This is a genomic window from Lacrimispora indolis DSM 755, from assembly GCF_000526995.1.
Lineage (GTDB): Bacteria > Bacillota > Clostridia > Lachnospirales > Lachnospiraceae > Lacrimispora > Lacrimispora indolis.
Genome location: NZ_AZUI01000001.1, coordinates 1036832 through 1094502, shown reverse-complemented (window position 1 = coordinate 1094502; position 57671 = coordinate 1036832). Strand labels below are relative to the sequence as shown.

The 57671-nt window shown below is 45.4% G+C and carries 49 protein-coding genes (2 of these 49 running past the window's edge); 35 read left to right on the top strand and 14 right to left on the bottom strand.

The window, feature by feature from the left end; all coding sequences use genetic code 11:
* From dgoD to K401_RS0105270, 5 genes are all read left to right on the top strand, one after another.
* On the top strand, nt 1–502 hold the 3' portion of the coding sequence (dgoD, locus tag K401_RS0105290; RefSeq protein ID WP_024291980.1) for a galactonate dehydratase. It extends 650 nt beyond the left edge of the window; only the last 502 of its 1152 coding nucleotides appear in the window; its start codon lies beyond the left edge, outside the window; the stop codon is at nt 500–502.
* An 18-nt stretch (nt 503–520) separates the two neighbouring features.
* A complete protein-coding gene (locus K401_RS0105285) occupies nt 521–1843 on the top strand; it encodes an ABC transporter substrate-binding protein (protein WP_024291979.1) in 1323 nt (440 codons plus the stop codon).
* Nucleotides 1844–1909: 66 nt separating this feature from the next.
* Entirely contained in the window at nt 1910–2800 is an 891-nt protein-coding gene (locus tag K401_RS0105280) for a carbohydrate ABC transporter permease (protein ID WP_242837942.1), read from the top strand.
* Entirely contained in the window at nt 2793–3629 is an 837-nt protein-coding gene (locus K401_RS0105275; protein WP_024291977.1) for a carbohydrate ABC transporter permease, read from the top strand. Before K401_RS0105280 ends, K401_RS0105275 begins: the two co-directional genes overlap by 8 nt.
* A 36-nt stretch (nt 3630–3665) precedes the next feature.
* Complete coding sequence (locus K401_RS0105270) at nt 3666–4484, top strand: IclR family transcriptional regulator (RefSeq protein WP_024291976.1); 819 nt, start codon at nt 3666–3668, stop codon at nt 4482–4484.
* A 47-nt stretch (nt 4485–4531) separates the two neighbouring features.
* Here the strand turns inward: K401_RS0105270 and K401_RS0105265 are convergent, their stop codons facing one another.
* Together K401_RS0105265 and K401_RS0105260 are read right to left on the bottom strand one after the other, a co-directional pair.
* Entirely contained in the window at nt 4532–5611 is a 1080-nt protein-coding gene (locus K401_RS0105265; RefSeq protein ID WP_024291975.1) for an amidohydrolase family protein, read from the bottom strand.
* 79 nt (nt 5612–5690) lie between these two features.
* Nucleotides 5691–6350, bottom strand: coding sequence for a helix-turn-helix transcriptional regulator (locus tag K401_RS0105260; RefSeq protein ID WP_024291974.1), 660 nt, complete (start codon nt 6348–6350; stop codon nt 5691–5693).
* A gap of 398 nt (nt 6351–6748) precedes the next feature.
* Between K401_RS0105260 and K401_RS0105255 the strand changes: the two genes are divergently transcribed.
* Nucleotides 6749–7267, top strand: a complete 519-nt coding sequence (locus K401_RS0105255) for a peptidylprolyl isomerase (protein ID WP_024291973.1) — start codon at nt 6749–6751, stop codon at nt 7265–7267.
* A gap of 4 nt (nt 7268–7271) precedes the next feature.
* Entirely contained in the window at nt 7272–8021 is a 750-nt protein-coding gene (locus K401_RS0105250) for a GNAT family N-acetyltransferase (RefSeq protein ID WP_024291972.1), read from the top strand.
* Here the strand turns inward: K401_RS0105250 and K401_RS0105245 are convergent.
* Nucleotides 7957–8658 (bottom strand): hypothetical protein, encoded by a 702-nt coding sequence (locus tag K401_RS0105245; RefSeq protein WP_024291971.1) that lies wholly within the window; start codon nt 8656–8658, stop codon nt 7957–7959. The genes K401_RS0105250 and K401_RS0105245 overlap by 65 nt on opposite strands.
* Nucleotides 8659–8991: 333 nt before the next feature.
* Here K401_RS0105245 and K401_RS0105240 point away from each other — a divergent pair, with 333 nt between their 5' ends.
* Both K401_RS0105240 and K401_RS0105235 read left to right on the top strand, forming a co-directional pair.
* Nucleotides 8992–9768, top strand: a complete 777-nt coding sequence (locus K401_RS0105240) for a YesL family protein (RefSeq protein WP_024291970.1) — start codon at nt 8992–8994, stop codon at nt 9766–9768.
* Between the two features lie 149 nt (nt 9769–9917).
* The gene (locus tag K401_RS0105235) at nt 9918–10496 is read left to right on the top strand and encodes a GTP pyrophosphokinase (protein WP_024291969.1); all 579 of its coding nucleotides are present in this window, start codon (nt 9918–9920) and stop codon (nt 10494–10496) included.
* A gap of 171 nt (nt 10497–10667) precedes the next feature.
* Here the strand turns inward: K401_RS0105235 and K401_RS0105230 are convergent, their stop codons facing one another.
* Nucleotides 10668–11879, bottom strand: a complete 1212-nt coding sequence (locus tag K401_RS0105230) for an ammonium transporter (protein WP_024291968.1) — start codon at nt 11877–11879, stop codon at nt 10668–10670.
* 145 nt (nt 11880–12024) lie between these two features.
* Complete coding sequence (locus K401_RS0105225) at nt 12025–12363, bottom strand: P-II family nitrogen regulator (protein WP_024291967.1); 339 nt, start codon at nt 12361–12363, stop codon at nt 12025–12027.
* A gap of 277 nt (nt 12364–12640) precedes the next feature.
* On the opposite strand from K401_RS0105225, the gene ispE reads away from it, so the two are divergent.
* The 8 genes from ispE (at nt 12641) to K401_RS0105185 (ending at nt 21884) form a co-directional block, all read left to right on the top strand.
* Nucleotides 12641–13546, top strand: coding sequence for a 4-(cytidine 5'-diphospho)-2-C-methyl-D-erythritol kinase (gene ispE, locus K401_RS0105220; RefSeq protein WP_024291966.1), 906 nt, complete (start codon nt 12641–12643; stop codon nt 13544–13546).
* Nucleotides 13536–14210, top strand: coding sequence for a GntR family transcriptional regulator (locus K401_RS0105215; RefSeq protein ID WP_024291965.1), 675 nt, complete (start codon nt 13536–13538; stop codon nt 14208–14210). Before ispE ends, K401_RS0105215 begins: the two co-directional genes overlap by 11 nt.
* Before the next feature lie 16 nt (nt 14211–14226).
* Nucleotides 14227–14418: a hypothetical protein gene (locus tag K401_RS0105210; protein WP_024291964.1), complete on the top strand. Its 192-nt coding sequence runs from the start codon at nt 14227–14229 to the stop codon at nt 14416–14418.
* A gap of 137 nt (nt 14419–14555) precedes the next feature.
* Nucleotides 14556–15179 carry a TetR/AcrR family transcriptional regulator gene (locus tag K401_RS0105205; RefSeq protein ID WP_024291963.1) on the top strand — a complete coding sequence of 208 codons (624 nt, stop codon included), beginning with the start codon at nt 14556–14558 and terminating at the stop codon, nt 15177–15179.
* A gap of 23 nt (nt 15180–15202) precedes the next feature.
* Nucleotides 15203–16345, top strand: a complete 1143-nt coding sequence (locus K401_RS0105200) for an efflux RND transporter periplasmic adaptor subunit (RefSeq protein WP_024291962.1) — start codon at nt 15203–15205, stop codon at nt 16343–16345.
* A gap of 12 nt (nt 16346–16357) precedes the next feature.
* Nucleotides 16358–19399, top strand: coding sequence for an efflux RND transporter permease subunit (locus K401_RS0105195; RefSeq protein WP_024291961.1), 3042 nt, complete (start codon nt 16358–16360; stop codon nt 19397–19399).
* A 133-nt stretch (nt 19400–19532) separates the two neighbouring features.
* Complete coding sequence (locus tag K401_RS0105190) at nt 19533–20684, top strand: TolC family protein (RefSeq protein ID WP_024291960.1); 1152 nt, start codon at nt 19533–19535, stop codon at nt 20682–20684.
* A 3-nt stretch (nt 20685–20687) separates the two neighbouring features.
* Nucleotides 20688–21884: a TolC family protein gene (locus tag K401_RS0105185; protein WP_024291959.1), complete on the top strand. Its 1197-nt coding sequence runs from the start codon at nt 20688–20690 to the stop codon at nt 21882–21884.
* Here the strand turns inward: K401_RS0105185 and spoIIR are convergent.
* Nucleotides 21865–22512 (bottom strand): stage II sporulation protein R, encoded by a 648-nt coding sequence (gene spoIIR, locus K401_RS0105180; RefSeq protein ID WP_024291958.1) that lies wholly within the window; start codon nt 22510–22512, stop codon nt 21865–21867. The two genes, K401_RS0105185 and spoIIR, sit on opposite strands and share 20 nt — an antisense overlap.
* A 97-nt stretch (nt 22513–22609) precedes the next feature.
* Between spoIIR and K401_RS0105175 the strand changes: the two genes are divergently transcribed.
* The 3 genes from K401_RS0105175 to K401_RS0105165 all read left to right on the top strand — a co-directional run bounded on the left by K401_RS0105175 (nt 22610) and on the right by K401_RS0105165 (nt 25074).
* Nucleotides 22610–23674 (top strand): D-alanine--D-alanine ligase family protein, encoded by a 1065-nt coding sequence (locus K401_RS0105175; protein ID WP_024291957.1) that lies wholly within the window; start codon nt 22610–22612, stop codon nt 23672–23674.
* A gap of 121 nt (nt 23675–23795) precedes the next feature.
* On the top strand, nt 23796–24614 hold the full coding sequence (murI, locus tag K401_RS0105170; RefSeq protein WP_024291956.1) for a glutamate racemase: 819 nt from the start codon (nt 23796–23798) through the stop codon (nt 24612–24614).
* A 13-nt stretch (nt 24615–24627) separates the two neighbouring features.
* On the top strand, nt 24628–25074 hold the full coding sequence (locus tag K401_RS0105165) for a YwiB family protein (RefSeq protein WP_024291955.1): 447 nt from the start codon (nt 24628–24630) through the stop codon (nt 25072–25074).
* Between the two features lie 76 nt (nt 25075–25150).
* On the opposite strand, the gene K401_RS0105160 is transcribed toward K401_RS0105165, so the two are convergent.
* From K401_RS0105160 to K401_RS0105150, 3 genes are all read right to left on the bottom strand, one after another.
* Entirely contained in the window at nt 25151–26374 is a 1224-nt protein-coding gene (locus K401_RS0105160) for an AAA family ATPase (RefSeq protein WP_024291954.1), read from the bottom strand.
* 72 nt (nt 26375–26446) lie between these two features.
* Nucleotides 26447–27292 carry a tyrosine-type recombinase/integrase gene (locus K401_RS0105155; RefSeq protein ID WP_024291953.1) on the bottom strand — a complete coding sequence of 282 codons (846 nt, stop codon included), beginning with the start codon at nt 27290–27292 and terminating at the stop codon, nt 26447–26449.
* A 6-nt stretch (nt 27293–27298) separates the two neighbouring features.
* Nucleotides 27299–28162, bottom strand: coding sequence for a tyrosine-type recombinase/integrase (locus tag K401_RS0105150; protein WP_084492790.1), 864 nt, complete (start codon nt 28160–28162; stop codon nt 27299–27301).
* A 229-nt stretch (nt 28163–28391) separates the two neighbouring features.
* Here K401_RS0105150 and K401_RS0105145 point away from each other — a divergent pair, with 229 nt between their 5' ends.
* Nucleotides 28392–30092 carry a cell wall-binding protein gene (locus K401_RS0105145; protein ID WP_024291951.1) on the top strand — a complete coding sequence of 567 codons (1701 nt, stop codon included), beginning with the start codon at nt 28392–28394 and terminating at the stop codon, nt 30090–30092.
* 166 nt (nt 30093–30258) lie between these two features.
* Here K401_RS0105145 and K401_RS0105140 read toward each other — a convergent pair whose 3' ends face one another.
* The 3 genes from K401_RS0105140 to K401_RS0105125 all read right to left on the bottom strand — a co-directional run bounded on the left by K401_RS0105140 (nt 30259) and on the right by K401_RS0105125 (nt 32323).
* On the bottom strand, nt 30259–30699 hold the full coding sequence (locus K401_RS0105140; RefSeq protein WP_024291950.1) for a Dps family protein: 441 nt from the start codon (nt 30697–30699) through the stop codon (nt 30259–30261).
* 16 nt (nt 30700–30715) lie between these two features.
* Nucleotides 30716–31336 carry a superoxide dismutase gene (locus tag K401_RS0105135; RefSeq protein ID WP_024291949.1) on the bottom strand — a complete coding sequence of 207 codons (621 nt, stop codon included), beginning with the start codon at nt 31334–31336 and terminating at the stop codon, nt 30716–30718.
* A gap of 537 nt (nt 31337–31873) precedes the next feature.
* Nucleotides 31874–32323 (bottom strand): hypothetical protein, encoded by a 450-nt coding sequence (locus K401_RS0105125; protein ID WP_024291948.1) that lies wholly within the window; start codon nt 32321–32323, stop codon nt 31874–31876.
* Nucleotides 32324–32532: 209 nt separating this feature from the next.
* On the opposite strand from K401_RS0105125, the gene rpoB reads away from it, so the two are divergent.
* The 14 genes from rpoB (at nt 32533) to K401_RS0105050 (ending at nt 55520) form a co-directional block, all read left to right on the top strand.
* On the top strand, nt 32533–36399 hold the full coding sequence (rpoB, locus tag K401_RS0105120; RefSeq protein WP_024291947.1) for a DNA-directed RNA polymerase subunit beta: 3867 nt from the start codon (nt 32533–32535) through the stop codon (nt 36397–36399).
* A gap of 18 nt (nt 36400–36417) precedes the next feature.
* Nucleotides 36418–40080 (top strand): DNA-directed RNA polymerase subunit beta', encoded by a 3663-nt coding sequence (gene rpoC, locus K401_RS0105115; protein WP_024291946.1) that lies wholly within the window; start codon nt 36418–36420, stop codon nt 40078–40080.
* A gap of 269 nt (nt 40081–40349) precedes the next feature.
* Complete coding sequence (locus K401_RS0105110) at nt 40350–41225, top strand: carbohydrate ABC transporter permease (RefSeq protein WP_024291945.1); 876 nt, start codon at nt 40350–40352, stop codon at nt 41223–41225.
* Nucleotide 41226: 1 nt separating this feature from the next.
* Entirely contained in the window at nt 41227–42048 is an 822-nt protein-coding gene (locus K401_RS0105105; protein ID WP_024291944.1) for a carbohydrate ABC transporter permease, read from the top strand.
* Between the two features lie 19 nt (nt 42049–42067).
* Complete coding sequence (locus tag K401_RS0105100; RefSeq protein ID WP_024291943.1) at nt 42068–44599, top strand: hypothetical protein; 2532 nt, start codon at nt 42068–42070, stop codon at nt 44597–44599.
* Nucleotides 44592–45671 carry a glycoside hydrolase family 88/105 protein gene (locus tag K401_RS0105095; protein ID WP_024291942.1) on the top strand — a complete coding sequence of 360 codons (1080 nt, stop codon included), beginning with the start codon at nt 44592–44594 and terminating at the stop codon, nt 45669–45671. The genes K401_RS0105100 and K401_RS0105095 overlap by 8 nt, the downstream gene beginning before the upstream one ends.
* A gap of 36 nt (nt 45672–45707) precedes the next feature.
* Nucleotides 45708–46616 (top strand): AraC family transcriptional regulator, encoded by a 909-nt coding sequence (locus K401_RS0105090; protein WP_024291941.1) that lies wholly within the window; start codon nt 45708–45710, stop codon nt 46614–46616.
* Nucleotides 46617–46720: 104 nt separating this feature from the next.
* The gene (locus K401_RS0105085) at nt 46721–47983 is read left to right on the top strand and encodes an ABC transporter substrate-binding protein (protein WP_024291940.1); all 1263 of its coding nucleotides are present in this window, start codon (nt 46721–46723) and stop codon (nt 47981–47983) included.
* Nucleotides 47984–48189: 206 nt separating this feature from the next.
* Nucleotides 48190–48609: a 30S ribosomal protein S12 gene (gene rpsL, locus K401_RS0105075; protein WP_013274356.1), complete on the top strand. Its 420-nt coding sequence runs from the start codon at nt 48190–48192 to the stop codon at nt 48607–48609.
* A gap of 178 nt (nt 48610–48787) precedes the next feature.
* On the top strand, nt 48788–49258 hold the full coding sequence (gene rpsG / locus K401_RS0105070) for a 30S ribosomal protein S7 (RefSeq protein ID WP_013274355.1): 471 nt from the start codon (nt 48788–48790) through the stop codon (nt 49256–49258).
* A gap of 15 nt (nt 49259–49273) precedes the next feature.
* Nucleotides 49274–51394: an elongation factor G gene (fusA, locus tag K401_RS0105065; RefSeq protein WP_024291939.1), complete on the top strand. Its 2121-nt coding sequence runs from the start codon at nt 49274–49276 to the stop codon at nt 51392–51394.
* Nucleotides 51395–51548: 154 nt separating this feature from the next.
* Nucleotides 51549–52742 (top strand): elongation factor Tu, encoded by a 1194-nt coding sequence (gene tuf, locus K401_RS0105060; RefSeq protein ID WP_024291938.1) that lies wholly within the window; start codon nt 51549–51551, stop codon nt 52740–52742.
* A 300-nt stretch (nt 52743–53042) separates the two neighbouring features.
* Nucleotides 53043–53447, top strand: coding sequence for an HIT domain-containing protein (locus K401_RS0105055; RefSeq protein ID WP_024291937.1), 405 nt, complete (start codon nt 53043–53045; stop codon nt 53445–53447).
* 183 nt (nt 53448–53630) lie between these two features.
* Nucleotides 53631–55520 (top strand): LTA synthase family protein, encoded by a 1890-nt coding sequence (locus K401_RS0105050; protein ID WP_438830315.1) that lies wholly within the window; start codon nt 53631–53633, stop codon nt 55518–55520.
* Nucleotides 55521–55618: 98 nt separating this feature from the next.
* Here K401_RS0105050 and K401_RS0105045 read toward each other — a convergent pair whose 3' ends face one another.
* Nucleotides 55619–56995: an MATE family efflux transporter gene (locus K401_RS0105045; RefSeq protein WP_024291935.1), complete on the bottom strand. Its 1377-nt coding sequence runs from the start codon at nt 56993–56995 to the stop codon at nt 55619–55621.
* Nucleotides 56995–57671: the 3' portion of an ABC transporter ATP-binding protein gene (locus K401_RS0105040; protein WP_024291934.1), read on the bottom strand. 1108 nt of this gene lie beyond the right edge of the window; the window shows 677 of its 1785 coding nt (coding positions 1109–1785); the start codon falls outside the window, past its right edge; the stop codon is at nt 56995–56997. Before K401_RS0105040 ends, K401_RS0105045 begins: the two co-directional genes overlap by 1 nt.

Sequence of the window (57671 nt, the reverse complement as noted above, 5' to 3'; positions counted from 1 at the left end):
AGAAGCGTTGAGAGAGATTGCAAAATATACGTCCGCGCCCATTGCCATTGGAGAGAGGATGTACAGCCGCTGGGATTATAAAGAGCTGTTTGAGCAAGGGTATGCGGACATCATTCAGCCAGACCTGTCTCATGCGGGAGGTATCAGCGAAGCAAGGCGGATTTCCGCTATGGCAGAAGCCTACGATGTGGCAGTAGCGCCTCATTGCCCCTTAGATGCCATTGCATTTTCAGCCTGTATCCAGATGGATGCAGCCACTCCTAATGTTGTTTTGCAGGAACAGAGCATAGAGATCCACGATGCAAGCGATACCAATCCAAGAATTAATTTCTTAAAAAATAAGGAAGTGTTTGATTTTAAAAATGGCTTTGTTCAGATTCCATCAGGCCCGGGGCTGGGAGTTGAGGTGGATGAAGATCTGGTGATAGAGCAAGATAAAAACCGTCATAACTGGAAGAATCCAATGTGGAAGACTTATGACGGAACCCCCATTGAATGGTAATAAAAAAGGAGGAAGAACATGAGAAAAAGAGGTTTTGCATTAGGTTTATCGGCAGTTTTAATGGCAGGCCTGCTTGCTGGATGCAGCGGCGGCTCCCCATCCACAGCATCGGAACCCAGCCAGTCTGAATCAAAGGAAACGGAAGGTAAACAGGAGGATGTAACAATTACATATATTTCTTCCACGATTCTGGAGTCTCCGGAAGGAGACTTTGAAAAAAAGTGCATTGAAGAGTTTAATGCGCTGGATAATGGGATTACGGTTGAAGTGGAGGGAGTCAGCGCCAATGATCTGATGAAAAAGTATATTACCCTGGCGACCTCCAATGCCATGCCTGACTTTTTCCTGGCAAATCTTTTGGACACAGGTACTATTGTGGATATGGGGCTTGCAGCAGAAGCGGCCCCGATTTTTGGAGAGGATTACATAAAGGGAATTGAGGGAGCCAGTCTTGCAAGTGCCAGCGTGGATGGAACTGCCTATGCAATACCATGGTTTGGAGGGGCTTCCGGCGTCCTTTACCGCAAGGATATCTTCGATGAAAAGGGTGTGAAGGTTCCTGAAACATGGGAAGAAATGGTTGAAGCCTCCAAGGCTTTAACAGGTGACGGCAATTATGGAATTACTCTGGTAGGAACAAACAATGGTTCCGGTGCCGGCAGATTTCAGTATGTACTGCGTAATTTTGGCGTAGATGAGTTTGCCCAGAATGCCGAAGGAAAGTGGACCACAGATATTGGTTCACAAAAATACATTGATGCATTAAGAGCCTATACGGATTTGGATGTGACCTATAAGACTGTTCCTCCGGGAGTGATTGAGACGGATTATCCCACCGCAGTGAACCTGTTCTCTTCCGGTAAGGCTGCTATGCTCATTACCGGCTCTAATGCAATTGGAGCAATTACATCCCAGGTTCCGGAGTTAAAAGGAAAACTTGGTTCCTTCCCTGTACCGGCAGTAGAACGATCTGTCAGCACTCCTGGTGGTTTCGGTTATTTTATTACTCCAGGCAAGCACGAAAAAGAGTCAGCAGAATTCATTAAGTTTATGTTAGAAAAAGACAGAGAAATTGAATTTTCAGTTATGACAGGACGCCTTCCAACCCGAATAGAGGCTCTTGAAGATCCTGAAATTAAATCTATGCCGGAATTAGAGGGATTTTTAAAGGCCCGTCAGACCATATATGAGACACCGGCAATCACCGGTTACAGTGAAATTAACGATGTGCACGGGGAAGCCTATCAGTCCGTATTTACAGGCGAGTCTACCGTGGAGGAAGCGGCTGCAAAAGCTCAGGAAAGAGCAGAGAAAATTTGCGGGTCAGCAAACGAAGGTTAACAGGAAAGGAGGCCGGTCTGCTTTTCGGCAGGCCGGTTTTTCCCGCGATATCAGGAGGTCGATGGCTTGAACCAAGGGTTGAATAAAAGAATGAACCGGTTAAAAGCCCGTGTCACTGCCTATGGCTTTGTAACACCGGCGGTCATTACGTTAGCTTTATTACTTTTATATCCGTTTTGTTATGGAATTTATATCAGCTTTTTTAAAACAAATCTTGTAAATAAGTGGAATTTTGTTGGAATCAGAAATTATATTGCCGTTTTAGGAGAGTCAAATTTTTATGCCAGCATGAAAATTACATTGATTTTTACCGTAGGCGTGGTGGCAGGGCATTTTATATTTGGATTTTTATTTGCATTAATGCTTAACCGTGAAATCAAAGGAAGGACTATCTTCCGTGCTATTTTATTGCTTCCCTGGCTGTTTCCGGAAGTGGTTGTCGCAAACTTATGGAGATGGATTCTTAATCCTACTATGGGTTTTTTAAACAGCGCTTTCGTCTCTCTTGGTGTTTTGCAGGAGCCTATATCATGGCTGGGATCCCCCAGACTGTCTTTGGCAGTTTTGATTTTTATCTGCATCTGGAAGGGATATCCATTGGTCATGATTCAGCTTCTTGCAGGCTTGCAGACTGTTTCCGGCGAGATTATTGAGGCGGCAAGAATTGATGGGGCCACCAATTTTCAGACCTTCTGGTATGTGACCATTCCCAGCATGAAATCAACTTTATCAGTAACCCTGATCCTGGATGTAGTGTGGTGGTTTAAGCATGTTACCATGATCTGGCTGCTGACTCAGGGAGGTCCTAACGGAGCTACCAATACAATTGCAGTGGATATTTATAAGAGGGCATTTGAATTCTTTGATTTCGGGCCGTCTTCTGCGCTGGCAGTGGTGGTATTTCTGATTTGTGTGGTGATCAGTATCCTGCAGAGGAGGTTTTTAAAGGATGAATAAACAGAATAAACGTATCAATGGATTTTGCTACATTGGACTTACCTTTGGCAGCCTGATTGTTCTGATGCCAATTATTTATATGCTGTCTACATCCATGAAATCGATCAATGAAATCATGACCAGCTCGGCGGTAACTTTATTTCCCCAACGGTTTTCTGTTGAGGCATATAAGAATGTCATTACGGAATATCCTTTTTTTACTTATCTAAAGAACAGTGTTTTTATTTCCGTTGCATCAACCTTGGCTGCGGTGTTTTTTTCTACCTTGGCAGGTTATGGGTTTTCACGGTTCCGGTTCAAAGGAAAAGGGGCCATCATGATGTTTATTCTTGTAACCCAGATGTTTCCTGCAGTTATGCTGTTTGTACCATATTATAAGCTGCTGACTATTTATGGCCTGGCTAACACCAGAAGCGGAATTGTGCTGGTGCATATTGCAAGTGTGATTCCGTTTTGCACCTGGATGATGTATGGATTTTTTAACAGCATTTCCAGAGAACTGGATGAAGCGGCAAGAATTGACGGCTGCAATCATTTTAGGATATTTTGGAGAATTGTAGCTCCTCTTACATTACCGGGATTGGTCTCCACTACGATTTATGCTTTCATCCAAAGCTGGAATGAGTATATGTTCAGCATGCTGAGCATTACAGCAGAAAAAATGAAGACCCTTCCGGTTGCCATCGGCCAGATGGCAGGCTATGATAAAATCATGTGGAATGACCTTATGGCGGCTTCTCTGCTTTCCAGCTTACCCATTGTGGTCCTGTTTATTTTCCTGCAGCGTTATTTTATCAGCAGCATGACACAGGGAGCGGTAAAAGGATAATTAGTACTTGTACTATAGGAAAAAAGTGTGTACAATATGGTATATTATGGAATGAGAGAGGGGAATGAAACAGTGGCAAAAGAGGAATTCCATCGCGCAACCCAGCGTGTCATAGAGATGTTGGAGCGGCTGACTTTAGGTCCTGCCCAGGGAATGACTCTGACAGAGCTTGCTTCCGAACTGAACGCGCCCAAAAGCAGCTTGCTTCCGATTGTACACACGCTTTATAAACTGCATATGCTTTCGCTGAATGTGGATACAGGACGCTATTCGATAGGCTACAAGGCTTATGAAATCGGGAACTCCTATATAAGAAGAGGCGGACTGACCATTGATATCCAGTCCCAGATGAAGATGATCGTGGAAGCATGCGGGGAAACCTGTTATTTTGCACAACTGGTAGAAGGGGATGTATTCTATCTATACAAAGTAGATTCCACAGAACCTGTTCGTTCCGTGGTTTCACCAGGACAGCGTCTTCCGGCGTATGCCACGGGAATTGGAAAAGCACTGTTGTCAGGAAAATCAAAAGAGGAAGTCATACGGTTATACCCGGAAGGATTAAAAGCACTGACTCCCCATACGATCACAGAGATGGACAGGCTATGCTACCAGTTGGATGAAATCCATAGAAACGGGCTGGCGTTTGAGTGCGAGGAATCCACCCAGTATGTCAGATGCATTGCAGTTCCCATCCGCCGCGATGAGGAAGTGATAGCCGCTATGAGTATAGCCATGCCGGTATTTCGATACAACCCGGAAAAGGAATCCTTAGTCATCAGGCTTTTAAGAGAAGCTCAGATCAAACTGGAGAGGCTGTTAAAAGATGCCGATTTAAATGGAATCGTGATATAATAAAAAACCGCCAAAGTGCGGTTTTTTATTATATCATTGCATTGAAATCAAAACATGGCTTTTCCATTTAAAATAACTCCGTCCGGTTGGATTGCTTTGTGGAAAATGCGGGAATTACCCTGACAGTCCTCATAGGTTTCCGTATGGTCAAGGATACGGAAAAGGGTTGCATTTTTTACATTCCGTAAATCGCACCAGTCGGTAAGTCCCAATGCTTTGGCAGGTCCGGCGGTCACTCCGTACATGATTTCCTCCAAAGGAACACCGCAGCCGTATAACTTTGAGAGGAGGCAGCCCATATTTTTGACCAGTTTTTTGACTGAGGACTGATGTAAGTCCGTACCCATGAGAAGGTGTGGAAGGGGATGCTTTAAGGCATTTTCAAATACATGAAAATCAAAACTGCTGCTTCCATGGCCAATATCCAGCCATACACCTTTATCAATCAGCTTTTGGAGGGCTGTTGAAGGAGTACCGTCCGGGTTCCAGCAGTCCTTACCCCTCCCGTTAAACACATGGGTAATAATATCTCCTTTTTCAAAGTATGGCTCCATGTCCTTTAAATAGGGCGGATTTCCGCCTGCATGAACCATCATAGGGACCCCGGCCTTCCTGGCGGCCTCACTTGCCAGCTTTAAGGGTTCCAGGCCCTCGTGCCGGATTGTCTCACTGCCCATGCGCACCTTAACACCTGTGATCAGGTCTATGTGATCCCGGATAAACTGGGCACAACGGTCCCCATTAAGGTACTCCATGGCATTGTAGTCGTGATGAAATATAACCCCAATAGGGCTGATGCATAAAAATAGTTTATACTTGGTTTGTATGGTCGGAGCAACATAGGTGGTAAAGCCATGGTATGTAAACTCTCCGACGGTTCCTGCATCCACTAAGAGACAGGTGCCGGTCTTATAACCGATGTCATCGGCATTGGTGCCAAACAGGCCGAAACCATCAAAAATATGTGTATGCATATCAATCCATCCCGGACTTAAAAAAAGGTTTGATTCTGCTGGGCCGTCATTCATGTGGTCAACATGATAAGTCTGGTCTTCTCCATGAAGTAATCCATTGCAGAATTGATTTCTGGAAGCATCATAATACCGGACCACTTGGGGGGTATTCATAAGAGGGCTCCTTTCCCATTAAAAACTGATTCTCTCCAATATCCACAGAGTTCCTCGTAAATACTCATAGTTTTTAACCTTATTCCTTTTTTTCGGTTCTGGCCAGATCCAGATAGTTATAAAGGGTAAATCGTGAGATTTTCAGATAATCACAAACACGGTCGCTGGCTTTTGTGATTAAAAAAGCACCTTTTGCATCCAGATAGCCAACAAAACGTATTTTTTCATTACGGCTCATTTCCTCCACTGATTTTTCACTTAATTCTGCAGCCTGTCCAATCAGAAAATCAAGGACATCGCTGATATTACCGGCAAATGTTTCTTTTTCCTGCTTTTTAGGCTCTGCGTCCGGAATATAGCCGTTATATTGATGCAGAAAACCTTCCATGGCGATGGTCTGGGTAATATCAAGATTAATGCACAGAGAACCAATTGCCCGTTTGTCCTCATCATACAGAAACATTGTGGAGGAACGGAGGATTTTTCCGTCTGGTGTATGTACCACATAATTGTAACGGTCCCCATCTTTTACCTCCCCGCGAAGCACTTCCAGGCCAAGGTTGCTGCCGCAGTCTCCTACCTTTCGCCCGGTAATATGGCCATTACGAATATCCACAACGGTGTGGGCATAATCTTTCGTTAAATCATGTAAAATTATTTCACACCGATTGCCAAATTGGTTTTCTAACATACTTAATAACTTTTGCCAGAAATCCCAATTATCATAAATGGATTTCATATAACACCTCCTTTTACTTTTATAAGCTTTGCAATTGTCTTTATTTTATCATTTATTCTAAATATGGTCAAACAAAATGTTTTAAAGATAAAGAAAAACTTTATATATATCGGCAAATAATAAAACAAAAAGTTTGATATATACTATTTTTGTCAGATCACAAAGAGGAGGAATCTAAAGCAGCGCTTTTGAAAAAGCCGGTAAGTGTATGTTTTCAAATGGGGCTGTACAAACCCATGAGTATTTGATAAAATATAGCCATATGCGGAATCTGACGCAAAAAGTGCCTTTACAGGCATACCTTTAAGCCCGGAGAATACGGGTAGGGAAGAGAAAATACCTTACAGGTATACCTTTATGCCAAAATATATGGGCAATAAAGAAGAAAGGGAAAAAACATGAAAAATCCGGTTGTTACGATTACAATGGATAACGGCGATGTAATGAAAGCAGAGCTTTATCCGGAAATTGCACCAAACACAGTAAATAATTTTATCAGTCTTATAAAGAAAGGCTTTTATAACGGACTGATCTTCCACAGAGTTATCAATGGATTTATGATTCAGGGCGGCTGCCCGGAGGGAAGCGGAACAGGCGGCCCCGGCTATTCTATTAAGGGAGAGTTCAGCCAGAACGGCGTTTCCAATGCATTCAAGCATTCAGAGGGAGTGCTTTCCATGGCAAGAGCCATGCACCCCGATTCTGCCGGCTCCCAGTTTTTCATCATGCACAAGGCATCTCCCCATTTAGATGGCTCTTATGCTGCATTTGGTAAGATCACGGAAGGCATGGATATTGTAAATAAAATTGCTGATGTGAAAACAGATTACAATGACCGCCCTATGAAAGAGCAGAAGATCCAGTCCATGACCGTGGAGACCTTTGGAGAAGAGTATCCGGAACCGGAGACCTGCTAAGAAAATGACCTGGGAACAAGAAATCACAGTAGAAGGAAAAGTTTTCCAGGTTACCATATCCGATGATCATGAGGCCCTGCGTTCTGCTTTTGCGGAAGGCAGGGCCATCGTTGGTTTATGGGACGGTCAACGGGCGGATCAGAATCTTGCACCTGCGGCCTATGTGGTGGAAGCTCCTGAAGACATTGATGCTGGATTACTAGAACGGGTCGTCCGGAGAAAAGAGGGGCTTCCATGGAATATTGCCAGAACCAAGAGGCTGTTGATCCGGGAGTTTGTGCCTCATGATTTTGCTGCTATGCCGGTGGAGTCTGAGGCCGGGATGCCAGAAGCTTTATTTTTAAAGAAAGAATCCTTAACAGCTTACATCAGGCATCAATACGGCTTTTATGAATACGGTATCTGGGCTTTGGTTGACCATAGCACAGGGCGGCTTGTGGGAAGGGCAGGAATCTGCAATTTAGACCTTGACGGGCAGGAAGAATTTTTAGAGGCAGCAAAAAATAATGATACCCCGGTGGAACTGGGATATCACATCTTTTCTCCATATAGGCGGAACGGGTATGGGAAGGAGGCCTGCAGGGCAATCCTTTCCTATGGTGCCGCAGCTGTTTCAGAGAGGATTTATGCAAGGATCCATGAAGGAAATCATGCATCCATAAAGCTGGCGGAGGGTTTGGGGTTTCGCTTTATTGCCCGAACACATAGCGGATCAGATCCAGGGATGTGTCTGTATGAGTGGAATTGCTCATAACTGCAAGGATCGGGGTATCTATGGCGAGGCCGGTTTTTTCACAGAAATCCGTACCTTCCATGAGAAGGCCGCAACCTATTTTTTCTCCTGTTTCCTGATTGGTCACAAAATAGAGGTTTTCCTTCACCTTGTCGTAAAAATCGGCAGGGAGGAGTTCTTTTAAGTCCAAAAACCCGCCCATTTCCCCGAAATGGTCTATGGTATCCGGCTTTCCGATCATAACATCCAGTCCCTGGCTGGATATCATGGCGGTGAGTTTGGCCAGCTGCGCATAGGTAAATTCATTCATGGAGGATTCATCAAAGGTGGGAGACATGGAGTAGTCCACATCGATCTTTGCATCCTCCTTAAGGCCAATGTACTGTCGGAAGCCCTGGTTAAAGTATTCATCTACAGAATCGGCTTCACCTGTTGGGCTGCTGTTTAAAATGACACAGGAAAGGGCGGTTTCAAACCGGTTGTTATAGACGGCTGAGCCAATGGAAGAGATAAGGATGATTGCCACGATGACGATGATAATGGGAATCCTGTAATACTCCCAGATGTACCAGGGTCTGTCCTTTGGGTTCATACTTTTTATTTTGTTCCGCTCTTCCCGCAGGGTATCCTTTAGGCTTTTTTCCTCGTATGGGGTCATGATTCAAACCTCTTTCTTTATTAATTGCAAGTATTATTGATTATATTATGAACCTGGGGTTCATGATCAACATTCAACCTTCGCGCCGAGGAGCAAGCTCCTCTTCGTTCTCTTGCGCTCATTATATCATGATTCTACGAATCATGATCAACATTCGCCGTTCGCGCCGAGGAGCAAGCTCCTCTTCGCTCTCTTGCGCTCATTATATCACACAACAGAAAAAAATCATTAAAATAATTATAAAAATTTAGTGAAATAAGAAAGAACGTTTGCATTTTAAGGGCAAATCCGTTATAATATCCTTTAACGCCGTTATGAGAAGGGGAAAAACATATGTTTTCTGGTTTTTTTAATTATGATAATCCGGTATGGCGGTTTATCGGTAAATTTGGAGATTTGATTATTTTAAATATCCTGTGGCTGATATGCAGCATTCCGATTTTTACCATCGGTGCTTCTACCACAGCCGTATATTATGTGACCCTGAAACTTGCAAGAGATGATGATGGATACACCATCCGCTCTTTTTTTAAATCGTTTAAAGAAAATTTCAAACAGTCCACGGTGATCTGGCTCATTCTCCTGGCCGTAGGAGTGATCCTTGGGATCGATGTATACTTCTTCACCAGATTGTTTACAGGTTCCGGGGCATTCCGGACCGTAATGCTTACGGTGTTCCTGGCAATGGTTCTTATTTATGCGGCTGTTTTTACGTATATTTTCCCGCTTCAGGCCAGATTTTTCAACTCAGTAAAGCGAACCTTTTTTAATGCATTTTTCATGTCCCTGCGTCATTTGTTCCGCACCATCGGAATGATTGCCATTGACGGTGTGCTGGTAGCAGCTGCCTTCGTATTCATGGTGCCGCCGATGCTGATGATATTCATGCTGTTTGGCTTTCCGCTGCTGGCGTTCATCAATTCCTATATCCTGTCTCCTGTGTTCAGTCTGTACATGCCTAAGGAAGAGGAGAGGAATGATGATGAGCTGAGACCCCTGTTTGCAGATGAGGACGAGCCTGTAAGCACTATTCTCATGGCAAAGGGCGATGAGCATGAGGGAGAAGCAGCAGAGAAAGAAGAATCAGAAGTTCAAAAAACACAAGACTGACAGGAATAATTCCTGCTGTCAGCCGGACGGGACCGCTCATGCATTCCTGTCCGGCTGTTTTTATGGGGATTTTATACTATGGACACCATATGGACACAAAAAAAAGATATACTTAATAACTGGACAAGGAAATACCTGGGAGGTGGAATATGACTGAAGAAGAGTATCTCTGTTTTATCCAGCCCTATGAGGATGCACTTAAAAATATCCGTGTCAGAGTGGATGTGCTGAACAAAGATTACAGAAGGAAGAATCAGAATTACCCCATCCATCATGTCCAACACAGAATCAAACAAAAAGAAAGTATTGAGAATAAGCTGGAGAAGAACGGATATGAGGCCAGTGCGGATTCGGCCAGAAACTATCTGACGGATATTGCCGGAATCCGGGTCATCTGTTATTTTGTAAGAGATATTTATGCCATTGTATGCCTGTTAAAGAAGCAGTCGGATATTGTGGTCATAAAAGAATGTGATTATATTGCAAACCCAAAGCCCAACGGATATAGGAGCTTCCACATTGTTTTTGGAGTTCCGGTCTATCACACTGACGGCATGGAATATTATCCGGTAGAAATACAGCTGCGCACCATGTCCATGGACTTATGGGCCAGCATGGAGCACCGTATCTGCTATAAGGGGGAAAAGAAGGAACGGGCGGCAGAAGAATTCAAGGGATATGCCCTGGCCTTAAGGCAGATGGAGATGGAGATGGAAGAATTCCTCTGAGGAAGCAAAATAAGATAGGGCATGTTCCAAGGCTATGAGTATATAATCCATAGCTTTGGAACATGCTCTTTTATTATGCTTACAGGGCACCAAAAAGCTGTTTAGAAAGTTCCCCCGGCAGAATTTCTGCCGGGGGATTAGGGAAGTAATATAAATATGAGAAAAAGCGGATTATTTATCGATCCGGAAGCCTGAATAGGCGTTCATGCCGTGTTCATGTAAATCCAGACCGTCCAGCTGTTCCTGATCGGAAACTCTTAAGCCTATGGTTTTCTTAAGCAGAGTAAAGATGATAAATGCCGCTATGGACGTATAGACCAGAACAGAAGCAACGCCCACTAACTGTGTCAGGAAATTGCATCCCTCCCCAAAGATACCGGTCAGCAGTGTGCCCAGAAGTCCGCAGAATCCATGAACGCCCACAGCGCCCACAGGGTCATCGATTTTGGCTTTTTTATCAATGAATTCAATGGCAAGAACCACTGCAAAACCAGCAATTACTCCAATGATGATGGCTTCGTAGGGAGTCACCACATCACAGCCTGCAGTAACGGCTACCAGACCGGCCAGGGAACCGTTTAATGTCATGGATACGTCAGGCTTGCCGTAACGCACCCAGGTAAACAGGAGAGTGGCCAGAGTAGAAGCGGCAGCAGCCAGGTTGGTTGTCATGGCGATGTTACCGAGAGTGGTGGTGGCAGCAGTTGTGGAGCCGCAGTTAAACCCGAACCAGCAGAACCAGAGAATGAAGACGCCCAATACGCCCAGGGGAATGTTGTGACCGGGAATTGCGTTTGCAGTCCCGTCTTCGTTGTATTTCCCAATGCGGGGGCCGACGATTTTAGCTCCTACCAGGGCGCAGACGCCGCCTACCATATGGACTGCAGTAGAGCCTGCAAAGTCGTGGAATCCCATGTCGGCTAACCAGCCGCCTCCCCAGATCCAGTGTCCGGTTATGGGATAAATGACCACGCTGATGGCTGCCGAGTAGACCAGGTAAGAAGCAAATTTTGTGCGCTCTGCCATAGCTCCTGAAACAATGGTAGCGGAGGTGGCACAGAATACGGTTTGGAAAATCATGAATACAGCAATGGGAAGACCGTTGAATAAGCCGTTTCCGTCTGCCAGAGAATAGGGATTAAAGAATCCGGAATTGCCGAAAAGGCCTGCCACATTGCCTCCAAACATCAGGGGAAAGCCCAGGATAAAGTAGAAGAGGGTTCCGAGAACAAAGTCCATCATGTTCTTCATGCAGATGTTCCCCGCATTTTTTGCCCTTGTGAACCCTGTTTCTACCAGGGCAAAACCTGCCTGCATGAAATAAACCAGAATTGCGGCCAGCATGGTCCAAATAACATTCAGTAATAAAGTTGTATTTTCCATAATCATAACTCCTCCTAATATTTTTTGATGGAATCATTGCCTTCACAAGAATAAAAACAGGGGATAACCGCTTAAAAAAGCAATTATCCCCGTTGATAGTTTATTTCCATTCTGTATGAAATTAAATGTCAGCTCCTTCTGGGAACTACAAAGCCTCCCGGCCGTGTTCGCCGGTTCTGATCCGCACTGCATCCTGCACATCGTAAACAAAAATCTTGCCGTCACCGTAATTGCCCGTATTGATTTCCTTTACTACTGCATCAATGATGGGATCGGCCAGTTCCTTTGGTACAACGGTTTCCACCTTAACCTTTGGAAGCAGGTTCACATTATATTTGGTACCCCGGTACATCTGTGTGTAACCTTTCTGATTGCCATATCCCATGACGTTGCTGATCATTATTCCGTTGACCTTGCAGCCTTCCAGGATAGCCTTCAGGCTTTCAAGCTTTTCTGGCTTGATAATAATTTCCAACTTTTTCATACAGCGCATCCTCCTCTATTTTGATTACAAAAAAAGGGCGGTTCCAGTTTTGGAACGCCCTTGTTCAGTATATCAACATTATACACGACAAATTTTTTCTGTCAAATAAAAATTTAAAAGAGTATGAGAAAAAATTTTGTTAAAAATTAACAAGAACAAGAAATATATATGAGAATATACCTCTTGTACTTTTTCTTATTTTGTTATATACTAAATACTGTATACAAAAAAATAAAAAAATACAATCCGAAGAAATAAAAAGTGAGGGTGTTTGCCTATGATAAGACATCTGGGATTAAAAGCATACGGGAAGGTTAATCTGGGACTTGATGTTTTGAGAAAGCGGGAAGACGGATATCATGAAGTTCGGATGATCATGCAGACCGTAGGCCTTTATGATAAGATTGACATTTACTTAAAAGAGACTCCGGGAATCGAGGTTGTGACAAATCTCTATTACCTTCCGGTGAATGAAAACAACCTGGTTTATAAGGCGGCCAAACTCCTTATGGACGAGTTCCGCGTCCTCCACGGTATCCGCATTCACTTGAATAAGTTCATCCCGGTTTCCGCTGGAATGGCAGGGGGCAGCAGCGATGCGGCGGCAGTTTTGTTTGGGGTCAACAAGATGTTCCAGCTTGGGCTGACAAGGGAAGAACTGATGGAACGGGGCGTAAAGATCGGGGCAGACGTGCCTTACTGCCTGATGAGGGGAACAGCGTTAAGCGAAGGAATCGGAGAAATCTTAACTCCCCTTCCGGACATACCTCAATGTCAGATTCTCATAGCAAAGCCCGGGGTCAGCGTGTCCACGAAATTTGTTTATGAACATCTGGATGTATCTGCCTTAAGAAAGGAAGATCATCCGGACATTGACGGCATGATCGAAGCCATTGGCAACCGCGACATATACCAGATATCGGAACGCCTGGGAAATGTGCTTGAAACGGTTACCATTCCGGAATATCCGGTGATCGCACAGATCAAGGACAAGATAATAGAATTGGGTGCTGTGAACGCCTTGATGAGCGGAAGCGGCCCCACGGTATTCGGCATTTTTACCAGCCCCAGAGCCGCGGAAAGGGCTTATGAAGAATTGAGATACGGCGAGTCAAGGAACCTTGCAAAGCAGGTTTATCTGACTAATTTTTACAATACCAGGGAGGTTACCAATGAGCAATGATTTAAAGGTTAATATGAATGAATATCTGCCCCTTCGGGACGTGGTTTTTAATACGCTCCGTCAGGCGATTTTAAAAGGAGAACTGGCGCCTGGAGAGCGTCTTATGGAGATACAGCTTGCGGAACGTCTTGGAGTCAGCCGCACCCCTATCAGGGAAGCCATCAGAAAGCTGGAGCTGGAAGGTCTGGTGTTAATGGTGCCCAGAAAAGGGGCGGAAGTCGCAAAGATTTCTGAAAAGAGCTTAAGAGATGTTTTAGAGGTCCGCAGATCCTTAGAGGAGCTTGCCATTGAACTGGCCTGTCAGCGCATGACCCAGGAGTCAGTGGAAGAGCTTGAAAAAAAGCAGGAGGAATTTAAGCAGGCTGTTGAAGACGGCAATGCCATGGAAATCGCGGAGACTGATGAGGCGTATCATGACGTGATTTATAAAGGCACCTGCAATGACAGGCTGGTGCAGATGATCAATAATTTAAGAGAGCAGATGTACCGTTACCGTTTGGAATACATCAAGGATGAGGATAAGCGCCAGATCCTTTTGCTGGAACATGACAACATATTAAGGGCGGTCAAACAGCGGAAGGTACAGGAGGCTAAGGAAGCCATGCGGGAGCATATTGATAATCAGGAGATCACCGTATCAAAGAATATCAAGGAACAGGAATGAGAAGGAGAGGGATCCTATGGCATTTAAGGAGAAATATCTGGCCGGTGAGATAGAATTTGAAGCCATTGATGATTTTGTTGAAGAATGGAATAACAGCACTACCACCGAAACCCTTGCCCGGTTTCTCGGCCTTAATGAAGAGGAAGAGGATGTGTGGATTGAGGAAAGCGATGAAGCCTTAAAGGAGCTTCTTGACAGTAAAAAATAAACAGAGTTGGAAAAATTATTAAATAAATATAACCTTTCTTGACAAGGTGACAACGTGTCATTATAATGAATGACATATTGTCACCTTGATGTGTTTCCACGGATTCACATGAAGTTACAGAAAGGAGAGGTGAAAAAATGCCTACTGATCGGTTTTATCATCTTCCGACAGCTAAAAAAATGTCCATTCGCGATGCCGCGGTGGAGGAGTTTACTCGAGTACCGTTTGAGAAGGCATCCATCAACAAAATAATCCAGGCCGCAGGTATATCGAGAGGAAGCTTTTATACTTATTTTGAAGATAAGCGTGATGTTCTGGGATACATTTTTGAGGAGGCTGCTAAAAGATTTCAGAATGGCTGGGTGAGCTGTGCTGAAAGAAACGGCGGTGATTTATGGAAGACTGCGGAAGAGTTTTTGCAATACAGCATAGCCAATACACAGGAAAATGTATTGCAGCTGGTTAAAAATATTGTTGAGGGTGAAAAGATGTTTGGTGTGACTCACCGCTTATGCCGGGAAAATACTCAGGCCCAGCAGGAAATGCAGGAGGTGATGTACCGTTCTATCGATATGTCTGATCTTAAAGATGAAAGCATTGAGACCTTTGGAAAGGTAGTAACCATGATTTTCTTGGAACTGGTTCATTGCATGGGCTGGTACTACCACCATCCGGAAGATGAAGAAAAAATTAAGAAACTCTTCCAGGAAAAATTAGAAATTCTGCAATATGGAATTCGTAAACAACCATTACAATCTTAATATGGCTAAATAAGGAGTTGACTATGACCAAGAAAAAAGTATTCATCATTGCAGGGGCAGTTGTAATTGTAGCGGCTGTGGCAGGACTGATCCTTCCAAGAATGCTGGAAGGAAAGAAGGAAGAGCTTGTGGCGGAGGTCCCGCCGGCTGTAACAGCAGAAAAACCTGAGATCAGGACCATTGAATTAAGCAATGAACTAATCGGAACGATTGAGCCGGACAGCATTGTCCATGTCACTCCCCTTGGAGCCGGGGAGGTTACAAGTGTAGGCGTTAAGACAGGAGATGCGGTATCTGCAGGCCAGCTTCTCTGTGTCATCGACACAAAGCAGGTGGAAAGCTCCCGGATCACCGCGGAAACCGCCAGAATCACCTATGAGGACGCCAGAAAGAATTTAGACCGCCTTGCGGTTCTTTACGCAGCCGGCGATGTGGCTGAAGCGGATTATCAGTCTCTGGTTGATAAAACGGAGATGGCAAGACTTCAATACGAGAATGCCAAGATCGCATATAATATCCAGACAGAAAGCAGCCAGGTGACCGCTCCCATTGCAGGGCGGGTGGAAAGCTTTAGCGTCAGCGTTCATGATATGGTTTCTCCTCAGACCACTATTTGCGTTATTTCAGGTGAAGGCGGAAAGTCCCTGACCTTTTATGTTTCAGAGAGAATCGTAGGGGGATTAAAGGCAGGAGATACCATAAGAGTGGAAAAGAATGGGACCGATCATGAGGCGTCCATCACGGAAGTGAGCACAATGATTGATCAGGAAAGCGGCTTGTTCAAGGTAAAGGCTTCCATTCCCAACGGGGATTCCCTGGCAACAGGAACTTCCGTTAAGCTTTACGTAACCGCCCGGCGGGCGGAGAATGTCCTGACAGTTCCGGTAGACAGCATTTATTATGAGGGCGGGAACCCGTATATTTATACATATGCAAATGGAGTTCTTAAGAAAAATGCCGTGACAGTAGGGCTGGCAGACAATGAGTACATAGAAGTTCAAAGCGGCATCACTGCCGACGATCAGGTAGTGACCACATGGACCAGCGAATTGTATGATGGTTCCAAGGTCACCCTTGCAGACGGAAATGGAAAAGAATCCGAGACACCACAAGACACGGCAGAATCAGAAGGAACCGAGACAGAAACTTCCGGTCCTGCACAGTAAGGGGGCGGTGAAATGGGAATTACAAAATTCGTTTTAAAGAGGCCCATAACCACCGTCTTAGCGGTATTGTGCCTGCTGGTCTTCGGTTTGTCCTCTGTTTTATCTTCGAAAATGGAGCTGACACCGGAAATGAACTTTCCAATGCTGCTGATCAGCAGCGTTTATGCGGGAGCGAACCCCGAAGATGTAAATGACCTGGTTACCAGGCCGGTGGAAGAGGCCGTAGGTACCTTGTCCGGCGTTAAGAATGTCCAGTCCAGCTCCCAGGAAAATGTTTCTATCGTAATGCTGGAGTATGAGTATGGTACGGATATGAATAAAGCATATTCGGATCTGAAAAAGAAGATGGATATCGTTGAACTCCCCGACGACGTGGAAACTCCCAGCGTTATGGAATTCAATATCAATGACATGCCGGTGGTAACTCTGGCTGTTAGAGATCCATCCCAGAACAATCTTTATAACTTTGTGAATGATAAGATCGTACCGGAATTTGAGAAAATTTCTTCCGTTGCCAGCGTAAACATGAGCGGAGGCCAGAAGAGCTATGTGAGCGTCCGGCTGATCCCTGAAAAGATGAACCAGTATCATCTTAATATGAATTCCATCAGCCAGGCCATCAAAGCAGCTGACTTTACCTATCCGGCAGGAAATACCGGTGTGGGAAAGAGAGATTTATCCGTCAGTACGGGGGTAGAAGTTAAGAGCGTTGAAAGCCTTAAAAAGGTTCCTGTGGTTGCAGGCGGTGGAAAGACCATTTACATGGAGGACATAGCTGAAATTACAGAAGCCTCTGAAAATCAGGAAGCCATCGGACGGTATAATGGGGAAGACACCATTACCTTAACCATTAATAAACAGCAGAAAAACAGTGCGGTGGATGTTTCCAAGTCCATGACCAGGACTGTTGAAACCTTAAAAAGGGAATATCCTAACCTGGATATCATAGTAGTTGACGATACCAGCGACCAGATCACATCTGCCCTTGACAGCGTTAAGAATACCATGATCATGGCTGTCGTCATTTCCATGATCATTATTTTCCTGTTCTTTGGAGATATCAAGGCATCTCTCATTGTAGGAAGCTCCATTCCCGTATCCATTCTGGTGTCTTTGATCTTAATGGCTGCCATGGGCTTTTCCTTAAACGTTATCACCATGAGCAGTATTGTTCTGGGTGTAGGTATGATGGTGGATAATTCCATTGTTGTTATGGAGAGCTGTTTCCGGTCCCAAAAGGGCACCGGGTTCCGAGAATATATGCAGGCGGCTCTGGAAGGCACGGGAATCGTGCTCCAGTCCATTCTCGGAGGAACGATTACCACCTGCGTCGTGTTTATTCCTCTGGCGCTTTTGGAAGGTCTTACTGGCCAGCTGTTTAAACCCTTAGGCTATACTATCGTATTCTGTATGCTGGCATCTCTGATTTCTGCCATTACCATAGTCCCGCTGTGCTACAGCAGGTTCCGTCCTATTGAAAAACAGAATTCCCCTATGGGCGGAATTGTAAAAGCAATGCAGAACGGCTACCGCAAAATCGTAGGCAGACTGCTTAATAAGCGTGCGACAGTTATGATCGTGTCAGTTCTGCTTTTGATTGCGTCCTTTGTACTGGCAACAAGGCTGGGCTTTGAGTTAATGCCGGAAGTGGACCAGGGGACGATTACCGTTACTGCTGAGATGCGTCCGGGACTTAAGGTAGAAGAGGCTGATAAGATTTTAAAGAAGCTGGAAACCATCGTTACCGGCGAGGAAGATTTAAAATCCTATATGGTCAGCTACGGTGGAAGCGGTTTAAGCTTCAGCGGAGCTAAGAATGGAACCCTGACTGCTTATTTAGAGAGTGACAGAAAGCTGTCCACCAATCAGGTGGTCACTAAGTGGAAAAAGGAAATGAACCAGATTCCCGACTGCAATGTCACTGTGGAGTCTACCTCCAGCATGAGCAGTATGAGCAGCACACATGATTTTGAGGTAATCCTTCAAAGCTCCCAGCTGGATAAACTGAAAAGCGTTTCAAGTCAGATGGTGGCAGAACTGGTCCAGACCCCTCAGCTGATCAAAGTCCATTCGGACTTAGAAAATGCGGCGCCTGTCATTAAGGTCCATGTTGACCCTATAAAAGCGGCGGCCGAAGGCGTGGTTCCTACCAATGTAGGCGGTTTGTTAAACACTATGCTCAGCGGTTCAAAGGCAGCTACCATGGATGTGTCCGGCCAGGAAGTTGATATTAAAGTGGAATATCCGAAGGATTCTTATGATACTCTTGATAAGGTGGAGGGAATCATGATTCCAAACAGTTCCGGCGGCTCTGTGGCCCTTACGGATATCGCTGATATCGGTTATGAAGACAGCCCTACTTCCATTAGCAGGAAGAACAAGCAATATTTAGTAACCATAACAGGCTCTTTTACCGATGTGGTAAAAACGAATAAAGAAAAAGAGGCAACGAAAAAGGATATTGATGAAAAGATTGTAAACAAATATTTAGATGATATTGTTACAAGGGCAAAGAACAGTGAAGATGAATCCATGCAGGAGGAGTTTTCCAACCTGTTTAGCGCGATTGCCACAGCTGTGTTTCTGATCTTCATCGTTATGGCTGCCCAGTTTGAATCTCCCAAATTCTCCCTGATGGTCATGACGACCATTCCATTCAGCTTGATCGGGTCCTTTGGGTTCCTGGCGGCTGCGGGAGTTGCCATCAGCATGCCGTCCCTCCTTGGCTTCCTGATGCTCATTGGTACGGTGGTAAACTCCGGAATCCTATATGTGGATACGGTGAATCAATACCGGGCTACCATGGATAAGCGGACTGCCTTGATTGAAGCAGGAGCTACCAGACTTCGCCCCATCCTTATGACGACCCTTACCACTGTGGTATCCATGATTCCTATGGCAATGGCCATCGGAAGTAACGGAGAGACCATGCAGGGCCTTGCCCTGGTAAACGTAGGCGGTTTGACAGCTTCCACAATCCTGTCGCTGCTCATGCTCCCGGTATACTATTCCCTTATGAGCGGTAAAACAGATAAGACCATATTGCCAGATTAAGAGGCGGCAGGGAGCCGGACCTTCGGGAAATCCGGTTCCCTGCTGGAAGAAAGTGGATTTTAAGTTATTATCATGATATGATAAAATAATAACAGGAACACAGCATAAAAATCCCAGTTGAGGAGGATTAAGGATGAGAAAATGGAAACAGATCAGTGCATGTTGTCTTGCGGCAGTGCTTACTGTCATGGGACCGGCGGCCACAGCCTGGGCCGGCAGCCCGGAGTTTGCAAGAACTCCTGAAGAGTGGGCAAAGCTCAGAGACAATGTGATGGAATACGATGAACTGGCTGGCCTGATCCGTGAATATAATGTGACGGTTCAGAAAAACCAGCTGGATATTAATGATAAGAAAAAGGATGACAGGATCACCAGTGATCAGAATGCACAGTATTATCGGGATGCGGCAGACGACTACAGAAACGGTATCACAGGGGATGACCCCTATGCCGATGCATCCAATGCGGCAGGAGCCAACCGGGCGGAAGCGGCGGCTGATTCTAACGTGGAGGATTTAAAGGTATACCAGCTTACCTATGACCAGGAGGAAGCCAATTTAGTGGCGTCGGCTCAGTCTTCCATGATCACTTATTTTCAACAGAATTATGAGCTGGAAAGCGCAAAAAGCAGCCTGGAGCTTTTGGAGGCTGTGTATCAGTCCACCCTTGTAAGGCAAAGCGCGGGCATGGCGACCCAGGCGGATGTGCTGGGAGCCCTGGAAAGCGTTCAGAGCACCCAGGCGTCTATTGACAAGCTGACCTCCTCTATTGAAGAGACCAGGCAGAAACTTTGCGTCATGCTGGGCTGGAAGTACAACGATATGCCCGAGATCCGGGAAATTCCGGCTGTGAACATGGAACGCATTGCGGCCATGAATCCAGACACAGAGAAGGAAGCCGCCTTAAGCAGCAACTATACCTTAAAGATCAATCAGAGAAAGCTGGAAAATGCCGTGGGCGATGTAACGAAACAGACCTTGAACCGGACGATTGCCAGCAACGAACAGAATATCGGCTCCGATGTGACAAAATGCTACCGGGCTGTTCTTCAGGCAAAGGCAGCTTACGATCAGGCAGGAGCAGAACTTGCACTGGAAAGTAAAAATATGGATACAGCCCAGAGGAAATTCGACTTGGGCTCTTTGAGCAGGCTGGATTATATAAAGCAGAAAAATGCTTATGACACAAAGAACATCGCCATAAAGACAGCAGAGCTTACTCTGTTCCAGGCGATTCAGAATTATGATAATGCAGTAAACGGACTGGCTTCGGCAGGAGGTTTATAAGATATGAGAAAGAAAGGTTATTTTTCTGCCTGTATGGCAGTGACCCTTGCTCTATCCGCCGCCTTGCCGGTTTACGGGGCAGCAGGCCCCGGACAGACGGTAATTTCCATTCCGGACGGGATGACGGAGGAGGCATGGAACAAACTCCAGGATCAGACCATAGAATTTGATGAGCTTTCAGACCGGGTGAGGTATTTTAACCCTGATTTGCAGAACATTGTTGATTCCGCAGGAAATGAGAAGAGCAACCAGCAGTATGTCTATGACGAGATAAAAATATATGTCCGGGATCTTAACGACAATGCCAAGTCCCTGAAAGATTCAGGTGCCACAGATACTGCGGATGGTATGACGGAATACATGACTTTAAAAACTACGGCAAAGTTGCTGGGTGACGGTGCGGAGACTCTGAACAAAGTGATCAAACGGATTGATTCAGGGGTCCAGAAGAACGTTGACCGTTATTCCAAGACCTTCTCTTCTGCCGTAGGTCAGATCATGATAGGCTATAACAGCGCCCTTGCTAACCGGGCTATGCTACAGAAGATGCTGGATGTCAGCAAGGCAGGTTATGAAGCTCAGTCCTTAAGCTTTCAGCAGGGGATGGCCACGGAAGCAGATGTGCTGGAAGCCAATAAAGGGGTGCTGGCGGCACAGGCATCACTGGAACAGCTTGATAACACCATTGACGGCCTGAAACGTTCCTTATGCCTCATGACCGGATATTCGGCAGATGCAGAGGTTCAAATCGGAGGGGTTCCTCAATTGGATCTTTCCCTTATTTCTTCCCTGAACTTAGAGGCAGACACGGCTAAGGCGGTGGGGAATAATTACGATCTGATTGAAAAGCGCCGCGGAGCTTCCGGCCAGACCACCACCGGTATAAAAACCAAGGAAGCAGGTCTTTCAGAGGGAGAGCAGAATATTACGGTTGCCATGCAGTCCTATTACCAGGGAATCCTTCAGGCGAAGTCGGCTTATGACGCCGCCTGTACCTCTTATGAGAAAGCGGTCCTGGAAAAGAATAAGGCGGACCGTTCCTATCAGCTTGGCATGGTGAGCAAGCTGGGCTATCTCCAGGCCCAGATGGCATTTCTACAGGCCGAGGGTACAAAGGAGAGTGCTTATAACACCCTGTATCAGGCCTATGATACCTATCAATGGGCAGTAAACGGGATCATTACGGATTCTGGACAGTAGGCTCCGGCTTTTTTAAAAGTAAGTCGGCCAGCTTAAAACGAATATGGATCTTCGGGGTTTCACGGCTGATCCTCTTATAATCAGATTCATCCATGGAGCTTCTTAAAATTTCCTTGGAAGTATCCGGCACAACTGCATAGGAAGAATCTGTGAAACAAAGAGGAGGATAAAGGACGCACCACCAGTTGCGTCCTTTTCCTTCGCCTATTTTTACCCGGACGGCCTCATAATTGCCGCAGGGGAATACCATATCACCATAGGTTTTAGTCGGAAAGTAACAATTGGTCAGTTCCATATGTGCGGGATAATCGTATCCCAGTTTTTTCATGTAGTGTTCCGCTTTTTTCTCCAGGCTGTCCTTATGGGTGAGAACATAGCCTTTTGTTTCCTCAAGTGATGCATTTTCTCCAAGGTCCTCATATATTGAATTGAGCAGCATGGTGCGCACTTTTAATTTTAAATTCTGGTCTTCTGAGCTGTCGCTGTTTGCCAATACGTGAAAACGCAGGATTTCCGGAGCGATCCGTGCCGCCAGTGCTTCATCACTTTGCCTTCCGTCTGATAAGGTAAGCAAAAATGCAATCAGGAAACAGGTAATACATAAAAATAGATCACGTTTCTGTTTCATTGGGGTTCCTCCTTTTTTCTGGAATCTATTTGTAATTGTAACCATATGTGCTATAATATAAACACTGTAAAATTGAGAAATTTGTAAGGAGATCAAAATGGGTAAAAAAACTGCGGTTGTATTATTTGGCGGCCAGTCATCGGAACACATTGTATCCTGTATGTCGGTGGTCAATGTGATTAACCATATTGATAGAGATAAGTATGATGTTGCTTTGATCGGAATTACGGAAGAAGGCCGTTGGATCAAGACGGATTCTGTGGAAGATATTGAAAAGGGCACATGGAAAAACGGGCATGTTTCTGCTGTCATTTCACCTGATGCCACCATGGGCGGTGTCATCTTAATGGATGGGGAAAAGACAGAGGTGCTTAAGGCTGATGTGGTATTCCCGGTGCTGCATGGATTATTGGGCGAGGATGGAACTGTCCAGGGGCTTTTGGAGCTGGCGAGAATTCCCTATGTGGGCTGCGGTGTACTGGCATCCGCTGTTTCCATGGATAAATTATATACAAAGATCATTGTAGATGACCTGGGAGTCACTCAGGCAGCTTATGTGCCGGTGATGCGCCATGACTTATCGGATATGGAAACAGTTGTAGGTAAGGTGGAGGAAAAATTCTCTTACCCTGTATTCGTAAAGCCCTCCAATGCCGGGTCTTCCAAGGGCGTGAGCCGGGCAGGAGACAGGAAGGAGCTTATAGAAGCTTTGGAGGAAGCTGCAAACCATGACCGCAAGATCCTGGTGGAAGAGATGATCATGGGCCGGGAGATCGAATGCGCTGTGTTTGGAGGCGGGAGCGTTCCTGTGGAAGCCTCCGGAGTGGGGGAGATCCTTGCCGCAGCAGAGTTCTATGATTTTGATGCCAAATATTACAACGCTGATTCCAGAACAGTTGCAGATCCGGTACTGCCCGAAGGAGCCGCGGAGCGTGTGAGAGAAGCCGCCAAGGCCATTTTCCAGGCAGTAGACGGCTATGGCCTGGCAAGGGTGGATTTTTTCGTGAAAAAGGACGGCACAGTGGTATTCAATGAGATCAATACCATGCCGGGATTTACAGCCATCAGCATGTACCCCATGCTTTGGGAATCGGCCGGAGTGAATAAGGATGAACTGGTTGATCGCCTGATGGAGCATGCGATGGACCGTTTCCGGATATAGTCGGGCAGAAAAGAGGAACGCCTTACGGCATACCTTTATGCCCAAAAGATAGGGCAGAAAAGAGGAACGCCTTACGGCATACCTTTATGCCCAAAAGACAGGGCAGAAAAGAGGAAATTTGATGGCAGACAGAAATTCGCCCATAGGGGTATTTGATTCCGGCGTAGGCGGGCTTACGGTTGCCCGTGAGATCATGCGGCAGATGCCGGATGAAAGGATTGTATATTTTGGAGATACGGCAAGAGTGCCCTATGGCAGCAAATCCTGCAGCACGGTGATCCGTTTTACCAGACAGATCATCCGCTTTTTAATGACCCAGGATGTGAAGGCGATAGTGATCGCCTGCAATACCGCCACTGCCTGTGCCCTTGAGGCAGTGGAAAAGGAAGTGGATATTCCCATTGTGGGCGTGATCCATGCGGGGGCAAGAACCGCCGTAGAATCTACGAAAAACGGGAAGATCGGTATCATTGGGACGGAAGGGACCATACGAAGCGGGGTTTACACCAGAGTGATGCAGGAAATGAAAGAAGATATTGAAGTGACTGGAAAACCATGCCCCCTTTTGGTTCCTTTGGTGGAAGAAGGGCTTTTGCATGATTCCGTCACGGATGAGATCGCTTCCAGATATTTAAGCGAATTAAAAGGAAAATATATTGATACACTGGTACTTGGCTGTACTCATTATCCCTTACTGCGTTCCACTGTGGGAAGGCTTATGGGACCGGAAGTGACCTTGGTAAACCCTGCCTATGAAACTGCTTTGGAATTAAAACAGATTTTGGAAGAAAAAGGCCTTTTATGCGGACAGGAAAGCAATGTTCCGGAAAAATACCGATTCTATGTCAGCGACCTGGCGGAGAAGTTCACCAGTTTTGCTACCTCTATCCTCCCGGGACAGGTAAAAGAGACAGAGCAAATAAACATTGAGGAGTACTAAAGGAGTTTATAATATGACAAGAGATGTTCTGATCAGCATCAGCGGGATGCAGATTGCAGAGGATGACAACAATACAGTTGAAATGATAACTGCCGGTGATTATTTCCTGAAAAACGGCAATCACTATATCCTCTATGATGAGATCCAGGAAGACACAGGAGGAGTAACCAAGAACACCATTAAAATCCGCCGGTCAGGACTGGATATCATTAAACGCGGCTGTGCCAGCGTCCATATGACATTTGAAAAAGATAAAAAAAATATGTCCTGCTATGCCACTCCCTTTGGAGAACTTATGATCGGGATAAGCACAAAGGACATTCAGATCCATGAAGCTGAGGACAGCTTAAAGGTGCGGGTAGCCTATTCTCTTGATATCAATTACCAGCATGTGTCGGAATGCAATATTGTTTTGGATATCCATTCCAAAGCCACGGCGGACATCCGTCTTTTGAATTAAAAAAGGACATATGCCATGTGAACTTATCTCTGTCAAGTGACAGGGGGCAGTTCACATTTGCCTATGCCTTTTTCAATTACTGGATAAAGCAGTCTTTCAGAAGGGGGATGGCTCCATATTTACCAAGAAGATAATCCTTGGAAAAGCTGGCGTCAGACCGGACCTTTATGTCCGCTAAGGTGTATAGCCTGGATTCCTGATATTCATTCATATCAACAAAGGCCACTTCGTCACGGCGGAACTGTTGATTGTTTAATATGGAGATATCATAAGTAGTGAAAATCAGCTGTATGTTTTTGATTTTTTCCTGCTGAAGAAAGTCTATAAAAAATTTTGTAACAGCCGGATGGAATTCGTTTGATATGTTATCAATAATCAGAATACCACCCTTTTTGGACAAATAGTAAATCTGTATAAATAATTGAAGGGATTTCATTGTACCAAGGGAGACCTTGGTATAATCCATGTACTGGGTCTCATATTTACCGGTGACCCGGGATTTCACCCGGTAGCCCAGCTTTGGGATTCCCTTATCAATAATAAGTTCCTCTGCCGGGATTCCCAGCTTTCTTAGCTGTTCCAATCCATAATTGAGGGCTTCGGGGTGTTCAAGGGCTTTGTAGGCTCTGCCATCCATGATCAGATTTCCAGCAAGCCGAAATGGTTCCAGAAAATCGCAGTAATAATTGATCTGTTTCAAAAAGAAGGTTTCAAAGGGCTCCATAATGACTGAGATTTCGGGAATATCCAGGCATGATAAAACGGAACAAAATAACCGGTCCCGGTGAGGGCGGATTCCTGCCTTCTGGCGTAAGGCTTTTTCGTACTGGCGCCCAATGGACAGATTATCCTCAGTCCGTGTAAATACCACATGGTTATCTACTGTCAGAAATTCGGTGAGAATTTTTTCCTTTAAGACGGAAAAGCCGTATTCATAAACCCGCTGCCCGCTGATAAAGGAGAGCTCCATTTCCGTTGGAAGGGAATTGGTTTCCTCCATATGAAACGGAAGAATTCTGTCCAAAGCAGTGACCTGCAGGATTGACATAAAATGCTTTCTGGGAATGTCTTTCAGTGAAAAAAGCTGCCAGAAAATAAAAGAATGAAAGCTGGCAAAAGCGAGAAAAAGATTGGTTTTCCCGCTGGCGTTTGCACCATATACGGCCAGGGTCTTAATCAGTTTTTTGTTGCCGGCCATTACCATATGGCTTGGGTGCTCTTTATAATTGACCGCCTTCATATCAATAAAAGTTTCATCCAGAAAGGAACGGAAATTCTTAAAACGAAAAGAAATTATCATAGCATACTATCCTCCTTTTCGGAATTATACCGTAAAAATATGTAAAAATAAACAAAAATGCAAAAAAATTACTTACCAGGTAATAATTTCATCAAGAAGCTGCTGCTGTTCCTGACTGGAACGGGTAAGATAGATTCTTGTGGTCTCAATGCTTTCGTGTCCCATTAAATCAGCTAAAAGAGAAATATCATTAAAACAGGCCAAAAAGTTCTTTGCAAAACGATGGCGGAATGAATGGGGATAAACCGTATCAGGATCGATCCCATAGCGCCTTGCCAAATGCTTTAGCTGAAAATTAATGCCTCTGGGAGTAATCAGACGTCCGTCTTTATTTAAAAATAGGAAGCCGCTTCGCTTGTCCTGTCCGTGGCACCATTCTAAGGCTTCCTGGCATAGAGAATCTGGGAAATAGATGCGGCGGACCTTTCCTCCTTTGGAATACAGGTCCAGATACCCCAGGTTTAAATGCTCCACCTTGATTTGGATCAGCTCACTGACTCTGGCGCCGGTAGTTGCCAGAAAGCGGACGATAAAATACCAGAAGTAGTTTTTCTCTTCTTTCAATTTTTCTTTTAAAAGCTCATAGTCTTCATTGGAAATAACGGAGTCCATGAAAGTCTTTTGCTGGACTTTTACGGAAGGCAGATGGTAAGAGGCAATGAAAATGTATTCCTCACCATTGGTTTCTGCCAGAAAACGCGAATAGTGATTCATGGCATGGATCCGTTGATTGACGGTTGCCGGGCGGTAATGGGTGATTAAGTAGGTCTTATAACGCTGGAGGTTTTCCGGCGTAATTTCCTTATTCATGCTGAAAAAAAGGCGGACACTTCCCTCATAGGCTGTAATCGTATTGTTTGACAAATTCTTTTTTTTCAGAAATTTCTTATAATCATTGAGTAATTCTTCATTTTCCATAATTTTCTACCAATTCACAATCTGATTGACGATCTGTTTTTGTTCCGTGCTGCTCCGGTGAAGATAGATCCTTGTGGTTTCAATGCTTTCATGTCCTAAAATATCGGAAAGCATGGAAATATCTCCGCATATTTCAATGAAATTCTTTGCAAAACGATGGCGGAAGGAATGAGGATAAACCACAGTGGGATCCAAATCATAGAGGACAGTAAATTTTTTTAACTGCCCCCGGATTCCGGCAGGTGTGATAGGATCCCCGTAGCGGTTTAAAAACACGTATCCGCTTACCCTGTCAATTTGATGAAGCCATTTCAGCGCCTCCACCCGGAGGCTTTTTGGTATGTAAATTCTTCTTATTTTATTATCTTTTGAGTAAATATCCATGTAACCGCATTTTACGTGCTCCACCTTGATCTGGACCAGTTCACTGACCCGGACGCCTGTGGCCGCCATAAAGCGTATGACAAAATAATACAGCATGTTTCCGGAACGTATCAGACATTTTTTTAAATATTCGTAATCAGCCTGGCTGATTACGTTTTCCAGGAATGTTTTTTGCTGGACGCGTATCATCAGTACTTTAGCAGAGGACAGCTCTAAGGACTCCATGTAACAATTCAGAGCTCTGATTCTTAAGTTTACTGTCTGAGGCTTGTAATGCTCCATAAGGTAGCATTTATAAAGCATGAGATTATCATGGCTGATCACATGATATAAGCCAAGAAATTGTTTTACTGCGAATAAATACACGTGAATGGTATTGGGAGACATGTTATTGAATTCCAGGTAATCATGGAAATCATCAAGACTTTGCTCCACGGGACTTTTGCTTTCTGCTTCTGAACCAATTACAGTGCTCTCTGTTATCATGTCATTTTCTCTCCTCGTATAATGATGCAAAAACAGTTTAACACAAGTATATAAGCAATGTGTAAATAAATCAAGAAATTTTCGAAAAATTAGTAAAAAATATTGATTAAATGCATATAAAATGCCCGTTGCTTTCGATAATTTCCAATATTAGAAGTATAATTACCTCGTAATGCAATTAGGAATTTCGAAAAAATATTTCAAAAAGAAAAAGGAGAGTGCATTAATTATGAGAAAGCAGACGAAATTAGTTGCTGTATTATCCACAGCAGCATTGCTTGCATTAGGTGCTTCCATGTCTTCTTTCGCAGCAACAGGCTGGCAGGAAGAAAACGGTACATGGGTGTACTATGACAAGAGCGGCGACTTAGAGACAGAGAAGTGGCAGAAATCAGGAGACAACTGGTTCTACTTAAACGAAGACGGCGAAATGGCTACCGATGTTGTTGTTGAATACAATGACAATTACTACTATGTAGATGAGAACGGCGCCATGGCAGCCAATAAGTGGGTTTCCGTTGAGAATGAAGATTATGACGGCGGCGACGATGATGATGAAGAACCCATGAACCACTGGTATTATTTCGGATCTAACGGAAAAGCTTATAAGAGCTCTACCACCGGAAACTCTGCTTCTTTCAAGACGATCAACGGAAAGAAATATATTTTTGATGATGAAGGCAAAATGCTGTACGGCTGGATCGACGATAGCGGAGATCGGGTAACTGGTGATGATAAATGGCGTGATGGCATTTATTATTGCGGTGATGAAAACGATGGAGCACAGAGAGTCGGTCAGTGGGAGTATCTGGATATCGTAGATAACAGCTATGACAGTGCCGTTGACGTTGGTGTTTCCAGCGATAATTTATTTGATGATGAAGATCAGACACGTTACTTCTATTTCAAGACCAATGGTAAGAAGATGACTGACGAAAAGGGCAAGACCATTAACGGCAGGAAGTACAGCTTCGATTCAGACGGCCGTATGAATGCTGAGTGGGTTAACTGGTCAGCTACTCCTAACGAGGCAACAGACAGCACTGCTACTACCAGCCAGGGAAATGCTGTATATACCAGAGGATTCAGATATTATGGAAGTCCTGAAGATGGCGCCAGAGTAACAAAAGGCTGGTTCCAGGTTGTGCCTGATTCTTATTTAAGCAGGGATGACTATGATGATGATGAGAATAACTGGTACTATTCTGATAAGGATGGTAAATTAGTTGCATCTGAAATCAAGACCATTAATGGCAAAAAGTATGCATTTGATGCCTACGGCGTAATGAAGGATGGTCTGGTTGCCATTAAGTTTGTTGGCAACAGCACAACTGACATTGCAGACGTTGCAGGTGATGATGACTTAGCTGCTTACAACTTTGATACTGAGGATGAATTCAAGGAAAATGTATCTGGTCTGTATAAGGATGCAGAATACAAACTCTACTATTTTGGTGGCGGCGATGACGGTGCTATGAAGACCGGCAAGCAGAATGTTACCATTGACGGAGATTCTTTCCAGTTCTTATTCAATAAGTCCGGAAGCTCAAAGGGACAGGGTAAATTTGGCGTAGATGATGACAAGTATTATCTTGGAGGTATGCTGTTAAAGGCTGATAAGGACGACAAGTATTCTGTAGTTAAGGCTACGACAGTTGATGGAGAATATACAGAAATTAAGCTTCTGACAACAGAGCGGTTCTTAGATGATGAAGGCGTAGAGTTTGAGAAAATAAACAAAACCGGATATGACGAGTATTATGAGATTAAGTCCGCAGACAAGACAGAAGGTAATAAAACTGTAGTATATAGACTGGTTAATACCTCTGGTAATGTTCAGAAGAGCAAGAGCAAAGCAAAAGACGGCGATGATCGTTGCTACAAAGTTGAAAGCAACAAAACAATCACAGCTGTATTTGTAGAAGATTAATTCATTATTAAATGAAATAATTTCAGGTGCTTTTCTGGGGCCGTTGTACCATTGTTGAGAAATCAACCTGGGGCAACGGCCCTGTTTTTATAAAGAATTCAATGCAAAAAATGCCGCTTCCTGACGAAACTACTGCAGGAAGCGGCATTTTTTGATTTTCATAAACTCAGCTCATATATGATTTCAGCATCCACAGAAGCTTCTGGTATTCAGCCAGATAACCGTTAAATTGATCAGCGGTAGCTCCATCATCATCGTCCTCGGCCAGCTTAACAATTTCTTTTGTATCCCGGATCCAGTATTCCACATCCGAGATCAGGCTTTTAATGGTTTCATCTGATGAAATAGGAACGTCCTCCAGCTCTTTCACGGAAGAGAGAGCCAGTGCCTCCTTTAGGCTGGCTACAGGAGAACCGCCCAAGGCCAGAAGCCGCTCTGCCACGTCATCCATGACCTGTGCAGTCTGGTCATACAGCTCTTCCAGCTTTGCATGGAGAGTGAAGAAGCTGCGGCCTTTCACATACCAGTGCAGGTTATGAAGCTTGATATACATGACCTGCTGGTTAGCCAGATACTCATTAAGTTTTTCAAATAAATTCTTGCTCATTATATTCCTCCTTTTCTTAACCTTTCATTATGTTTTCATAGTTAGAAGCAACGGCCTTCCAATCAATTACATTGAAAAATGCCTTGATATAGTCGGCTCTAAGATTCTTATATTTCAGGTAGTAGGCGTGTTCCCAAACATCAATGCCAAGAATAGGAACAAAACCTTTGCCTTCCATGAGAGGGTTGTCCTGATTGGCACTGGCGGAAAGCACCAGACTGCCATCACGGTTTGCTGACAGCCAGCCCCAGCCTGATCCAAACTGGCCGGCAGCCAGGCCGCTTAACTGATTCTGAAAGTCAGGAAAGCTTCCAAAAGCTTTTTCCAGGGCATCTTTAAGGAAACCGTCAGGTTCGCCGCCGCCGTCAGGACTCATGGTGGAAAAATAGAGGTTATGATTATAGAAACCTCCGCCATTGTTGCGTATCGCCTTCCTGAGCGCTTCGTCGGAGATGCTGTCCAGAGAAGAGAGCAGGGAGGTGATTTCTTTATCTGCAACACCGGCCTTCTCAGCAGCGTCATTTAAGTTTTTGGTGTAAGCTGCATGATGCTTGGAATAATGAGTCTCCATTGTGAGAGCATCGATATGGGGTTCTAAAGCGTCATATGCGTAAGATAATTGTATTTGATTAAACATAGTAATTCTCCTTTCATTGCTAAATTTATATTGAATTGGTTATCTTTTAATGAGGTTAGTATTGACTAACTACCTTGTGGTTTAATTGTATATCATATGTTCGGTTTTGTCAATTGGTTTTTTAAAATTTAATTGAAAACAACTATGATAATGGTATTCGCCGGAAATATGCATTAAAGTTTAGATTAATATTGGATTTGAGATAAATTAAAAGAAAACTGTAATCTCTTTTTGATGACAATAGAACAGCATAGATGAAATAATTAAAACAGAAATGAATGAGGCATGTTCCTAAGAACTGGAAAAAGGACAGGGTTTCTTCCTAATATAATATGAGGAATCGGGGCCGGAGCTTTTCGTGGGTTACTTCCCGGCCATGAACCGGCCGGACAAAATATGACGGCCAAAACTGTGCTTTATCAACAAAAAATGCCGGAATGCGATTAAAATCGCGCTCCGGCATTCTGCACAGATCTTTTTATAATACAGATCACTTTCTAAAAAACGGGTATCCATGTATCAGTGAATACAGAAATCTCACTTTCCGATCTTCTTAAACCTGTCCAAGAATGTCTTCTTTTTCGGCGCCGGAGGAACCGCTTTGCCCCGAAGGCTCTTGATCTCGGTTATGTAGATACCGCTTACCACAACCTTAGCTTCTGTTTTAACCGGAAGCACCTCGAACACCTTGGCGTCAGCGATCAGTGTCATAACCTTTGGGCCAACCTTTGCCTTTACAATGGGCAGTTTTGTGCGGCGCATATACTTTGGGGTTTGTTCATACACGATCTTAGGAAGCCCTGCATCCTTTAGCTTCATCTTCTTTTTATCGATCACCAGCATGGACACGGTCTGTGCCGCAGCTTCCAATGCCTGCTGCTGTTCCACCTGACGCTTTTCCAGCTTTCTTCCAAGAAAATAAAGGACTGCCAGAGCCACGGCTGCGATGAAAAGAATCACTAATAATACGTTTAAAAATGTGCTCACCGGGAATACCTCCAATAGTTCATTTTGTAAATTGGGCCTATCTGCAATAGTATAACACGTTTTCTTGGAAAATACAAGTAAAAAATGCTTGACACCTTGACAACGTCGTGATATTATGGAATGTGCACTATTGTGGATTTGTGTGCCTTAAAGGTACATTTATGCCCAAAAACAGAAATGATTAGAAAGAAAACAGGGGTGAAACGTCAATGGAGAAAAGCAGAATGCGTCCGGTCCCAGCCGGTAAGAGCCTGAGAATGAGCTTCTCAAGACAAAAAGAAGTGCTTGAGATGCCAAACCTGATTGAGATTCAAAAGAATTCCTATCAGTGGTTCCTTGATGAAGGATTAAAGGAAGTCTTTGAAGACATCTCTCCGATTGCAGACTTTGCGGGACACTTAAGTCTTGAGTTTGTCAACTTTACATTATGTAAGGACGATATCAAGTACACAATAGAAGAATGCAAGGAAAGAGATGCAACCTATGCGGCTCCTTTAAAGGTAAAGGTAAGGCTTTGCAATAAAGATAAAGATGAAATTAATGAACATGAGATCTTCATGGGTGATCTTCCGCTTATGACAGATACCGGTTCCTTTGTGATTAACGGTGCCGAGCGAGTTATTGTAAGCCAGTTGGTACGTTCCCCAGGTATATATTATGGTATCGAACATGACAAGGTAGGAAAAGAGCTTTATGCCTGTACGGTAATTCCAAACAGAGGTGCATGGCTGGAGTATGAAACAGACTCCAATGACATTTTCTACGTGCGCGTGGACAGAACCAGAAAGGTTCCGGTAACCGTGCTGATCCGTGCCCTGGGCTTTGGCACTAACGCAGAGATTATTGAACTGTTCGGCGAGGAACCGAAATTATTAGCCAGCTTTGGTAAGGATACGTCCGATAATTACCAGGATGGCTTATTGGAGTTATATAAAAAGATCCGCCCAGGTGAACCGTTATCTGTTGATAGTGCTGAAAGTTTGTTAAATAGTATGTTTTTTGACCCCAGAAGATACGATCTTGCAAAGGTCGGAAGATATAAATTCAATAAAAAGCTTCATTTCAAAAACCGTATCACAGGCCATGTTCTTGCTGAGGATGTGGTGGATACCACGACCGGCGAAATCCTGGCAGAGGCTGGAACTACAGTAGACAAGCAGCTTGCGACCGATATTCAGAATGCGGCTGTTCCTTTTGTGTGGCTGGAAGGAGTGGAGCGCAAGCAGAAGGTCCTTTCCAACTTAATGGTAGATTTAACTTCTTTTGTAAACTTTGATCCCAAGGATGCAGGTATTACAGAATTAGTATTCTATCCTGCCCTTGAAAAAATCCTGGCAGAAGCTGGAAGCGAGGATGAGGAGGCTCTTAAGAATGCCCTTCACAGAAATATAAACGAGCTGATTCCAAAGCATATCACAAAGGAAGATATCCTGGCATCCATCAATTACAACATGCATCTGGAAGAAGAGGTGGGTACGGCTGATGATATCGACCATTTAGGAAACCGTAGAATCCGGGCCGTAGGCGAGCTTTTACAGAACCAGTACCGCATCGGTCTTTCCAGAATGGAAAGAGTGGTCCGGGAGCGTATGACAACACAGGATATGGATGGCATTACGCCCCAGTCCCTGATCAATATCAAACCTGTCACAGCGGCTGTGAAAGAGTTCTTCGGAAGCTCCCAGCTGTCACAGTTTATGGATCAGAACAACCCTCTGGCAGAGCTGACCCATAAGAGACGTCTGTCCGCATTGGGACCTGGCGGTCTTTCCAGAGACCGTGCCGGATTTGAGGTCCGGGACGTTCACTATACCCATTATGGCCGCATGTGCCCCATTGAGACGCCGGAAGGTCCTAACATCGGTCTGATCAACTCTCTTGCTACCTATGCGAGAGTAAACCAGTATGGATTTGTAGAAGCTCCTTACCGTGTGGTGGATAAGACCAATGCCCAGAACCCGGTGGTCACTGATGAGGTTATTTACCTGACAGCTGACGAAGAAGATAACTTCGTGGTTGCCCAGGCAAATGAGCCTTTGGATGAGGCCGGTCACTTTGTTCATAAGAATATTTCCGGACGTTTCCGTGAAGAAACTTCCGAGTTCCAGAGGAAAAACATTGACCTCATGGACGTTTCTCCTAAGATGGTATTTTCCGTTGCAACTGCCATGATCCCCTTCCTTGAGAACGACGATGCAAACCGTGCCCTCATGGGATCCAACATGCAGCGTCAGGCCGTGCCCCTGTTAACAACAGAGACTCCTGTAGTAGGAACCGGCATGGAATCCAAGGCGGCGGTAGACTCCGGTGTTTGCGTTGTTGCCAGAAATGCCGGTGTTGTGGAGCGTTCCGCTTCCAATGAAATTATTATCAAGAGAGATTCTGACGGCGGAAAGGATATTTACCGCCTGACCAAATTTAAGAGAAGCAACCAGTCAAACTGCTATAACCAGAAGCCAATCGTATATAAGAACAGCCATGTGGAAAAGGGAGAAGTCATTGCAGACGGCCCGTCCACTCAGAACGGTGAGATCGCTCTTGGCAAGAACCCCCTGATCGGGTTCATGACCTGGGAAGGTTACAATTACGAGGATGCGGTTCTCTTAAGCGAGAAGCTGGTTCAGGAGGATGTTTATACCTCTGTCCATATCGAAGAATATGAGGCGGAAGCCCGTGATACCAAATTAGGACCGGAAGAGATCACCAGAGATGTTCCGGGAGTGGGCGAGGATGCCTTAAAGGATCTTGACGAAAGAGGAATCATAAGAATCGGTGCAGAAGTCCGTGCCGGTGATATCCTGGTTGGTAAGGTCACTCCTAAGGGAGAGACAGAACTGACTGCAGAGGAACGGCTGCTGCGCGCAATCTTCGGCGAAAAAGCAAGAGAAGTCCGTGATACCTCCTTAAAGGTTCCTCACGGTGCTTACGGAATTATTGTGGATGCAAAAGTATTTACAAGAGAAAACGGCGATGAGCTTTCACCAGGCGTAAACCAGACTGTCCGCATTTACATTGCCCAGAAGAGAAAAATCTCTGTAGGTGATAAGATGGCCGGCCGTCACGGAAACAAGGGTGTTGTTTCCCGGGTGCTTCCGGTAGAAGATATGCCGTTCCTTCCAAATGGCCGCCCTCTTGACATCGTGTTGAACCCCTTGGGCGTGCCGTCCCGTATGAACATCGGGCAGGTGCTTGAGATCCATTTAAGCCTGGCAGCAAGAGCTCTTGGATTTAACGTATCAACTCCTGTATTTGACGGAGCAAACGAGATTGATATTATGGATACCCTGGATGTAGCCAACGACTACGTAAATACGGAGTGGGAGGATTTCCAGGAAAAATATAGTGAAACATTAAAGCCTGAGGTCATTCAGTATCTGGGCGATCACCTGGAACACAAGGAATTGTGGAAGGGCGTTCCCATTAACCGTGACGGTAAGGTCCGTCTTCGTGACGGCCGTACCGGCGAGTTTTTTGACAGCCCGGTTACCATCGGCCACATGCACTATCTGAAGCTGCATCATCTGGTTGATGATAAGATCCATGCCCGTTCCACAGGACCATACTCTCTGGTTACCCAGCAGCCTCTCGGAGGTAAAGCCCAGTTCGGCGGCCAGCGTTTCGGAGAGATGGAGGTTTGGGCTCTGGAGGCCTATGGTGCTTCCTACACACTGCAGGAGATCATGACCGTGAAATCCGATGATGTGGTAGGGCGTGTAAAAACTTACGAGGCCATCATAAAGGGCGATAATATTCCTGAGCCGGGAATTCCGGAATCCTTCAAGGTATTGTTAAAAGAGCTTCAGTCTCTGGCGCTTGATGTAAGAGTGCTGCGTGATGACAATACGGAGGTTCAGATCGCGGAAAGTACCGATTACGAAGAAACAGATTTAAGATCCATCATCGAGGGCGACAGGCATTACCGGGAAGAAGAATCCTTTAGTGACTTAGGTTATCAGAAGCAGGAATTTAAGGATGATGAACTGGTAACCGTCGATGAAGATGAGGAGGTAGACGTTGTCGAAGATTCTTTTGAGGATTTCGATGACGTGGAATTTGAGGATTCAGACGAAGAATAATGGAAGGGAGAACCGCGCATGCCTGAAAATAATGAAACTTACCACCCAATGACATTTGATGCCATTAAGATCGGTTTGGCATCTCCGGAGAAGATCCTGGAATGGTCCCATGGTGAAGTGAAAAAGCCGGAGACTATCAACTACAGGACCTTAAAGCCGGAAAAAGACGGTCTGTTCTGCGAACGGATCTTTGGACCGAGCAAGGACTGGGAATGCCACTGTGGTAAATATAAGAAGATCCGGTACAAAGGCGTTATCTGTGACCGGTGCGGCGTTGAAGTAACGAAGGCCAGTGTCCGCAGGGAACGTATGGGCCATATCCAGCTGGCCGCTCCTGTTTCTCATATCTGGTATTTTAAAGGGATTCCCAGCCGTATGGGTCTGATCCTGGACATTTCTCCAAGGACCCTGGAAAAGGTGCTGTATTTCGCATCTTATGTGGTGCTGGAAGCCGGTAATACGGGACTGCAGTATAAGCAGGTCTTATCAGAAAAGGAATACCGGGAAGAAATAGAAAAATACGGCTACGGCACCTTCCGTGTGGGAATGGGTGCGGAAGCCATTCTGGAGCTTTTGCAGTCCATTGATCTTGAAAAGGACTCTGAGGAGTTAAAGAAGGGGTTAAAGGAAGCCACAGGCCAGAAACGTGCCAGGATCATCAAGAGACTGGAAGTGGTAGAGGCATTCCGTAATTCCGGCAACTTACCGGAGTGGATGATCATGACGGTTGTTCCGGTAATTCCTCCGGATATCCGTCCTATGGTACAGCTTGACGGCGGCCGCTTTGCCACCTCAGACTTAAATGATCTATACAGAAGAATTATAAACCGTAACAATCGTCTTGCCCGTCTGTTGGAGCTGGGCGCTCCGGACATCATTGTCCGCAACGAAAAGCGTATGCTTCAGGAAGCGGTGGATGCCCTCATTGACAACGGCAGACGTGGAAGGCCGGTAACCGGACCTGGAAACCGTGCTTTAAAGTCCCTTTCCGATATGTTAAAGGGAAAACAGGGACGTTTCCGCCAGAACCTTTTAGGTAAGCGTGTGGATTATTCCGGACGTTCCGTTATCGTAGTAGGACCGGAGCTTAAGATCTACCAGTGCGGTCTTCCAAAGGAAATGGCTATTGAGCTGTTTAAACCTTTTGTTATGAAGGAGCTGGTTTCCAACGGAACCGCTCATAATATAAAGAATGCAAAAAAGATGGTAGAGCGTCTTCAGACAGAGGTATGGGATGTGCTGGAAGATGTTATTAAAGAGCATCCGGTTATGTTAAACCGTGCGCCTACCCTTCACAGACTTGGTATCCAGGCATTTGAACCGATCCTGGTAGAAGGTAAAGCCATTAAGCTTCACCCATTGGTTTGTACTGCGTTCAACGCCGACTTTGACGGAGACCAGATGGCGGTTCATCTGCCGCTTTCCGTGGAAGCCCAGGCAGAATGCCGTTTCCTTCTCTTATCACCAAACAACTTATTAAAGCCTTCTGACGGCGGTCCTGTGGCAGTTCCTTCCCAGGATATGGTTTTGGGAATTTATTACCTGACCCAGGAAAGACCGGGGGCCAAGGGTGAAGGAATGGTATTTAAGAGCGTGAATGAAGCCATTCTCGCTTATGAGAACCAGGCAGTTACCCTTCATTCCAGAATTAAAGCCAGGGTGAGCAAGAGGATGCCTGATGGAACCGTAAAGACAGGAGCCGTGGAATCAACTGTAGGCCGTTTCATTTTCAATGAGATCGTTCCTCAGGACCTGGGATTTGTTGACAGATCCGTTCCAGGCAACGAGCTTTTAATGGAAGTTGACTTCCATGTTGGAAAGAAGCAGTTAAAGCAGATTCTTGAAAAGGTCATCAATGTCCATGGCGCAGTTCAGACTGCAGAGACCTTGGATGATATCAAGGCCATCGGTTATAAGTACTCTACAAGAGCGGCTATGACCGTATCCATCTCCGACATGACCGTACCGGAAAGCAAGCCGAAGCTGATCTCTGACGCTCAGGCGACGGTTGACCAGATTGCAAAGAACTTCCGCCGCGGTCTTATTACGGAGGAAGAGCGTTATAAAGAAGTAATTGACACATGGAAAGCGACCGACGACCAGCTGACCCATGATCTGTTGACAGGACTTGATAAATACAACAACATCTATATGATGGCTGATTCCGGAGCCCGTGGTTCTGATAAGCAGATCAAGCAGCTGGCAGGTATGCGTGGACTTATGGCTGATACTACCGGTCATACCATTGAGCTTCCTATCAAGTCCAATTTCCGTGAAGGTCTTGACGTTTTGGAGTACTTTATCTCCGCTCATGGAGCCCGTAAAGGACTTTCTGATACAGCTTTGCGTACTGCTGACTCCGGTTATTTAACCAGACGTCTGGTAGACGTTTCCCAGGATCTTATTATCCGTGAGATCGACTGCTGCGAAGGTAAGGATACGCCGTTTATGGAGATCAAGGCCTTTACAGACGGCCAGGAAACCATTGAAAGCCTGGAGGAACGTATTACAGGCCGTTTCATTGCAGAAACCATTACTGATCCGGATACAGGGGAAGTTATTGTAAAGGCAAATCACATGTGTACGCCAAAGCGAGCTGCTGCGGTTATGAATGTGTTAAAGAAGCTTGGACGTGATTCCATAAAGATCCGTACCGTTTTAACCTGTAAATCCCATCTGGGCGTGTGTGCAAAATGTTACGGAGCGAACATGGCTACAGGACAGCCGGTTCAGGTAGGCGAAGCAGTCGGTATCATCGCTGCCCAGTCCATCGGTGAGCCTGGAACCCAGCTTACCATGCGTACCTTCCACACCGGCGGTGTTGCCGGCGGCGATATCACACAGGGTCTTCCCCGTGTTGAGGAACTTTTTGAAGCACGTAAGCCAAAGGGTCTTGCGATCATCGCAGAATTCGGCGGCGTGGTGACCATTAAGGACACCAAGAAAAAGCGGGAGATCATTGTGACCGAGAATGAGACCGGCAATTCCAAGACCTACCTGATTCCTTACGGATCCAGGATCAAGGTTCAGGATGGCCAGGTGCTTGAAGCCGGCGATGAGCTGACCGAAGGTAGTGTGAACCCTCACGACATCTTAAAGATCAAAGGCGTCCGCGCTGTCCAGGATTATATGATCCAGGAAGTACAGCGTGTATACCGTTTACAGGGTGTTGAAATCAATGATAAACACGTTGAGATGATCGTAAGACAGATGCTTAAGAAGATTAAGATCGAGGAAAGCGGAGACAGTGATGTGCTTCCGGGAACCTCCATGGATGTTCTGGATTACAATGATTTAAACGACTCCCTTTTTGCGGAAGGAAAGAACCCGGCAGAAGGAAAGCAGGTTATGCTTGGTATCACAAAAGCATCTCTGGCTACTGATTCCTTCTTATCCGCAGCTTCCTTCCAGGAGACCACAAAGGTTCTGACTGAAGCTGCCATCAACGGCAAGGTGGACCACTTGATCGGTCTTAAAGAGAACGTAATCATTGGTAAGCCGATTCCGGCCGGTACCGGCATGAAGCGTTACCGCACCATCGGATTGAATACAGATTCCGCTTTCGATGATAAGGATGAGATCACCCTGTCAGAGGATGATGAAGAGATTCTGCTGACAGACGATGGCTTTGATGAGGCGGAAGAGGTTTTGGATATTGACGAGAACGAGACAGCAGAATAAGATGTAAGATAGCCCTTGGCAGGATCAGACTGCCAGGGGCGTTTTTATTTTACAGGAAAGTTCTCTGAACACCCTTGTAAAATAAAAACACTCCTCTGTGGATGCGCACTGCGGCGTAAGCGGAAGATATCCCAGTGGGACCGCCGCAGGCGCAGGAGTTTGCAAAGCAGGCTCTTTATTTTGGCAATATTTTGTGGTATTTGCACAAGAAAACAAAGTTTTTCTTTGGAACCTCATGGTATAATTGTGAAAAAGAGGAGGTAAAGAGAATGAGAAGTTTTGAACAGAAAGTGTTTCCATACCTTTTGCTGGCGCCGACTCTGGTGATTTTCGGGCTGTTTCTGTTTTTTCCCGCTCTCAATGGATTGTGGATTTCCCTGACCAAATGGGATGGGGTAAATCCTCAGAAATTTGTAGGGATTCAAAACTATGTTAAACTTTTATCAGATAGTAGTTTCTGGGGATCTTTTTTCCGGACCATATTTTTTACCGCAGTTTCCGTTCCCCTTGTCTATGTGTCATCCCTGGGGCTGGCTGTGCTTTTGACTGGAAATATAAAGGGAAGTGATTTTTTTCGGGCAGTGTTTTACTGGCCTACCATGATTTCCAGTATTATCGTAGGATTAACCTGGCGATTTCTTCTGGGAGAGGATTTTGGGGTCATCAATTATCTGCTGACTTATGGTGGAAGGGCTCCGGTAAAGTGGCTGACGGATCAGAACAACGCCATGGGGGTGGTGATCTTTGTCACGGCCTGGAGCATGTCCGGCTATTACATGGTCATGTTTGTTTCCGGGATTAAATCCATCTCTGAGACTTATTATGAAGCCTCCAGAATCGATGGGGCGGGGCTGTGGCATCAGTTCCGCTATATTACGCTTCCTCTTCTAAAGCCTACCAGTCTGCTGGTCATTGTTCTCTCCACGGTCACCATCATTAAGACCTATCCTCTGGTATATGCCCTGACACAGGGCGGCCCGGCAGGGGCCACAAAATTCATGGTTCAGACCATTCAGGAGACAGGCTTTGAGAAGAACCAGATGGGTTATGCCAGCGCAATGACCATGATCCTGTTTCTCCTGTTAGCCATGTTTACTGTCTTACAATTTAAGGTCAATAAGGGGGGAGAACAGGATGCGGACTGATATGAAGAAAAGACTTTCAGAAGGGATCACATGGGTGCTTTTACTGGTTCTCACCTTCCTGTTTCTCATGCCCGTTGTCTGGGTCATCTGCTCTTCCTTTAAAAGTACAGGAGAATTGTTTTCCTGGCCGCCCAGCTTATTTGGCAGGAGCCCTTCCCTTAATAATTACCGGAGAGCTTTGGAGGAAGGCCGTTTCGGGGTTTATTTTTTAAATACAGTGTTTACCAGTCTGGTTGCCACATGCCTGACCATTGTGGTCAATGTGATGTCCGGCTATGCCTTTGCCAAGTATCATTTTAAGGGAGAAAAACTGCTTTTCGGCATTGTGCTGGCAACCTTGATGGTGCCCTTAGAAGTCATCATGATCCCGATTTTTAAGGTGATCGTGGCTGTGAACCTTTATAACAGCTTATGGGGGCTGATCATTCCTGCAGTGGCGTCGCCCACGGCAGTGTTTCTTGTAAGGCAGTATTATGTGGGGATCCCTGATGCCTATATGGAAGCTGCCAGGATCGACGGTGCTTCTGAGCTGAATATTTTAATGAGGGTCATGCTGCCTCTTGCAAAGCCGGTCATTTCCGTGCTATGTATTTTCTCCTTTATGTGGAGATGGAATGATTATCTCTGGCCCAAACTGGTGATCAACAGCAAGGAACGTTACACCATTCAGCTGGCTCTGGCAAATTATTCAGGGGAATATTCCGTGGATTGGAACAGTCTGCTTGCCATGTCAGTGGTATCCATGATTCCGGTCATTATTGTATTTATTACGTTGCAGAAATATATCATCGGCGGTATGACGGCCGGCGGAGTAAAAGAATAAATGGAGAGGAAGTAAAGACATGAAATATCTGGAATATCCACTGTTTGCGGAAGGGTTTGTAAACCGTTTTTTAATTACCGGTGTATACACCCAGGTCCGGCAGTTTACGAAAACCACCTTAAGCGGCCGGGTAAACGAATGGTTAAAGAAGGGGTTTGCCATTCACGAAAATCCATGCAGAAAAGAATTTGTGGCAAAGAGAAAGGAAGAGCTGCCGCCATGTCCGGACTTTAGCGGAATCAACCATGGGGATGCTGTCACCGTATTTGATCAGACAAGTCCCATGAAGCTGTATTTTCCATTTGGCAATACCGGAGTGGATGCTTCCGGGTTTTATTATCAGCCTACTTATCTGCGGATGTATGGTTATACAGAGCTTTGGGCAGAAAAAGAGGAATCTGTGGTCTTTGAACTGGAGACGTGCGGAGGCCTGACTTTGTGGGTCAATGACCGGCTGGTTACGGATTTTACCCCATTTACACGAAATCTGGTAAAGAAGACTGTAGTGTCCGTACCGCTTTTGCAGGGGCAAAATAAGGTGGTCGTCTGCCTGGATGATCTGGCTGAAAGGGATACGGATTATTACTTCCGCATGAAGCGGCTGGGAGATGGGGACTTAAAGATTATGCTTCCTGTCAGCGATGAGATCGAGGAAAGGGTGCTCGCCGGGTTGGAGCGGATGTTGGAGGCCATGAGCTTTGACAAGGAAGCCTATATCAGCGAGTCCCTGAAAATGAACCTGACCAACCCCTTTGATTCTCCTCTGGAGCTTGATGTGATCATAACTCCAGGCGAATTTATTGAGAAGATGCAGGAAGCCTGGAAGATGATAACAACAAAGCATTACTCCATGGAGCCGGGTCAGAAGGGCCTTTATTTATTGGAGACGGATGAGCTGCCGCCGGGATATTATTATTTTACGGTATCCCTTACCTATATGGGGATCTCTGTGAAGCGGAAGATTGGAAACCAGCTGGTGAGAAAGGAGTTTCTGGCATATCACGGCTCCGATGGAAAGGCCAGAAAACGTCTTGCCCTGGAAACCATAATCCGGTTTGCTCCCGAAAATACCTATAAGGCGGCTGCATTGTTCCAGGCTGAAAGAGAATATCAAAGGGCGGAAGACATCCTGCTTGAGGAACTGGAAGGAGTCAGAAGCAGGAAAGACTGTTCTGATTTCCATTTTATCATCATGCTTTACATCTACGGTGTTTTCCGTGACCGGATATCGGACACCTTAAAAACAGCCCTGGAAGACGCCATGGTCCATTACAGGTACTGGATCGATGAGCCGGGGGATGATGTGATGTGGTTTTTCAGTGAAAATCACGCCCTCCTGTTTCACTGCTGCCAGTATCTGGCCGGTTCCTACTTACCGGACCGCATCTTTACCAACAGCGGCCGGACCGGGGCCCAAGCAAAAGAACGGGGGGAGGAACTGCTTCATCAGTGGTTTGATGAATTCTTCCGGGAGTTCATAACAGAATGGAACTCCAATGCCTACATTCCCGTTGATGTACTGGGAATCGGTACCCTTTATAATCTGACGGATAAGGAAAGCTCTCTTCATAAAAAGGCGAAAAAAGCTCTTGATATGATCTTCTTCTCTCTTGCCATAAATGCCCATAAGGGAGCCGTCATGACCAGCTTTGGGCGAACCTATGAGAAAGAAATGAAAGGGAATTATAATGCAGGAACCACCTCTCTTTTGTATATTGCATACAATGCGGGATATTTAAACAGAGCCTGTATTGGTTACATATCATTGGTTCTGGGGGATTATGAAGCTCCAAAAGAGTACAGGCACTATGGGGTGATAGAAAAAGGCCGGGAGATGATATTTGAAAATACCCAGGGATTTGAAGGCCATGTAAATCTTTATCTGTATAAGGACAGCTGCGGGCTTTTGTCCACGGCTGTGGGGTTTAAGCCTTTCAAAAAGGGGTATCAGGAACATATCATGCAGGCAACGATCGACGGGGTAGCCCAGGCTTTCATCAATCATCCGGGAGAATCCTTTTCTTACGGAAGCGGAAGGCCTAATTTCTGGGCAGGCAACGGGGTGCTTCCTTTAGGAGTCCAGTATGGGGACACGGGAATATTAAGATACCATATTGGGGAGGAGGAAAGAATTGATTACACCCATGCTTATATCCCCATCAGTGCATTTTCCCGCTATAAGGGAGAAGGAGGCGTGCTTGTGCTGGAAAAGGACGGGGCTTATCTGGCGGTGAAAGCTCTGGGGGGACTGATCATGCAGGAAGAAGGCCCCAACCGGTTCCGCGAGTTCATCAGCATGGGCAGGGATAATGTATGGGTAGTGAGAGTTGGCAGCCTGGAGGAATACGGAAACCTGGATAACGTCTTTCACGCCTTCCAGAAGATTGAGATCACTTTGGAAGACGAGAAGACCACGGTATCCGATGACAGAGGAGATATCTATCTGGTTGATGAAGAATTCCTCTTAAGGGTAAATGGAAAAACGGTATATGACTATCCCCTGGCAGTGGAAGGAAAAATAACATTAAGGGAGAAAATAAGACGTGGTTGACAAAAGGGTGATTGATGAAAAGTTAAATCTTGTATCCCAAAAGATGATGGTACTTAAGAATAATGGGATGAAGGAGAAATATCCCATCAGCCTCATTGATATCAATTGCTGGGAGTGGCCTCAGGGAGTGGGACTTTTTGGGCTTTATAAATATTATGAAGTCACCGGAAAGGAGGAGATACTGGATTTTCTGGTCAAATGGTATGACAAGAGGCTGGAAGAGGGGATTCTGGAACGGAATGTGAATACCACCTCCCCCATGGTGACCCTTACTTATCTTTATGAGAGAACGGGGAAAGACAAGTACCTGGCTTTCATTCAGGACTGGGCGGACTGGATCATGAAGGATAAAAAGCTGATCCGGACAGGTGACGGCTGCTTTCAGCACATGATCACAGGTGATCCCAATGATGATGAGATACTCATTGATACCCTGTTTATGGCGGTACTGTTTTTAGCCCGGGCCGGTAAGCTTTTAAACCGCCGGGACTATATGGAAGAGGCCGGTTATCAGATCTTAAACCACATAAAATATCTTCTCAATAAGAAAGAAGGACTTTTTTACCATGGCTTTAATTTTAAGAGAAGAGATAATTACGGAGGCATTTTATGGGGAAGAGGAAACTGCTGGTATACCATTGTTATCATGGAGCTTATGGATGAGATGGAGCTTGACGGAGGGCTGAAGCGTTATTTCCTCAATGTCTATGAAAACCAGGTCATGGCGCTGAAGCAGTACGCGGATCCGGATAAGGGGCTGTGGCATACTGTCATTAACAGTCCGTCCTCTTACATTGAATTATCTGCAAGCGCTGCCTTTCTTTATGGCATCATGAAGGGTGTCCGGCTGGGGATTTTAAACGGGGAGGAGTTTGGAGCACTGATTGAGAAAGCAATGGAAAGCCTTATGGATTATATAGAAGCGGATGGGACCGTATCAAATGTATCCTATGGCACTCCCATTGGAATGGATGAAGATTTTTATAAAACGATTCCATGCTGCCCCATGACCTATGGGCAGGCTCTAATGATACTGGCACTTCAGGAGGCGCTTCAGCCGTATTGGAAATAGAAGCTTCATATGCCTTAGAAAGGATTGGTTGCGGAAATGAAAGAACGGGTATTCTTTGAAGAATTTGAATCATTGTACTATTTTCATGGAAGTTCCGAAAACTGGGCCATGCAGGGCTTCCATTTTCACAACCAGTATGAAATCATCCTCTTCCTTACGGACGGGGCATTGATGGAAATCGGAAACCGTACTTATCACGTAAATGCAGGGGACTTGTTTTTTATTAACAACAAGGAGTATCACAGGACCAGCGGTGCGGAAGGAAAGGCCCACAACCGCTATGTCCTCATGTTTGAGCCTGAGCTTCTTGTGAACATGGCAGCGGCTTTTCACTACGATTTCTCCGTGTTTTTTGAAAACCGGCCGGAGCAGTTTATTCACAGACTGCACCTTTCAGGGGAAAAGCTTGAAAAGGTGGAAAAGCTGTTTGGAAAGATAGAAGGGAATATTAATTCCGACCATAAAAACAGCGCAGAATCCTCGGTTAAGCTTAAGCTCTCTATTCTGGAAGCAATCACTGCCATTAATGAAATGTACCGGTTTTTTATAGAAGAGGAGAAGAACAATAAGGGCCTGGATGAAAAGAGGAAGCAGGAATTTCAGGATCCCATTTTATACAGGGAAAGGATCGAGCAGCTGAAAAAGTATATAGCGGCCCATGTGGAGGAGAGGCTGGATCTGGATGAAATTTCCCGGAAGTTTTATATGAACCGCTATTATCTGAGTCATTATTTTAAAAAGGAAACAGGCTTTACTCTCATGCAGTATGTGGCAAATCAGAAAATTATAGCGGCAAAAGCCCTGTTAAAGGAAGGAAACTCGGTGACGGATGTGGCCTTAAAGCTTTCCTATAACAGTGACAGCCATTTTATTGCAGTTTTTAAAAAGCTGACCGGAATTACGCCGAAAAAATACGCGCAGTCCGGTAAGAGAAACCATGCATGATTTCCTGTACCGGATATACGGCCTTTTATACAGGCAGGCTGATGGAATGGGAATGTTAAATATGCCCGTAAGGCGGGCGAAAAATGAAAAAGGAGAGGTTATTTATGAAAAAAGCGGTATCATTGGTGTTGGCAGGGGCACTGGCACTGGGGGCGCTGACAGGCTGCTCTGCAGGGGGGAAAAAGGCGGACAATGAAGTGAAAACACTGGATGTGGTATGGTTCAGCGACGGAAAGGAGGGAGAATCCTTCCTGGGGCTGGCAGATCAGTACATGTCAGAGCATCCCAACATTAAAATTGAACTGATTGAGGTTCCCTATGCTGATCTGGAGAGCAAAATAAAAAATATGCTAAATGGCAAAGAAGCTCCTGCACTGGCCAGGCTTACCAATTTAGGACCGTTCCAGAACCAGCTGGTGGACTTAGGACAGTATGTGTCCGATAAGAACACATTTGTAAACAGCTTTGGCGAAGGACTGAAATTTGTTTTTGATGATAAGGTTCTGGCAGCTCCCATGGATGTGACGGCCAATGGACTGATTTATAACAAGACGGCTTTTGAGAAGGCCGGCGTAAAGGTTCCTCAGTCAGAGGATGAGATCTGGACATGGGATGAATGGAAGACTGCCATGAAAACAGTTATGGAAAAAAGTGACTGCAAATACGGTCTTGTATATGACAAGTCGCCTCAGCGTTTTACCACACTGCTTTACGAGGCAGGGGGAAGCCTGTTAAATACGGACTTAAATGCCTCCAATTTTAATACGCCGGAGACCAGAAGGGCTGTAAGCTTTTTTAAAGAACTTCACGACGAAGAGATCATTCCGTCATCAGTGTGGCTTGGTTCTGAGAATCCCAACAATTTATTCCGGACCGGTCAGGTTGCCATGCATTTTTGCGGAAGCTGGATGATTTCAAATTACAAAGACCAGATCACTGATTTTGAATGGGGGGTGACTTATCTTCCAAAGGAAGTGAGACGTTCCTCTGTGCCGGGAGGAAAATATCTGGCAGCATTCCAGAATACTGGAGTGGAAAAAGAGGCTGCCCAATTCATTGAGTGGATTTCAAAAGCAGAAAATAACGCTAAATATTGTAAGGAAAACAGCTACTTATCCCAGGTAAAGGGAAATGAAAGCCTGGATTATGAATACGGAAAAGAATTTTTTGATATTTTTTCAAAAGAACTGGCTGCTACGGATTCCCAGCCTGGAGCAGAATGGGGGTATCAGGCATTTACCGGAGCTGTCCAAAATGATTTAAGAGATAAGCTGATTGAGGTGCTGGCAGGAAAACTGACTGCTGACCAGTATGCAGAGGATATGGATGGACTGATCACCGAAACGCTGAAGGAACTGAATGATTAAATCATTTAATAGACCCGGAACAGGAATGTCCTTAAGAATTCCTGTTCCGGGTTTTAGCAGTGAAATGATCTTATTTAAAAAAATCCTTGACAGAAAAATACAATATGTATATAATAATTAGGCGTGCATTAACGCGTCATGTTTTTGTGCGTAAATTAAGCTGAAGATAACAGCAACCACAGACAATATCACAGGAGGTGAATGGAATGCCAACATTTAACCAGTTAGTAAGAAAGGGTAGACAGACAAGCGCAAAGAAATCCACAGCACCGGCTCTGCAGAAGGGTTACAACTCTTTACAGAAGAAGGCGACTGATATTTCTGCTCCACAGAAAAGAGGCGTTTGTACCGCAGTTAAGACTGCTACACCTAAAAAGCCTAACTCGGCTCTTAGAAAGATCGCCAGAGTACGTCTTTCTAACGGTATCGAAGTAACAAGTTACATCCCAGGAGAAGGTCATAACCTTCAGGAGCATAGCGTTGTTTTAATCCGCGGCGGAAGAGTAAAAGACTTGCCAGGTACCAGATATCATATCGTAAGAGGTACACTGGATACCGCAGGCGTAGCCAACAGAAGACAGGCTCGTTCCAAGTATGGTGCAAAGAGACCGAAAGAGAAAAAATAATTAGAACCACACATTTGAATTTCTAGTGCCGGACTTTAGATATTGAACCTGTAGGTTGCAGGGTTATATAGATAGAAACCGAGCGCGAACGCAACTTGAATGTTTGTGAGTACCTAGGATCTAATGAATAGCCGGTTAGTCTGTAAAGGCTGACGGCCATATTAAGGAGGGAAGTAACGTGCCACGTAAAGGACATACTCAAAAAAGAGACGTATTAGTGGATCCGCTTTACAATAACAAGGTTGTTACAAAGCTGATCAACAATATCATGTATGATGGTAAAAAGGGTGTTGCTCAGAAGATCGTATACGGCGCATTTACCCGTGTAGAAGAAAAGACCGGTAAACCAGCCGTTGAAGTATTCGAAGAGGCGATGAACAACATCATGCCTGTACTTGAAGTAAAGGCAAAACGTATCGGCGGAGCTACCTATCAGGTGCCGATCGAAGTAAGACCGGAGAGAAGACAGACATTAGCCTTAAGATGGATTACTCTGTTCTCTCGTAAGAGAGGCGAAAAGACTCAGGAAGAAAGACTTGCTAATGAGATCATGGATGCTGCCAATAACACTGGTGCTGCTGTAAAGAAGAAAGAAGATATGCACAAGATGGCTGAGGCAAACAAGGCATTCTCTCATTACAGATTCTAATAGGAGGAAAAAGCTTTGGCTGGAAGAGAATATCCATTGGAAAGAACCAGAAATATTGGTATTATGGCCCACATCGATGCAGGTAAAACTACATTGACCGAGCGTATCCTCTATTATACTGGTGTAAACTACAAAATCGGTGATACTCATGAAGGTACTGCCACCATGGACTGGATGGCGCAGGAACAGGAAAGAGGTATCACAATTACTTCAGCTGCCACAACCTGCCACTGGACCATGCATGAAAACAACAAAGTGAAGCCAGGCGCTCCGGAGCATCGTATCAACATCATTGATACTCCAGGACACGTTGACTTTACCGTGGAGGTTGAGCGTTCCTTACGTGTACTGGATGGCGCCGTAGGCGTATTCTGTGCAAAGGGCGGTGTTGAACCACAGTCCGAGAACGTATGGCGTCAGGCTGACACTTACAACGTACCCCGTATGGCATTCATCAACAAGATGGATATCATGGGTGCAAATTTCTATGGCGCTGTTGAGCAGATTAAAACCCGTCTGGGCAAGAATGCAATCTGCATTCAGCTTCCCATCGGTGCAGAGGATGAGTTCAAGGGACTCATTGATCTGTTTGAAATGAAGGCTTATATCTACAACGACGATAAAGGCGATGATGTTACCATCACAGAAGATCTTGGAGACATGAAAGATGACGCCGAGATTTATCGTGCAGAACTGGTAGAGAAAATCAGCGAATTAGATGATGAATTAATGATGAAGTTCCTGGAAGGGGAAGAACCTTCTGTGGAAGAATTAAAGATAGCATTAAGAACAGCAACCTGCGAATGCAAGGCCATTCCTGTATGCTGCGGAAGCGCATACAGAAACAAGGGCGTACAGAAGCTCCTGGATGCGATTCTTGAATACATGCCGGCTCCTACTGACATTCCTTCTATCAAGGGTGTTGATATGGAAGGCAATGAGATCGAAAGGCATTCTTCTGATGAAGAGCCGTTCGCAGCTCTGGCATTTAAGATCATGACAGACCCATTCGTTGGAAAACTGGCATTCTTCCGCGTGTACTCCGGTGTCATGAATTCCGGTTCTTACGTGCTGAATGCAACCAAAGGCAAAAAAGAGCGTGTTGGCCGTATCCTTCAGATGCATGCCAATAAGAGATCTGAGCTGGATAAGGTATATTCCGGTGATATTGCTGCAGCCGTTGGTTTTAAAATAACAACAACAGGTGATACAATTTGTGACGAGCAGCACCCGGTAATTCTGGAATCCATGGAATTCCCGGAGCCGGTTATCGATATCGCTATCGAGCCAAAGACCAAAGCTGGTCAGGGCAAGATGGGCGAGGCTTTAGCAAAGCTTGCAGAAGAAGATCCTACCTTCCGTGCAAAGACCAACCAGGAGACTGGACAGGTTATCATTTCCGGTATGGGAGAGCTTCATTTGGAGATCATTGTAGACCGTCTGCTTCGTGAGTTCAACGTAGAAGCTAACGTTGGTGCTCCTCAGGTTGCTTACAAAGAAACCTTTACAAAAACCGTTGAGGTTGACAGCAAGTATGCGAAGCAGTCCGGCGGACGTGGTCAGTACGGACACTGTAAGGTTCGCTTTGAGCCGATGGATGCCAATGGCGAAGAGCTGTTTAAGTTTGAGTCCGCTGTTGTCGGCGGTGCTATTCCTAAGGAATACATTCCGGCAGTCGGAGAAGGTATTGAAGAAGCTACCAAGTCCGGTATCCTGGGCGGTTTCCCGGTAGTAGGTGTAAAGGCTACCGTATACGATGGTTCCTACCATGAAGTCGATTCCAGTGAGATGGCTTTCCACATTGCAGGTTCCATGGCGTTTAAGGATGCCATGAACAAGGGTGGTTCCATTCTCCTTGAGCCGATCATGAAGGTAGAAGTAACCATGCCGGAAGATTATATGGGCGACGTAATTGGTGATATCAATTCCCGCCGTGGCCGTATTGAAGGCATGGATGATATCGGCGGAGGCAAGATGGTCAAAGCTTTCGTACCGCTTTCAGAGATGTTCGGTTATTCTACAGATTTACGTTCCAGAACACAGGGACGCGGTAACTACTCCATGTTCTTTGAAAAATACGAGCAGGTACCAAAGAATGTACAGGAAAAAGTTCTTGCAGATAAAAAGAGCAAATAATTCCTAACAGGTTCCACTGGGTTTCAGGCGGCCACGACTGCCTGGAATCCATCAAATAGGCTTGAAAATAGTGCACAAATAGCATATAATAAAAAACAGCCTAACATAAAAATTAAAGCTCAAAAAGAGCATAAATTAAGGAGGACGTTATAAAATGGCTAAAGCTAAGTTTGAAAGAAACAAAACCCATTGTAACATCGGTACCATCGGTCACGTTGACCACGGCAAAACTACTTTAACAGCTGCTATCACAAAGACTCTTCATGAAAGATTAGGTACTGGACAGGCAGTAGCTTTCGAGAATATCGATAAGGCTCCGGAAGAGAGAGAGCGTGGTATCACCATTTCCACTTCCCACGTTGAGTATGAGACAGAGAAGAGACACTATGCACACGTTGATTGCCCAGGACATGCTGACTACGTTAAGAACATGATCACTGGTGCTGCACAGATGGACGGCGCTATCTTAGTTGTAGCTGCTACCGATGGTGTTATGGCTCAGACAAGAGAGCACATCCTGCTTTCCCGTCAGGTAGGCGTTCCTTACATCGTTGTATTCATGAACAAGTGCGATATGGTTGACGATGCAGAATTACTTGAATTAGTAGACATGGAAATCCGTGAGCTGTTAAACGAGTATGAATTCCCAGGCGATGATACACCAATCATCCAGGGTTCTGCTTTAAAGGCTCTTGAAGATCCTTCCAGCTCTTGGGGAGACAAGGTTCTTGAGTTAATGAATGCAGTAGATGAGTGGATTCCTGATCCTGTACGTGAAACAGATAAGCCATTCTTAATGCCAATCGAGGACGTTTTCTCTATCACAGGCCGTGGTACTGTTGCTACCGGTAGAGTAGAGCGTGGTACTTTACACGTATCTGATGAAGTTGAAATCGTTGGTATTCATGAAGAAACACGTAAGGTTGTTGTAACCGGTATCGAAATGTTCCGTAAGCTGCTTGACGAAGCTCAGGCTGGTGATAACATCGGTGCATTACTTCGTGGCGTTCAGAGAACTGAAATCGAAAGAGGACAGTGTCTGGTTAAGCCAGGTTCTGTAAAGTGCCACAAGAAGTTTACCGCTCAGGTTTACGTTTTAACAAAAGATGAAGGTGGACGTCATACTCCTTTCTTCAACAACTACAGACCTCAGTTCTATTTCAGAACAACTGACGTTACCGGCGTTTGCGATTTACCAGCCGGCACAGAAATGTGTATGCCTGGCGATAACGTAGAAATGTCTGTAGAGCTGATTCATCCGGTAGCTATGGAGCAGGGTCTTCGTTTCGCTATCCGTGAGGGCGGCCGTACAGTAGGTTCAGGTAGAGTTGTTACTATCGTTGAATAATTAAATATGAAAGCCGAATCCTTTGTTTGCAAAGGGTTCGGCTTTTTAAATTTATAATGATTATAAAACCAGTGCAGAATTTATTCTAATGAATTGCAGATCGGAAATGAATGTGCTATTATTGTGGCATAAAACAAACGTATAAAAGGATGGATTTTCTGTTCCGATTCAGGCTGATCCTTTGTGGGCGGCTCTTCTCTTTGTGATTCTGATATAGCTTATGTGCCAGAAGAAATCCAGCTTAATTCTCAGCAGCTTTTACAGCAGAATAAAATAATAAAAGTGATCAGGGGAAATATCATGAAGGAATGCGTTTTTTGTAAAATTATTAACGGCGATTTGCCAGGCTATAAAATATATGAAGACGAGCACACATTGGCGTTTCTGGATATAGGAAATGATGTGGATGGCCATACGATCGTTATTCCTAAAAAGCATGTTACTAATATTCTTGACTGTGACGATGAGACTCTTGGGTATGTTATGAATGCAATAAAATTTATCTCAAATCATTATACTGTCCATTGCGGATATTCAGGAGTAAACCTGTTAAATGCCAGCGGAACAAGTGCACAGCAGTCTGTATCCCACTTTCATTTTCACATCATTCCAAGAAAAAAAGATGACGGTATTGACGCATGGCCGGATTTTAAAGGAGGGAAGTTTTCCCTGGAAGACATGCACCATGTATTGAAGATCCAGTAAATTGCAGATTTTAAATCATGAATGACCAAGTCCCATACCGTGCCCTCATATTCATGTCTGGCCTGTTATAAAGAAGGCAGGAAAAGCCCTGAATGAGGAAAAGCTGGCACAATGAAGTGGTATTGTCATAAATTGTCTATTGCTGGCGCGGCTGCTTTGTGGTACCATTAATTTATTCTGAAAATGGAAAAAGAGGATGTTTACGTGATAAAAGAACGGCTGCGAAAGTGGTGTAAAACTGCAGGGCTTTTTATGACCACTGCCATCATGCTTTTGATTCCCTGCGTATCTTATATTCTGTTTGAATATGTGACTGGCAATTTGCCTGCGATTCCCCTGTTTATGGCTGCCTTAAATATAGGCTGGATCTACTTGTTGTATCTTGCAGTTTTCGCAGTCAGCGGAAGCACCAGGATCGGCATCCCCCTGACTGCGGTTTTCCTTTACTTAGTTTCTGTTGCGGAATATCTGGTGGCAGGCTTTCGGGGAAGGCCCATTATGATTTGGGACGTTTTGGCGCTGCGGACTGCCATGAGCGTGGCAGGAAATTATGAGTTTGTTTTGACACAGGAAATGTATCTTGCCTGTCTGGGAGTTCAGGCTATCTGTCTCTTTGCCCTTATATTTCCTAAAAGGGTAAGGGGCAGGAAAAAGCGTCTGGTCTTTGCCGGGGGAAGTGCAGGTGTGGTCTTTAGCTTTTGCATGTGGTTTTATACAGCCTTAATTCCCAATAAGGGCCTTGAAATCAATATGTGGGAGGTCAGCGAGACGTATCAGGAATATGGGTATGTCCTTTCAACGGCTGTTTCCCTCAATTATGCGGTACAGAAAAAGCCCAAAGGCTATAGCATTTCAAAGGTAAAACAGATTTATGATTCTATCATAGAGGAGAACCAGGTTCTTCTGGCTTCGGCAGGAGATGTTGATGTGGAGAGCATAGACAGCACAACGCCGGTGAATATCATCTGTATTATGAATGAAAGCCTTTCCGACTTAAAAGTGGCGGGAGACTTTGAGACGAATCAGGAATACTTTCCCTTTTTAAACAGCCTGAAGGAAAATACGGTGAAGGGGAGCCTTTGCGTTCCAGTATTTGGTTCTTTGACCAGCAATTCTGAGTTTGAATTTTTGACGGGAGATTCCATCTCTCTGCTTCAGGCTAACAGCATTGCTTATCAGTTTAATGTCAAGCCAAATACATATAGCCTTGTGAGTACATTAAAATCCCAGGGCTATGAGACGGTTGCAATGCACCCATATCCAAGAGAGAACTGGAACCGGCAGGAGTGCTACCGGAACATGGGGATAGATGAATTTCTGGCAATAGAAGATTATGAAGGCAGCGAGCTGCTTAGAAACTATGTCAGTGACCGGGCAGATTATGAGAAGCTGATAGAAAGGGTGGAGTCCAAGGAAAATCCGGAGGATAAGCTGTTTCTTTTTAATGTGACCATGCAAAACCATGGGGGCTATGAGACCCTGTATGATAATTTTGACCAGGAAGTATGGCTGACCGGGGAGCTGAAAGGAAAATATCCAAAGACTGACCAGTATTTGTCCCTCATGAAGCGGTCAGATGAAGCTCTCGAATATTTAGTTTCTTATTTTGAGCAAAGTTCCGAGCCTACCATGATCGTTCTTTTTGGGGACCATCAGCCCAGTGTGGAAGATGAATTTTTTGATGACATTGCAGGGATGCCCAGCAGTCTTGTGGCCAATAAGGACCGTCTGATGTGGTATCAGACCCCCTTTGTGATCTGGACCAATTATGAGACCCAGGCAGAGGAAAAAGGGAAGCTGGGGGCCATTTACCTGTCCTCAGAGCTGTTAAAAAGGGCCGGGGTTGATATGACTCCTTATCAGCAGTTTCTCCTGAAAATGGAAGAGACCTTTCCTGTGGTACACCCTATCGGGTGCTACAACAAGGAAGGAACCTACTATTCCTGGGAAGCCTTAAAGGAACCGGGAAGTCCGTACCAGGACCTGATTATGGATTATGAATATCTGGTGTACAACCATATTTTTGATGGGAAAAAGTTCAAAGAAATGTTTTCTTTAGAGACCGACAATTAAGCCGGGGTGAGATAATACCGGAAAAATCAGATAAAAAGGCGGCTGGAGCAAAAATGTCCGGCCGCCTTTTAAAGTGGGAAGAATACCTTTCAATGCCCTTAAGCTTCCAGTTCCATTTCCGGCCTGTACCTTAGGCTGTTAAATTCCTTCTTCACAAGAATTACGGTCCACAAAACGATGATTGCGTCAATTGCCAGAGAGCCGTAATATACGCCGCCAACGCCGATCCACCTTGGCAGCAGCATCATCACCGGTACATAGAAAACAAACTGTCTAGCCATGCCGATGATCATAGCGGGCTTGCCTTTGTCCACTGACGGGAATAAGGTCATGGCCATGAAAATAAAGGATAAGGCAGGAAGGATCGCCATATACACCCTGAAATACAGGAAGTGGGCGCTTGTGAACGCCTGCTCTTTGAGCATCATGCCAAGAATCCAGCCCGGTGCGGCAAGTGAGGCAAACCAGAAGGGCAGGGTGAGGATCAGGGCAGCAGCGGCGAAAACTTTATAAGAGCGGATGACCCGGTCATACTGCTTTGCGCCGTAATTGATTCCAATGACAGGCTGTAGAGCCCGCATCAGCCCGAAGATGGGGGTAAGCAGGAACTGGAACACCCGGTAAACCACCCCGTAAAAAGCGATATCCGCCGTTGTTCCGTACCGTGCCAGGGCGTTAAACACCACCAGGCCCTGGATTAAGGACATGACGGACATGATCAGTGAGGACATGCCAAGCCGCAAAACAGAGGTTGTGATTTTCTTGTCACCTTTCAGTGAGAGCAGCTTTGCATGGAAGGTGGCTTTGCCCCGGCCGAAATAAAGCCAGCCCATCACAGTATAAGCCAACATACCCACATTGGTTCCCCAGGCAGCACCCTCCACATCCATATTAAAAATTCCCATGAAGATGTAATTGAAGACGGCATTGACCACAAGACCCACGACCATCATCCATGCAGCTGTTTTCATCCTGCCTTCGGCCCGGATGATCATGTTGCCGGCAAGCCCATAGATCCAGAAGAAGGCGCCCGTGATGCAGATCCTGAAATAGCTGACGCCATAAGCAAGGGCTTCGCCTGTTCCGCCCATCATGACAATGAGAGGCTTTGCAAAAGCAAAGGTCACAAGCATGTACAGAATGGCACATATGACGGATAAACGGTTCACTACTCCCATCAGCCGTTCCTGGGTTTCCTGATCCCTTGCGCCGATGGCTATGCTCAGTACGGAACCGGCTCCCACGCCGATGAGGGAACCGAAGGCAGTGCTGATCTGGGAAAGGGGATAGGCCAGGGAAACCCCGGCGACGGCCGTATCGCCTACGAACTGCCCTACAAAAATGGCATCCAGTACGGTATTAAAACCATAGAATACCATTGCCACCACTGCCGGCCAGGAAAGCTGTACCATAACCTTCCACAGCCCTCCGGTCAGGATAAATTGCTTTTGTCTTTCTTTGATTGTGTCACTCATTATGATTCCTCCCCATTTATTTCTTGAAAGCGGTCTTGTAAATCCCTCCTGCTCCAGCCCCTGCTGTTCTCCCGGGCGGTTAAGAAGTTTTTGTAAATGCCGCCCTTTTCCATCAGTTCCTCATGGGTTCCCTGTTGGGCAATGCGTCCGTCAGCGATTACTAATATCTTATCGGCATGGCGGATGGTATTTAACCGGTGGGCAATCACCAGGAGAGTCTTTCCCGCGCACAGCTCGCTGATGGCCTGCTGGATGTAGCTTTCATTGTCCGCATCCACGCTGGCGGTGGCCTCATCTAAGATCACGATAGGTGCGTCCTTTAAAATGCAGCGGGCAATGGAGATGCGCTGCTTTTCACCCCCTGAAAGGGTTGCGCCGCCTTCGCCCACCACAGTGTCAAAACCATCCGGAAGTGCGGTGATAAAGTCGTAGCAACGGGCTTTTTTCGCCGCCTCAATCACTTCGGCCCGGCTGGCATCCGGCCGCCCCATACTGATGTTGTTGTAGATCGTATCCTGAAACAGGTATACCCTCTGGAATACCATGCTGATATGATCCATCAGGTCGCTTAAGCCTACTTCCCGCACATCCTTGCCTCGGATCAATATCCGCCCGGATTTAATGTCCCAGAAGCGGGTCAGGAGACTTGCTATAGTGGATTTTCCGCCGCCGGAAG

Bases quoted from the DNA above. Each gene is read 5' to 3' on its own strand.
- K401_RS0105285 (WP_024291979.1), top strand. From the start codon at position 521: ATGAGAAAAAGAGGTTTTGCATTAGGTTTATCGGCAGTTTTAATGGCA.
- K401_RS0105275 (WP_024291977.1), top strand. From the start codon at position 2,793: ATGAATAAACAGAATAAACGTATCAATGGATTTTGCTACATTGGACTT.
- K401_RS0105270 (WP_024291976.1), top strand. From the start codon at position 3,666: ATGGTATATTATGGAATGAGAGAGGGGAATGAAACAGTGGCAAAAGAG.
- K401_RS0105265 (WP_024291975.1), bottom strand. From the start codon at position 5,611: ATGAATACCCCCCAAGTGGTCCGGTATTATGATGCTTCCAGAAATCAA.
- K401_RS0105260 (WP_024291974.1), bottom strand. From the start codon at position 6,350: ATGAAATCCATTTATGATAATTGGGATTTCTGGCAAAAGTTATTAAGT.
- K401_RS0105255 (WP_024291973.1), top strand. From the start codon at position 6,749: ATGAAAAATCCGGTTGTTACGATTACAATGGATAACGGCGATGTAATG.
- K401_RS0105250 (WP_024291972.1), top strand. From the start codon at position 7,272: ATGACCTGGGAACAAGAAATCACAGTAGAAGGAAAAGTTTTCCAGGTT.
- K401_RS0105245 (WP_024291971.1), bottom strand. From the start codon at position 8,658: ATGACCCCATACGAGGAAAAAAGCCTAAAGGATACCCTGCGGGAAGAG.
- K401_RS0105240 (WP_024291970.1), top strand. From the start codon at position 8,992: ATGTTTTCTGGTTTTTTTAATTATGATAATCCGGTATGGCGGTTTATC.
- K401_RS0105235 (WP_024291969.1), top strand. From the start codon at position 9,918: ATGACTGAAGAAGAGTATCTCTGTTTTATCCAGCCCTATGAGGATGCA.
- K401_RS0105230 (WP_024291968.1), bottom strand. From the start codon at position 11,879: ATGGAAAATACAACTTTATTACTGAATGTTATTTGGACCATGCTGGCC.
- K401_RS0105225 (WP_024291967.1), bottom strand. From the start codon at position 12,363: ATGAAAAAGTTGGAAATTATTATCAAGCCAGAAAAGCTTGAAAGCCTG.
- ispE (WP_024291966.1), top strand. From the start codon at position 12,641: ATGATAAGACATCTGGGATTAAAAGCATACGGGAAGGTTAATCTGGGA.
- K401_RS0105215 (WP_024291965.1), top strand. From the start codon at position 13,536: ATGAGCAATGATTTAAAGGTTAATATGAATGAATATCTGCCCCTTCGG.
- K401_RS0105210 (WP_024291964.1), top strand. From the start codon at position 14,227: ATGGCATTTAAGGAGAAATATCTGGCCGGTGAGATAGAATTTGAAGCC.
- K401_RS0105205 (WP_024291963.1), top strand. From the start codon at position 14,556: ATGCCTACTGATCGGTTTTATCATCTTCCGACAGCTAAAAAAATGTCC.
- K401_RS0105200 (WP_024291962.1), top strand. From the start codon at position 15,203: ATGACCAAGAAAAAAGTATTCATCATTGCAGGGGCAGTTGTAATTGTA.
- K401_RS0105195 (WP_024291961.1), top strand. From the start codon at position 16,358: ATGGGAATTACAAAATTCGTTTTAAAGAGGCCCATAACCACCGTCTTA.
- K401_RS0105190 (WP_024291960.1), top strand. From the start codon at position 19,533: ATGAGAAAATGGAAACAGATCAGTGCATGTTGTCTTGCGGCAGTGCTT.
- K401_RS0105185 (WP_024291959.1), top strand. From the start codon at position 20,688: ATGAGAAAGAAAGGTTATTTTTCTGCCTGTATGGCAGTGACCCTTGCT.
- spoIIR (WP_024291958.1), bottom strand. From the start codon at position 22,512: ATGAAACAGAAACGTGATCTATTTTTATGTATTACCTGTTTCCTGATT.
- K401_RS0105175 (WP_024291957.1), top strand. From the start codon at position 22,610: ATGGGTAAAAAAACTGCGGTTGTATTATTTGGCGGCCAGTCATCGGAA.
- murI (WP_024291956.1), top strand. From the start codon at position 23,796: ATGGCAGACAGAAATTCGCCCATAGGGGTATTTGATTCCGGCGTAGGC.
- K401_RS0105165 (WP_024291955.1), top strand. From the start codon at position 24,628: ATGACAAGAGATGTTCTGATCAGCATCAGCGGGATGCAGATTGCAGAG.
- K401_RS0105160 (WP_024291954.1), bottom strand. From the start codon at position 26,374: ATGATAATTTCTTTTCGTTTTAAGAATTTCCGTTCCTTTCTGGATGAA.
- K401_RS0105155 (WP_024291953.1), bottom strand. From the start codon at position 27,292: ATGGAAAATGAAGAATTACTCAATGATTATAAGAAATTTCTGAAAAAA.
- K401_RS0105150 (WP_084492790.1), bottom strand. From the start codon at position 28,162: ATGATAACAGAGAGCACTGTAATTGGTTCAGAAGCAGAAAGCAAAAGT.
- K401_RS0105145 (WP_024291951.1), top strand. From the start codon at position 28,392: ATGAGAAAGCAGACGAAATTAGTTGCTGTATTATCCACAGCAGCATTG.
- K401_RS0105140 (WP_024291950.1), bottom strand. From the start codon at position 30,699: ATGAGCAAGAATTTATTTGAAAAACTTAATGAGTATCTGGCTAACCAG.
- K401_RS0105135 (WP_024291949.1), bottom strand. From the start codon at position 31,336: ATGTTTAATCAAATACAATTATCTTACGCATATGACGCTTTAGAACCC.
- rpoB (WP_024291947.1), top strand. From the start codon at position 32,533: ATGGAGAAAAGCAGAATGCGTCCGGTCCCAGCCGGTAAGAGCCTGAGA.
- rpoC (WP_024291946.1), top strand. From the start codon at position 36,418: ATGCCTGAAAATAATGAAACTTACCACCCAATGACATTTGATGCCATT.
- K401_RS0105110 (WP_024291945.1), top strand. From the start codon at position 40,350: ATGAGAAGTTTTGAACAGAAAGTGTTTCCATACCTTTTGCTGGCGCCG.
- K401_RS0105105 (WP_024291944.1), top strand. From the start codon at position 41,227: ATGAAGAAAAGACTTTCAGAAGGGATCACATGGGTGCTTTTACTGGTT.
- K401_RS0105100 (WP_024291943.1), top strand. From the start codon at position 42,068: ATGAAATATCTGGAATATCCACTGTTTGCGGAAGGGTTTGTAAACCGT.
- K401_RS0105090 (WP_024291941.1), top strand. From the start codon at position 45,708: ATGAAAGAACGGGTATTCTTTGAAGAATTTGAATCATTGTACTATTTT.
- K401_RS0105085 (WP_024291940.1), top strand. From the start codon at position 46,721: ATGAAAAAAGCGGTATCATTGGTGTTGGCAGGGGCACTGGCACTGGGG.
- rpsL (WP_013274356.1), top strand. From the start codon at position 48,190: ATGCCAACATTTAACCAGTTAGTAAGAAAGGGTAGACAGACAAGCGCA.
- tuf (WP_024291938.1), top strand. From the start codon at position 51,549: ATGGCTAAAGCTAAGTTTGAAAGAAACAAAACCCATTGTAACATCGGT.
- K401_RS0105055 (WP_024291937.1), top strand. From the start codon at position 53,043: ATGAAGGAATGCGTTTTTTGTAAAATTATTAACGGCGATTTGCCAGGC.
- K401_RS0105050 (WP_438830315.1), top strand. From the start codon at position 53,631: ATGGAAAAAGAGGATGTTTACGTGATAAAAGAACGGCTGCGAAAGTGG.
- K401_RS0105045 (WP_024291935.1), bottom strand. From the start codon at position 56,995: ATGAGTGACACAATCAAAGAAAGACAAAAGCAATTTATCCTGACCGGA.